Source organism: Hyphomicrobiaceae bacterium, from assembly GCA_041397645.1.
Taxonomy (GTDB): domain Bacteria; phylum Pseudomonadota; class Alphaproteobacteria; order Rhizobiales; family Hyphomicrobiaceae; genus Hyphomicrobium_B.
In genome coordinates, this window is the sequence record JAWKWE010000004.1 from 806,556 (window position 1) to 864,226 (window position 57,671).

At 59.0% G+C, this 57,671-nt stretch carries 47 protein-coding genes and 1 tRNA gene (2 of these 48 cut by a window edge); 18 read left to right on the forward strand and 30 right to left on the reverse strand.

Annotated elements, in window-relative coordinates; translation table 11 throughout:
- Together R3D51_03685 and R3D51_03690 are read right to left on the reverse strand one after the other, a co-directional pair.
- Nucleotides 1-193: the 5' end (the start) of a DUF3300 domain-containing protein gene (locus R3D51_03685; GenBank protein ID MEZ5898575.1), read on the reverse strand. It extends 1,202 nt beyond the left edge of the window; only the first 193 of its 1,395 coding nucleotides appear in the window; the start codon lies at nucleotides 191-193; its stop codon lies off the left edge, out of view.
- Nucleotides 194-448: 255 nt separating this feature from the next.
- Entirely contained in the window at nucleotides 449-2,479 is a 2,031-nt protein-coding gene (locus R3D51_03690) for a Clp protease N-terminal domain-containing protein (GenBank protein MEZ5898576.1), read from the reverse strand.
- 235 nt (nucleotides 2,480-2,714) lie between these two features.
- On the opposite strand from R3D51_03690, the gene argB reads away from it, so the two are divergent.
- Together argB and R3D51_03700 are read left to right on the forward strand one after the other, a co-directional pair.
- Complete coding sequence (gene argB / locus R3D51_03695) at nucleotides 2,715-3,653, forward strand: acetylglutamate kinase (protein MEZ5898577.1); 939 nt, start codon at nucleotides 2,715-2,717, stop codon at nucleotides 3,651-3,653.
- A 1-nt stretch (nucleotide 3,654) separates the two neighbouring features.
- On the forward strand, nucleotides 3,655-4,434 hold the full coding sequence (locus R3D51_03700; protein MEZ5898578.1) for a pyrimidine 5'-nucleotidase: 780 nt from the start codon (nucleotides 3,655-3,657) through the stop codon (nucleotides 4,432-4,434).
- Nucleotides 4,435-4,454: 20 nt separating this feature from the next.
- On the opposite strand, the gene R3D51_03705 is transcribed toward R3D51_03700, so the two are convergent.
- On the reverse strand, nucleotides 4,455-5,213 hold the full coding sequence (locus R3D51_03705) for an SDR family oxidoreductase (GenBank protein MEZ5898579.1): 759 nt from the start codon (nucleotides 5,211-5,213) through the stop codon (nucleotides 4,455-4,457).
- Nucleotides 5,214-5,431: 218 nt separating this feature from the next.
- On the opposite strand from R3D51_03705, the gene R3D51_03710 reads away from it, so the two are divergent.
- Nucleotides 5,432-6,235, forward strand: coding sequence for a hypothetical protein (locus R3D51_03710; GenBank protein ID MEZ5898580.1), 804 nt, complete (start codon nucleotides 5,432-5,434; stop codon nucleotides 6,233-6,235).
- Nucleotides 6,236-6,258: 23 nt separating this feature from the next.
- Here R3D51_03710 and R3D51_03715 read toward each other — a convergent pair whose 3' ends face one another.
- The 6 genes from R3D51_03715 to R3D51_03740 all read right to left on the reverse strand — a co-directional run bounded on the left by R3D51_03715 (nucleotide 6,259) and on the right by R3D51_03740 (nucleotide 10,730).
- Nucleotides 6,259-7,188, reverse strand: coding sequence for a 3-hydroxybutyryl-CoA dehydrogenase (locus R3D51_03715; GenBank protein ID MEZ5898581.1), 930 nt, complete (start codon nucleotides 7,186-7,188; stop codon nucleotides 6,259-6,261).
- Between the two features lie 26 nt (nucleotides 7,189-7,214).
- Nucleotides 7,215-8,159 carry an FAD-binding protein gene (locus R3D51_03720; protein ID MEZ5898582.1) on the reverse strand — a complete coding sequence of 315 codons (945 nt, stop codon included), beginning with the start codon at nucleotides 8,157-8,159 and terminating at the stop codon, nucleotides 7,215-7,217.
- Nucleotides 8,159-8,911, reverse strand: coding sequence for an electron transfer flavoprotein subunit beta/FixA family protein (locus R3D51_03725; protein MEZ5898583.1), 753 nt, complete (start codon nucleotides 8,909-8,911; stop codon nucleotides 8,159-8,161). Before R3D51_03725 ends, R3D51_03720 begins: the two co-directional genes overlap by 1 nt.
- A gap of 244 nt (nucleotides 8,912-9,155) precedes the next feature.
- The gene (locus R3D51_03730; GenBank protein MEZ5898584.1) at nucleotides 9,156-9,848 is read right to left on the reverse strand and encodes a rhomboid family intramembrane serine protease; all 693 of its coding nucleotides are present in this window, start codon (nucleotides 9,846-9,848) and stop codon (nucleotides 9,156-9,158) included.
- A gap of 40 nt (nucleotides 9,849-9,888) precedes the next feature.
- Entirely contained in the window at nucleotides 9,889-10,470 is a 582-nt protein-coding gene (locus R3D51_03735; GenBank protein ID MEZ5898585.1) for a cob(I)yrinic acid a,c-diamide adenosyltransferase, read from the reverse strand.
- 71 nt (nucleotides 10,471-10,541) lie between these two features.
- Nucleotides 10,542-10,730: a twin transmembrane helix small protein gene (locus tag R3D51_03740; GenBank protein MEZ5898586.1), complete on the reverse strand. Its 189-nt coding sequence runs from the start codon at nucleotides 10,728-10,730 to the stop codon at nucleotides 10,542-10,544.
- Between the two features lie 233 nt (nucleotides 10,731-10,963).
- On the opposite strand from R3D51_03740, the gene R3D51_03745 reads away from it, so the two are divergent.
- The 5 genes from R3D51_03745 (at nucleotide 10,964) to R3D51_03765 (ending at nucleotide 16,707) form a co-directional block, all read left to right on the forward strand.
- On the forward strand, nucleotides 10,964-12,514 hold the full coding sequence (locus R3D51_03745; GenBank protein MEZ5898587.1) for a peptidoglycan DD-metalloendopeptidase family protein: 1,551 nt from the start codon (nucleotides 10,964-10,966) through the stop codon (nucleotides 12,512-12,514).
- On the forward strand, nucleotides 12,514-13,929 hold the full coding sequence (locus R3D51_03750; protein ID MEZ5898588.1) for a S41 family peptidase: 1,416 nt from the start codon (nucleotides 12,514-12,516) through the stop codon (nucleotides 13,927-13,929). Before R3D51_03745 ends, R3D51_03750 begins: the two co-directional genes overlap by 1 nt.
- Before the next feature lie 151 nt (nucleotides 13,930-14,080).
- Nucleotides 14,081-14,617, forward strand: coding sequence for an RNA pyrophosphohydrolase (locus R3D51_03755; protein ID MEZ5898589.1), 537 nt, complete (start codon nucleotides 14,081-14,083; stop codon nucleotides 14,615-14,617).
- Between the two features lie 121 nt (nucleotides 14,618-14,738).
- Nucleotides 14,739-15,287: an RNA pyrophosphohydrolase gene (locus R3D51_03760; protein ID MEZ5898590.1), complete on the forward strand. Its 549-nt coding sequence runs from the start codon at nucleotides 14,739-14,741 to the stop codon at nucleotides 15,285-15,287.
- Nucleotides 15,288-15,633: 346 nt separating this feature from the next.
- The gene (locus R3D51_03765; GenBank protein MEZ5898591.1) at nucleotides 15,634-16,707 is read left to right on the forward strand and encodes a lipid A oxidase; all 1,074 of its coding nucleotides are present in this window, start codon (nucleotides 15,634-15,636) and stop codon (nucleotides 16,705-16,707) included.
- Between the two features lie 148 nt (nucleotides 16,708-16,855).
- Here the strand turns inward: R3D51_03765 and R3D51_03770 are convergent, their stop codons facing one another.
- Together R3D51_03770 and R3D51_03775 are read right to left on the reverse strand one after the other, a co-directional pair.
- Nucleotides 16,856-18,064, reverse strand: coding sequence for a hypothetical protein (locus R3D51_03770; GenBank protein MEZ5898592.1), 1,209 nt, complete (start codon nucleotides 18,062-18,064; stop codon nucleotides 16,856-16,858).
- 184 nt (nucleotides 18,065-18,248) lie between these two features.
- Nucleotides 18,249-19,787 (reverse strand): acetolactate synthase large subunit, encoded by a 1,539-nt coding sequence (locus R3D51_03775; GenBank protein MEZ5898593.1) that lies wholly within the window; start codon nucleotides 19,785-19,787, stop codon nucleotides 18,249-18,251.
- A 240-nt stretch (nucleotides 19,788-20,027) separates the two neighbouring features.
- On the opposite strand from R3D51_03775, the gene R3D51_03780 reads away from it, so the two are divergent.
- Nucleotides 20,028-20,783: a DUF2092 domain-containing protein gene (locus R3D51_03780; protein MEZ5898594.1), complete on the forward strand. Its 756-nt coding sequence runs from the start codon at nucleotides 20,028-20,030 to the stop codon at nucleotides 20,781-20,783.
- Between the two features lie 70 nt (nucleotides 20,784-20,853).
- Here the strand turns inward: R3D51_03780 and R3D51_03785 are convergent, their stop codons facing one another.
- Complete coding sequence (locus tag R3D51_03785; GenBank protein ID MEZ5898595.1) at nucleotides 20,854-22,662, reverse strand: PQQ-binding-like beta-propeller repeat protein; 1,809 nt, start codon at nucleotides 22,660-22,662, stop codon at nucleotides 20,854-20,856.
- A 421-nt stretch (nucleotides 22,663-23,083) separates the two neighbouring features.
- Here R3D51_03785 and R3D51_03790 point away from each other — a divergent pair, with 421 nt between their 5' ends.
- Together R3D51_03790 and R3D51_03795 are read left to right on the forward strand one after the other, a co-directional pair.
- Nucleotides 23,084-25,000: an autotransporter assembly complex family protein gene (locus tag R3D51_03790; protein MEZ5898596.1), complete on the forward strand. Its 1,917-nt coding sequence runs from the start codon at nucleotides 23,084-23,086 to the stop codon at nucleotides 24,998-25,000.
- 152 nt (nucleotides 25,001-25,152) lie between these two features.
- On the forward strand, nucleotides 25,153-29,307 hold the full coding sequence (locus R3D51_03795) for a translocation/assembly module TamB domain-containing protein (GenBank protein ID MEZ5898597.1): 4,155 nt from the start codon (nucleotides 25,153-25,155) through the stop codon (nucleotides 29,305-29,307).
- 43 nt (nucleotides 29,308-29,350) lie between these two features.
- Here R3D51_03795 and R3D51_03800 read toward each other — a convergent pair whose 3' ends face one another.
- The 10 genes from R3D51_03800 to R3D51_03845 all read right to left on the reverse strand — a co-directional run bounded on the left by R3D51_03800 (nucleotide 29,351) and on the right by R3D51_03845 (nucleotide 38,336).
- The gene (locus tag R3D51_03800; protein ID MEZ5898598.1) at nucleotides 29,351-29,911 is read right to left on the reverse strand and encodes a DUF3299 domain-containing protein; all 561 of its coding nucleotides are present in this window, start codon (nucleotides 29,909-29,911) and stop codon (nucleotides 29,351-29,353) included.
- A gap of 12 nt (nucleotides 29,912-29,923) precedes the next feature.
- A complete protein-coding gene (locus tag R3D51_03805) occupies nucleotides 29,924-31,183 on the reverse strand; it encodes an ABC transporter permease (GenBank protein MEZ5898599.1) in 1,260 nt (419 codons plus the stop codon).
- Entirely contained in the window at nucleotides 31,180-31,938 is a 759-nt protein-coding gene (locus tag R3D51_03810; GenBank protein MEZ5898600.1) for an ABC transporter ATP-binding protein, read from the reverse strand. The genes R3D51_03805 and R3D51_03810 overlap by 4 nt, the downstream gene beginning before the upstream one ends.
- A gap of 4 nt (nucleotides 31,939-31,942) precedes the next feature.
- A complete protein-coding gene (locus tag R3D51_03815) occupies nucleotides 31,943-32,518 on the reverse strand; it encodes a DUF2796 domain-containing protein (protein ID MEZ5898601.1) in 576 nt (191 codons plus the stop codon).
- A gap of 132 nt (nucleotides 32,519-32,650) precedes the next feature.
- Complete coding sequence (locus R3D51_03820) at nucleotides 32,651-33,028, reverse strand: hypothetical protein (protein MEZ5898602.1); 378 nt, start codon at nucleotides 33,026-33,028, stop codon at nucleotides 32,651-32,653.
- Nucleotides 33,029-33,466: 438 nt separating this feature from the next.
- Nucleotides 33,467-33,543: transfer RNA gene (locus tag R3D51_03825), tRNA-Arg, on the reverse strand.
- Nucleotides 33,544-33,810: 267 nt separating this feature from the next.
- A complete protein-coding gene (locus R3D51_03830) occupies nucleotides 33,811-34,299 on the reverse strand; it encodes a ferritin-like domain-containing protein (GenBank protein ID MEZ5898603.1) in 489 nt (162 codons plus the stop codon).
- A gap of 220 nt (nucleotides 34,300-34,519) precedes the next feature.
- Nucleotides 34,520-36,016: a HAMP domain-containing sensor histidine kinase gene (locus R3D51_03835; GenBank protein MEZ5898604.1), complete on the reverse strand. Its 1,497-nt coding sequence runs from the start codon at nucleotides 36,014-36,016 to the stop codon at nucleotides 34,520-34,522.
- Nucleotides 36,017-36,073: 57 nt separating this feature from the next.
- Nucleotides 36,074-37,534 (reverse strand): FAD-dependent oxidoreductase, encoded by a 1,461-nt coding sequence (locus R3D51_03840; protein MEZ5898605.1) that lies wholly within the window; start codon nucleotides 37,532-37,534, stop codon nucleotides 36,074-36,076.
- Nucleotides 37,521-38,336 carry a TVP38/TMEM64 family protein gene (locus tag R3D51_03845; protein MEZ5898606.1) on the reverse strand — a complete coding sequence of 272 codons (816 nt, stop codon included), beginning with the start codon at nucleotides 38,334-38,336 and terminating at the stop codon, nucleotides 37,521-37,523. The genes R3D51_03840 and R3D51_03845 overlap by 14 nt, the downstream gene beginning before the upstream one ends.
- A 297-nt stretch (nucleotides 38,337-38,633) precedes the next feature.
- Between R3D51_03845 and rpmH the strand changes: the two genes are divergently transcribed.
- The 5 genes from rpmH (at nucleotide 38,634) to R3D51_03870 (ending at nucleotide 44,503) form a co-directional block, all read left to right on the forward strand.
- Nucleotides 38,634-38,768, forward strand: coding sequence for a 50S ribosomal protein L34 (gene rpmH / locus R3D51_03850; protein MEZ5898607.1), 135 nt, complete (start codon nucleotides 38,634-38,636; stop codon nucleotides 38,766-38,768).
- 81 nt (nucleotides 38,769-38,849) lie between these two features.
- On the forward strand, nucleotides 38,850-39,269 hold the full coding sequence (rnpA, locus tag R3D51_03855) for a ribonuclease P protein component (GenBank protein ID MEZ5898608.1): 420 nt from the start codon (nucleotides 38,850-38,852) through the stop codon (nucleotides 39,267-39,269).
- Between the two features lie 97 nt (nucleotides 39,270-39,366).
- On the forward strand, nucleotides 39,367-41,250 hold the full coding sequence (yidC, locus tag R3D51_03860; GenBank protein MEZ5898609.1) for a membrane protein insertase YidC: 1,884 nt from the start codon (nucleotides 39,367-39,369) through the stop codon (nucleotides 41,248-41,250).
- 99 nt (nucleotides 41,251-41,349) lie between these two features.
- On the forward strand, nucleotides 41,350-42,000 hold the full coding sequence (yihA, locus tag R3D51_03865; GenBank protein ID MEZ5898610.1) for a ribosome biogenesis GTP-binding protein YihA/YsxC: 651 nt from the start codon (nucleotides 41,350-41,352) through the stop codon (nucleotides 41,998-42,000).
- Between the two features lie 157 nt (nucleotides 42,001-42,157).
- A complete protein-coding gene (locus R3D51_03870; protein ID MEZ5898611.1) occupies nucleotides 42,158-44,503 on the forward strand; it encodes a Tex family protein in 2,346 nt (781 codons plus the stop codon).
- A gap of 47 nt (nucleotides 44,504-44,550) precedes the next feature.
- Here R3D51_03870 and R3D51_03875 read toward each other — a convergent pair whose 3' ends face one another.
- Complete coding sequence (locus R3D51_03875) at nucleotides 44,551-45,189, reverse strand: toxin-activating lysine-acyltransferase (protein MEZ5898612.1); 639 nt, start codon at nucleotides 45,187-45,189, stop codon at nucleotides 44,551-44,553.
- Between the two features lie 300 nt (nucleotides 45,190-45,489).
- Here R3D51_03875 and R3D51_03880 point away from each other — a divergent pair, with 300 nt between their 5' ends.
- On the forward strand, nucleotides 45,490-46,515 hold the full coding sequence (locus tag R3D51_03880) for an efflux RND transporter periplasmic adaptor subunit (protein ID MEZ5898613.1): 1,026 nt from the start codon (nucleotides 45,490-45,492) through the stop codon (nucleotides 46,513-46,515).
- Entirely contained in the window at nucleotides 46,512-49,754 is a 3,243-nt protein-coding gene (locus tag R3D51_03885) for an efflux RND transporter permease subunit (GenBank protein ID MEZ5898614.1), read from the forward strand. Before R3D51_03880 ends, R3D51_03885 begins: the two co-directional genes overlap by 4 nt.
- On the opposite strand, the gene phoB is transcribed toward R3D51_03885, so the two are convergent.
- The 7 genes from phoB to R3D51_03920 form a co-directional block, all read right to left on the reverse strand.
- Complete coding sequence (phoB, locus tag R3D51_03890) at nucleotides 49,721-50,419, reverse strand: phosphate regulon transcriptional regulator PhoB (protein ID MEZ5898615.1); 699 nt, start codon at nucleotides 50,417-50,419, stop codon at nucleotides 49,721-49,723. The genes R3D51_03885 and phoB overlap by 34 nt on opposite strands.
- A gap of 30 nt (nucleotides 50,420-50,449) precedes the next feature.
- Entirely contained in the window at nucleotides 50,450-51,163 is a 714-nt protein-coding gene (gene phoU, locus R3D51_03895; protein ID MEZ5898616.1) for a phosphate signaling complex protein PhoU, read from the reverse strand.
- Nucleotides 51,164-51,227: 64 nt separating this feature from the next.
- The gene (pstB, locus tag R3D51_03900; protein ID MEZ5898617.1) at nucleotides 51,228-52,040 is read right to left on the reverse strand and encodes a phosphate ABC transporter ATP-binding protein PstB; all 813 of its coding nucleotides are present in this window, start codon (nucleotides 52,038-52,040) and stop codon (nucleotides 51,228-51,230) included.
- Nucleotides 52,041-52,061: 21 nt separating this feature from the next.
- The gene (gene pstA / locus R3D51_03905) at nucleotides 52,062-53,792 is read right to left on the reverse strand and encodes a phosphate ABC transporter permease PstA (GenBank protein ID MEZ5898618.1); all 1,731 of its coding nucleotides are present in this window, start codon (nucleotides 53,790-53,792) and stop codon (nucleotides 52,062-52,064) included.
- On the reverse strand, nucleotides 53,785-55,176 hold the full coding sequence (pstC, locus tag R3D51_03910; GenBank protein ID MEZ5898619.1) for a phosphate ABC transporter permease subunit PstC: 1,392 nt from the start codon (nucleotides 55,174-55,176) through the stop codon (nucleotides 53,785-53,787). Before pstC ends, pstA begins: the two co-directional genes overlap by 8 nt.
- 111 nt (nucleotides 55,177-55,287) lie before the next feature.
- Entirely contained in the window at nucleotides 55,288-56,337 is a 1,050-nt protein-coding gene (locus R3D51_03915) for a PstS family phosphate ABC transporter substrate-binding protein (GenBank protein MEZ5898620.1), read from the reverse strand.
- A 123-nt stretch (nucleotides 56,338-56,460) separates the two neighbouring features.
- Nucleotides 56,461-57,671 carry the 3' portion of an ATP-binding protein gene (locus tag R3D51_03920; protein ID MEZ5898621.1) on the reverse strand. Its footprint extends 49 nt past the window's final position, so 1,211 of the gene's 1,260 nt are visible here — the last part of the coding sequence; the start codon falls outside the window, past its right edge; its stop codon occupies nucleotides 56,461-56,463.

The window sequence follows — 57,671 nt, forward strand, 5'->3', positions numbered from 1 at the left end:
ATAGCGCAATCGGCGCCAGCATCTGATCGAGCTGCTCTTTGCTCAGAAGTGTCGAACTGTTTTTTGCTTGTGCCTCTGCGCGAACTGGCGCAGGGACGAGTGACTCGACTGCAAGCAGATAGCCTGCCGCCCAAACGGCGACACATGCGATCGCACCAACACTCACGCCTCGATACGCCAACTTACTGATCATCGCAGTACCCATGACTTTCACCAAATCTCGATACGCCATCTGCAACTGAACGGCCCGCAATTCCCGCGAATTGAAGCCGTCACATGCACACACTCAATCCGCTCCTTCAAGCGCCTTGCAGCCAAATATTTTTCCGGCCGGTCGGAACGATAATGACCTATCTCAAGCATTTAATTCTCAATTTATGACAAGAGCGCCGTTCTCGTAGTCTACATGAGCGGGTGGCGCGTCTGCACTAAGAGGCATTTGGTCAGGCTAACTTAGAAATTTGGAAATCAGCCCTGAACCAATGTCAAAAGCGCCTTCGCCGAACCTGGCCAGCGCACCGCCGACGATCGCCGCGAACAGCCAACCCAGCGTGCGCTTGAACGCCTTGCCATAGTTCGTACGTACCTTCACTTCGATGACCTGATCGGGAAATGCTGTCTCGGCGACCACGCCATCCGAACCCACGGTGCGGGCTGAAATGATGATGCGTAGCGTAGCCCAGCCCCGATGCTGCGGCGTAATCAGGAACCGCCAACTCGCAAAATCATTACCGGCTTCGTCAAACTGATTGTCGATCCACTGAGTCTCTGGTGACGCTGTCTCTATGAAGAAACCGCCTTCCGGCGCGCGCACGCGAACCGACATCGCCTTGGTGACGGTGACCTCGTGCTGCCAAGCAAGGCCGCCGCCTTCCATGCCTTCGGCCATATTCTTGATGTGCGCGCGGCCGATACGGATTTCGACACGCTCCGTCACGCCCACGCGCATTGCACGCGGTACGTTCTCCGTAAGCTGCCCCAGCTCGGCCTTCTCCGGTTCGCGCGGCGCCTCCTTGCGGCGCGGCTTTGCCGGCGCGCTTGCAAGGGAAGGCGAGGGCGCTTTGGCCGATGGCGTGACGCCCGCTGCAGGAGCTTGCGGCCGTCCCATCGGTAAACTGTGAGGACCGGCCGGCGCATTTGCAGGCGGAAAGCCCGGTGGCATGGCATGGGGTGCTCCAGGGCCGCGTGCCAGGGGGGCTGCCCCGAAACCACCGGGTGAAGGCGGGCCTTTTGGCATCGGTGGAGGAATTGGGGGAGGCTGTGGGCCACCGGTGCGGCGCACCTCGAACCCGGGCGGCGATGACGATGGAGGAAGAGGCCCACCCTGAGGAAGCACACCCGGTGGAGGCCCCGCTGCAGATTGCCCCGAAACGCCGTCGGCAGGTGGGGCCGGTGCGGGAAATGCCGGTTGCGGAGCAACAGGAGGCAAAGGCTTAGGCGTGGCACCACCAGGAGGCGCAGTATTTACCCAAGACGGTGGCGCAGCCGGCCGCTCAACCGGCGGCTGCCAGTTGGGACCGGAATCAGCAGCACTCGGTGCAGCTTGTCGAGAGGGACTTGGCGCCGCTGGCGGTGTTGATGCTTCGCCAGACTGAGGTTTGGCCGTGTCGGTTGCCCCACCGCCTTGCAAAGGAGGGCTTTGAGAAGGTGACCCGGCAGGCTGTCCTTCGGAGCTTGGCGGAGGTGCAATTTCGGACCTCGGAGCATTTGGAGAAGACGGCGGCGGTGCAGCACTTTCGGCTCGCACGTCGTCCGCCGTGTCGAACTCCTGCGCCGGAGCTTCCAAGTCGCGTTGTTGATCGTCGTCGCTTGCACCATAGGGGGCGACACGGTCTGGGAAGTTGCCCGTAACCGGCGATGCGGGGCTAGGCCCGCCCGGTGTCACTTCGTCCGACTTTTCGCGCATGATATCGCGCAACGACGGCGTGGCGCGCGACTGAACGCGCTCTCTAGCGCGCGCCAGTACGTCCTCGGCAGGCGCCATGGAGGGTGTGTCGTTGCGAGAAGGTTGCGCCAGGGCCGCCTGCAGCGCGCGAATGGCACCGTCAAAAGTCAGTCCATGGGCTTGAAGCAGTTGGGCCGCTTTGCTGCTGCCATCTCCTACAATCGCAGCGAGCACAATTGCACCGTTGATATCGCGACGCCGTCCTCCCCGCGCGGCAGCTGCGGCGGCTTCGAGAATGCGCATCAAAGGCGGAGAGACGCCGATCTGTCCCCCCGGCGGCAATCGGACGCCGCCAGGCTCAGCGGACTGAGCGAGGTACGCGATCGTTTCGCTCTTCAGTCTAGCGCCGTCGATTTGGCTCGCAGCCAGGACATCGGCAGCATCTGGATCGTCGCAGAGCGCCGCCAGAACGTGCTCAAGGGAAACCTCTTGCGCGCCCGTGGCCCGTGCGCCCTCCGAGGCCCGGGCCAATGTCGCTGCAAGTCCCTGAGAAACCGGAATATGGCTCAGATCGGCCACGGCCAGATCCGTCATGCTCCACTCCCCACTGCCGCCGCCCGTGATAGGCATACAAAATGAACCTGCCCGCAGGCGCAATCCTAAGCCAAGCCCGTATCCCGCGTCTCCACATCGGGGTGGGGAAAAACGACGCGCCCGCGAATCCGCAGCCCTTCTAATGGCCGATTGTGCTGAAAATCCGTTGAGGCAGCCCAATGACCCGATATAAGTCCCAACAAACACGATGCTTGGCCAACCTTGAGGAACTCCTGTGACGACACCCGCCGATGCTTCGAAAAAATCTTCCGTGCATCCTTCCGTGCATGAGCAGGCACGTATCCTTGCAGAGGCAATTCCGCATCTCATCCGCTATGACGAAGAGACCGTTGTCATAAAGTTTGGCGGCCACGCCATGGGTGACGAAGGGCTGGCCGACGCGTTCGCCAAGGACATCGTCTACCTGAAGCAATCCGGCATCAATCCGGTCGTCGTCCACGGCGGTGGACCTCAAATTGCGAGTATGCTGAAGAAGCTCGAGATCAAGTCTGATTTCGTCCACGGATTGCGCGTCACCGACAAACCGACCGTTGAGGTCGTGGAGATGGTGCTGGCTGGAAAGATCAACAAGGAGATCGTTTCGGCCATCAACCGGCAAGGCGGCAAGGCCGTCGGCATCTCGGGCAAGGATGCCAATCTGATGATCGCCAAGAAGATCACGGAGATGCCGGACCCACAGTCCAACCTGATGCAGGCGGTCGACATCGGCTACGTCGGAGACCCGGTCGAGGTGAACCCGCACATCGTCGACGTCATCTCCAAATCAGACCTCATTCCTGTTATCGCGCCCGTCGGAATAAGCCGCGAGGGCGATACGCTCAACATCAACGCCGACACGTTTGCGTCGGCGCTCGCCGCGCGGATGCAGGCCAAGCGCCTCCTGCTGCTGACCGACGTCGCCGGCGTGCTCGACAAGAACAAGAATCTGCTTGAGCGACTGACGACCGAAGAGGCGCGCGCGTTGATCACCAACGGCACGATCTCAGGCGGCATGATCCCCAAGCTTGAAGGTTGCATCGAAGTCGTGGAAGCGGGCGTCGAAGCCGTGGTCATCATCGACGGTCGCGTGCCGCACTGCGTATTGCTGGAGCTGTTTACCGAGCACGGCGTCGGCACCATGGTCGCGCGCCCGGATCGCAAACGAGGCAAATAGAATGGCGGCTGGCGACGACGTTCCCGCGTCTGCCCTCAAGCGCAATTCAACGAACGCCGCGCCGTCTCAGGATGCGCGCGGCTTCGACCATATCGATACCTGGATCTTCGATCTCGACAACACGCTCTATCCGGCCGCCTGCAACCTGTTCGCCCAGGTCGATCACCGGATGGGATCCTACATCGCCAAATATCTTGGCGTTCCTTACGCCCACGCGCGCCACTTGCAGAAGGCCTATTACCGTCAATTCGGCACGACGTTGTCGGGGTTGATGAAGGTCCACAAGCTCGCCCCAGAGCCGTTCCTCGCCTACGTGCACGATATCGATCTATCGGCCTTGCCGGAACTGCCCGCGCTTGCATCCGCAATCGAACGTCTGGAGGGACGGCGCCTCATCTTCACGAACGGATCGCGGCGGCACGCGGAAAACGTCGCTGCAAAAATCGGCGTGTTGCACCTGTTCGAAGACATCTGCGATATCGCCGACTGTGATTTCGTGCCGAAGCCCGAGCGCGATGCTTTCAATCGTATGATCGCGCGGCACGGCGTCAGCGCGAAGACGGCGACGATGTTTGAGGATATGCCGCATAATCTTGAAGCTCCCCACGAGCTGGGCATGACGACCGTTCTTGTAAAGTCCGACTACATCGACCACCCCGCGCAGCTCAAAATGCGGCACTGGCGGGAGCTACCCGCTCATGTCCATCATCTCACCGAGGATCTGACCGATTTCATTGCGACCGGCATTCTTCGTGAAGAGGACGAGCGCAAATCCGATTAGAGGACAACCAGCGCTAACGATCAGCCGCGGCCGATGTAGGGCATGTTGGTCGCAAGCAGGCTCATGAACTGCACGTTCGCCTCAAGCGGAAGATCAGCGATATAGAGGATCGCATCCGCAACGTGGGCCACGTTCATGCGCGGTTCGACCATCATCTCGCCATTGGCCTGAAGAATTCCCGTCGCCATCCGCGCGGTAAAATCGGTTGCCGCATTACCGATATCGACCTGCGAGCAGGCAATGCGATAGGGCCGCCCATCGAGCGATATCGACTTCGTCAACCCGGTGATCGCGTGTTTGGTCGTGGTGTAGGGCGCCGACAAAGGACGCGGATTATGCGCTGACAACGACCCGTTATTGATAATGCGGCCCCCTTGAGGATCCTGGGCCTTCATCAGTTTCCAAGCCTCTTGCGCGCAAAGAAACATGCCATTGATGTTTACATCGACGATTTTCTTCCACGTCTCGTAGCTCACCTCATCAATCGGCGCGCCTTGTGCGAAAATCCCGGCGTTGTTGAACAGCACGTCCAGGCGGCCAAACTCTTTATGCGTGCGTTCAAAAAGCGACCTTACCGAGCCTGGGTTGGTGACGTCGCAAGCTACCACCAAAATCCGCCCAGCGTCTGCAGACGCCTCGGCCGCCGCCTCTTCCAGCTCATGCACGCGCCGGGCAGCTATCACGACATCATAGCCGGCCGATTGGAGGCGCAGCGCAGCTGCTTTTCCGATGCCGGAGCTTGCGCCTGTAACAATGGCGACCCTGTTCTTCGCTGTCATGAATGTGCTCCACTTTGCATGGCCGATGCCCCTCCATAGCGCCCTCATCGCGCCGAGGCCACATGGCGAAGGTATGATGCGAACCATTCACTTGGTTTGGAAAGGATTTCGGAGTTCGCCAAACGTATCGCAAAAGCCTACCCACGACTTCCTTGGCCGCAGCCGTTGTGAAGCAGGAGCGAAAACGCTAGTTTCTGCACCGCAATGCGAGGGGCAGCATGAGCGATACACAATCGGCTGGCGTGTCAGCGTGCACCAACTGCGGGCAACCGCTTTCGGGGCCTTTTTGCGCGAACTGCGGAACGCGCGCAGTAGACACTTCGGCGGCCATCAACGAAGGCTGGTCCGCAGTCGCTTCCCAGCTTGTGGATCAAGAGGCATCCCGCGGTCATCTTGGAACGTTGCTGGATTTCTTGCGAGCGCCGGTAAGAACCATCTTGGCGCGGACGCTCGATCCGACCTATCGGGCCCATTGGACGTTCTTGTCATTGTGTCTCGGCGTGCAGCTCACCCTGAGCTACGTAATCCTGCCACGCATGTTCTCTGGCATCTATCCAGTACCTGGGCTGGGCGATAAATCCGCCGTGATCACGAACCAGCTCGTCCAGTACGCGGGCATCGCGATCCTCACGCCGATTCAGTACTATCTCTGTCGCGCGTTTGGCTCGATCGCGCGCACACCTTCCTCCTATGTGAAGCTGTGCGTCTTGAGCGTCAGCTATTGCGCCGTCGTCAGCACGTTACTCGTGCTCGTCTTTTGGAGCATCGGCGTGACTTCAGCGCTGCTCTCGCACCTTATCGATCCGGGCATGAGCGGCTTGTTTCTCACTACCCTGGCGCAGATCGGGATCATCGTGTTCGTCACGTTAAGCCACAAACGGTTCTGGGGAATGTCTCTGCCGGTCGCCGCACTGGTCACATTCGGCATAGCTCTGCTCTCATGGGGTGTCGTCTATCCCGCCCTCGTGCAGGGCGTCACCACATCAGGCCTTGGCCGTATGCTGGACGATCTGGTCCCCTGAGCGGCCCTGGCGCCTGATAAGCGTCAGCGCGTGGGAACCGGCTTTTCACCGCGATAATCGTAGAAGCCGCGCTTTGTCTTACGGCCCAACCAACCTGCCTCGACGTACTTCACCAGCAGAGGACAAGGCCGGTACTTGGAATCTGCAAGGCCCTCATAGAGTACTTGCATGACAGCGAGGCAGGTATCGAGACCGATGAAGTCTGCCAGCTCAAGCGGTCCCATCGGATGGTGGGCACCCAGTTTCATCGCCTTGTCGATGGCCTCTACCGTGCCCACACCCTCATAGAGCGTGTAAACGGCTTCGTTGATCATCGGCAGCAGGATACGGTTGACGATGAAAGCCGGAAAATCTTCCGCCACTGCTGTGGTCTTCCCGAGGCTTTCGACGAAAGCCTTGGCGGTTGCAAACGTTTCATCCTCGGTGGCTATACCTCGGATCAATTCCACCAGCTCCATGCGGGGAACCGGGTTCATGAAGTGCATACCGATGAAATCTTCCGGGCGATCCGTCGCGGCGGCGAGGCGCGTGATCGAGATCGACGACGTGTTCGATGCCAGCATGGCCGTGGGCTTCAGATACGGACCCAGCGCGGCGAAAATCTTGTGCTTGAGATCCTCATCTTCGGTCGCAGCCTCGATCACGAGATCGCAATCGCTGAAGGCTTCGAGCGTGGGGGCGTAGCTAATGCGGGCGAGCGCCTTGGTACGATCTTCCTCTTTGATCGTGCCCTTGGCGATCTGTTTACTCATGTTGGTGTCGATCGTCTCGACCGCCTTTTCGTAGGCTTCCTTCTTCAGGTCATTGATGGCCACCGTGTAACCGGCCAGCGCAATGACATGGGCGATACCGTTGCCCATTTGCCCGGCGCCGATAACCCCGACTTTGGCGATTGTACGCCTCGGCAGGACCGCCACTTTGCTTCGTTCCATAACTTTGGTGGATTGCGTCATGTGTGGCGGTCCTCAAGAATTGCTAATCAGAAGCCGGCTTTTTTCAGCTCTGCATCGAGTTCGGGCAGAGCCTGAAAGAGATCGGCCACAAGTCCGTAGTCGGCGACCTGGAAGATCGGTGCCTCGCCGTCCTTGTTGATGGCCACGATCACCTTGCTGTCCTTCATGCCGGCCAAATGCTGAATGGCGCCGGAAATGCCGACAGCGATGTAAAGATCGGGCGCAACGACCTTGCCGGTCTGGCCGACCTGCCAATCGTTGGGCACGAAGCCCGCATCGACTGCCGCGCGCGACGCACCCATAGCGGCGCCAAGCTTGTCGGCAATCGGCTCGATGTACTTGGTGAAGTTCTCACCGTTGCCCATACCGCGCCCGCCAGAAATAATAATCTTGGCAGACGTCAGTTCGGGCCGATCCGATTTGCTGAGTTCGGCATTCTCGAAGCTGGAAAGTCCGCTGGCCGCTGGCGCGCTCACGCTCTCGACGGCCGCAGAACCACCCTCGGCTGCGTCCTTGAAGGCAGACGTGCGGACAGTGATGACTTTCTTGGCTTCGCCAGACTGCACCGTCTGTATCGCGTTGCCCGCATAGATCGGCCGTTCGAACGTATCGGGCGAAACGACCTTGGTGATGTCGGAAATCTGCATGACGTCGAGCTTCGCTGCGACACGCGGCAGCACATTCTTGCCTGCCGACGTCGCCGGCGCAACGATGGCGTCGTAGTTTCCAGCCAGTGCCAGAATAAGGTCGGCGACATCCTCGGCAACCGGGTTGGCCAGATGCGGCGCATCGGCGACGAGAACTTTCGCAACACCCGAAATCTTGGCGGCAGCGTCTGCAGCGGCCTTGCAGTTGGCACCGGCGACAAGAACATGAATATCGCTGCCCAGCCCTTGGGCCGCGGTAACGGCCTTGGACGTCGCGGGCGAAAGCGCTTCGTTTGAGTGCTCTGCGAGCAAAAGAACAACCATTAGATCACCCCCGCATCGGTCTTGAGTTTCTCGACAAGCTCGGCCGGGCTGCCGACCTTGATGCCAGCTTTGCGCGCGGCGGGCTCAGCGGTTTTGAGGACCTTGAGACGAGGGGCAATATCAACGCCGAAATCTTCCGGCTTCTTGGTGTCGAGCGGCTTCTTTTTCGACTTCATGATGTTGGGAAGCGTGGGATAGCGCGGCTCATTCAGGCGCAGGTCCGTTGTGACGACTGCGGGAAGCTTCAGCTTCACCGTCTCCAAGCCCCCGTCGATTTCGCGGGTCACCGAAACAGAGCCATCCGCAAGTGCCACCTTGGAAGCAAACGTGCCTTGGGCCCAGCCAAGAAGAGCGGCCAGCATCTGACCCGTTTGGTTGCAATCGTCGTCGATGGCCTGCTTGCCGAGAATGACGAGATCGGGCTTTTCAGCCTCGACGACCGCCTTGAGCAACTTGGCCACTGCGAGAGGCTCGACGTTGGCGCCCTCCGCCGTCTCAATCAGGATGCCGCGATCGGCGCCGATGGCGAGCGCGGTGCGGATCGTCTCTTGTGCCTTTACCGGTCCGATCGACACGATAACGATCTCTGCGGACCCTTTTTCCTTAATGCGGACGGCCTCTTCGACTGCAATTTCGTCGAAGGGGTTCATGGACATTTTGACATTGGCGAGGTCGATGCCCGAGCCATCAGGTTTGACGCGAATCTTGACGTTGTAATCAACGACCCGCTTAACGGGCACTACGATCTTCATGCCTCTGGCGCTCCCGGTTTTTTGTTTTTTCAAAGCCTTCGGTTCACACGGGCGAGCCCCGCGTCTTTTCGCAATGCGATTGCCGGTGTTCGTCTACGAAAGTTTGGAGTTTCGGGCGAATTAGCTTTCCTGCTCTCGCAATTGCGAAATCGAAGCTAAGTGGCCAACTTCGCGAAGTCAATTGGGGGCCGCGTCGCGGTTATGGAAGGCGGACAAAGCCGCTATCGTTAACTTGGTCAAGGTGTTAGCGGCCAAACAGCGGAACCTTGGGGCTTTTCATCAACGGCAACAGCAGCGCTCCGGCAGCAAGTCCCCCGATGTGGGCCCACCACGCCGTCGGTCCAACCTGCGGAATGAGCACCATGGCGAGCTGAAAAAGGATCCACAAACCCAACGCCCAGGCGGCAGTGATGTTGAGTGGAATGAACTTGAACGCCAGCACCCATACCCGGACGTGCGGATGCAGCATGAGATAGGCCGCGATCACGCCCGAGACCGCTCCGCTGGCGCCGATCAGCGCATCCGAGCTCTCTGGCATCATCAGGGCATGTGTCAGCCCCGCGAGCACGCCGCACACCAAATAGAAAATGAGGAACCGCACATGTCCCATGGCATCCTCGACGTTGTCCCCGAACACCCACAAAAACAGCATGTTGCCCAACAGGTGGATCGGATCGGCATGGAGAAACATGTAGGTCAATAGCGTCGCGCGCTCAGGGATCGCAAAAGCGTTCGATGAATCGGGCGCAGCGCCACCCACCCCGATGACCTGAAAGAACTCGCTCGGCACCACGGCAAAACTGGCAATCGCCGCGTCCTGAACACCACCCGCGGCTTCGAGCAGATAGGCGAGAACGTTCACCACGATCAACGACACGGTGACGTACTGGAAGCGAATGCGCTTGATAGGGTTTTGATCACCGAGCGGAACGAACACACTAGCCCTCTTCAGAATGTCGAATCCAGCCCGCCCATCATCAGCGGTTTTGCCCTGGCACCCAGAGGACATCGGCCTGTCCGCGATCATTCACGTAGCGCGCGGCCACGAACAGGAAGTCCGACAGGCGATTGATATATTTTAGTCCGGCGGCACTAACAGGCTCATTGGGATCCGCAGCCAATTCCACCATCAGCCGCTCGGCACGGCGCGAGACGGTGCGGGAGACGTGCAGCGCAGCCGCCGCTGGCTTGCCGCCCGGCAAGATGAAGGAGCGCAAGGGCTGCAATTCCGCGTTCATGGCGTCGATTTCGCTTTCGAGGCGGCTGACCTGAGCATCGGAGATGCGCAAAGGTTCATAAGGCAGCTTCTGGCCACGGTCAGGCACGCATAAATCGGCGCCGAGATCGAACAGGTCGTTCTGGACGCGCACCAGCATGGCATCGACGTTGGCGTCTGCCCCGGCCAGATGCACGCGCGCCATGCCAATTGTGGAATTGGTCTCATCCACCGTTCCATAAGCGGCAATCCGCAACGAGGTCTTTGGTACGCGCTCGCCCGTGCCGAGTGCCGTCGTGCCGGCATCTCCGGTTTTTGTGTATATACGATTCAGGACAACCATCGATGTCGAGCACCTTTGAAGGGAAATGACTTGCGCCGCGGGTCTTACGCAGCTTGCGAATGCGCTAGGCCTCAGTGTGCGACCAAGGCATAGGCCACGATGATCAGGATTGCGCAGAATTGAAGTCCGACGCGCCAACGCATGAGCTTTTGGCTCAAATTGGGGCTTTTGCCCCTGGTCATGTTCCACAAGCCAGCTATCAAGACCGCTAGCACTGCCAGCGTCGCGACGGTCGTAGCGTGGTACAATACGGTTTGCATCTGAAAAACCTCACGAATAGATACTAGGGTGTAGGCCGTCCGGGGCATTGCCGCAATGGCCCAGAAAGTGGCGCTTTCGCCGCGGAAGCATCACCTGCCCGCAAACCGGCGCGCATTACTGAAATGAAATTTGCGTAGCGCACCAAAAGGGCCGTAATTCTAAAGCGTTGAATCAGGCACAGCCGCCACGTTGGCGGTGCCAGCCACGGGGTTGGCAGAGCCTAGAGGCGCATGTGGCAAAGTACATAACGAATGCAACCAGCCGGCAGTTCGCCCGCGCAGCCCTTAGGGGTTCCGCGGCCGCGCTTTTGTGTTCTGCTGGCCCCATGGTGCTGCCCCTCGCCGCCCAGGACGCTACCCCGGCCAGCAAGCAGGAGGCTGAGCGCAGCCTCGAGCTGAAGCGCCAGGAACTCGACGCCGCTGAGAGCAAAGAAAAGGCCCTCCAGGACGACGTTGCCGGTCTTGATGCAGAACGCGAACGCATCAACGCCCAGCTGCTGGAAACGGCTGCTCTCATTCAGCGAAGCGAGGGCCAGCTCACGTCTATCGAGGGCCGCCTTTCAGAGCTAGAGGCGCAAGAGCGGATCGTGCGCGGCTCGCTTCAGCAGCGCCACGGGCAGATTGCCAAATTGCTGGCTGCCCTGCAGCGCATGGGGCGCAATCCTCCGCCGGTACTCATCACGCGACGCGAAGACGCCCTTAAGATGGTGCGCAGCGCAATGTTGATCGCGTCTTCGTTCCCGGAATTGAAAGAGCAAGCTCTGACGCTATCCGCGCGCCTGGACGATCTGGTCCGCGTGATGACCGAGATCCGCCAGGAAGGCGATAGATTGAGATCGGAAACGACTCGCCTCAACGAAGCGCGCACCCGGCTTTCCGGCCTCATGGAAGTGAAAAAACTGACGCTCGCGGACCGGCGCTCGGAACTGGCTTCCGTGCGCTCCGCGACTGCGGAAATTTCCCGAAACGTCGGAGACCTCGCCGAGCTGATTGGCAAGCTGGATAAGACCGTGTCGGAGACGACCGGGCTTGGAAGCTACAACGAAGAACTGCGCAAGAGCGCACCGATCCGGGTGGAGCCTCCGCCGGCGCAGCCTGCGGCCTCCGCCCCGATGCTAACAGCGGACATAACGCCAGCAACGACCGCGCCAGCTCCGGTCGCCAGCGCACCGGCAGCAGCCGCAACGGTGGTCGCAGATGCCCCACCGGAGCCTGGCGCTGATCCGTCCAAGGAAACGCAGGTCGCGGCGTTGACGCCGCCGCCCCGCCTCAAGCCCCAGATCATTGAGCTTGCGCCTTCGAACGCTGCACTTTCAGGCGCCAGCCCCGGACGCATCAAACCCGCTATTCCATTTGCCACGGCTCAGGCTAAATTGCCCTTACCGGCGCAGGGCCGCCGTGTTTTGGCGTTTGGCGAAAAGACCCAATACGGTGCCCACTCCAAAGGTATTGTGATTGAAACTCGCCCAGGCGCCCAAATTACTTCGCCGTGCGACGGGTGGGTTGTTTACGCAGGTGAATTTCGTAGTTACGGGCAGCTCTTGATAATCAACGGCGGCGATGGATATCATGTCCTGCTAGCAGGTATGTCTCAGATCGACGCTACGCCGGGCCAGTTCGTTCTGGCGGCCGAGCCTGTCGGCACCATGGCCGGAGCGGGAAGAACTAAACAGGGAGCCGCGCCACCAGGCTCTTCTGTTCTTTACGTGGAATTTCGCAAGGACGGTCGGCCCATCGACCCCGACCCCTGGTGGGTTGCTGGTCAGCAAAAGGTACAAGGATGATGCGCAAGACAGACTATGCCTTCTGGACATTCCTCACGCTCGCCGGGCTCGCAGGAGCCACGACTGTGTTGAATGTCACGCAGACTTTCTCCGCGACGCCGTCGCAGAATTCTGAGCTTTACCGTCAGCTCGATCTGTTCGGCGACGTGCTGGAGCGTGTGCGTTCGGACTACGTGGAGAAACCCGACGATACGCAGCTCATCGAAAGCGCGATCAACGGTATGCTCTCCTCGCTCGATCCGCATTCTTCCTACATGAGCCCAAAGAGCTTCCGCGATATGCAGGTGCAAACGCGCGGTGAGTTTGGTGGCCTGGGCATCGAAGTCACGATGGAGAACGGCGTGATCAAGGTGGTCTCGCCCATCGACGATACCCCTGCCGCAAAAGCTGGCCTGCTTGCGAACGACCTTATCACGCATCTCGACAACGAGCAGATCTCCGGCCTCACGCTGGAGCAGGCGGTCGAGAAAATGCGCGGCCCGGTCAATACGCCGATCACACTGACAATCGTGCGCAAGGGCAAGGACGAACCGTTTGACGTAAAGGTCGTTCGCGACGTCATTCGCATCAACGCCGTCAAGTCGCACGCCGAGGGTGACGACGTCGCCTACATCAAGGTCACGACCTTCAATGAGCAGACGCATGCCAACATGATCAAGGCCCTCGAGACCCTGAACAAGCAGCTCGGACCGAAGATCAAAGGTTACGTCATCGACCTGCGCAACAATCCAGGTGGCCTACTCGATCAGGCCATTGCGGTCTCCGACGACTTCCTGGAGCGTGGCGCGATCGTGCTGACGAAGGGTCGCAACAACGAAGAGACGCAGCGCGCGAATGCTCGTCCCGGCGATGTTGCGGAAGGTAAGAAGATCGCCGTTCTCATCAACGGTGGTTCAGCTTCGGCCTCTGAGATCGTGGCTGGCGCCCTTCAGGACCATAAGCGGGCAACCATCATCGGCACGCGCTCGTTTGGTAAGGGCTCTGTGCAGACGATCATTCCGCTCGGGGCAAACGGCGCGATCCGTCTGACGACGGCTCGCTACTACACGCCGTCGAACCGCTCGATCCAGGCCAAGGGCATCGAACCCGATATCGTGGTTGAGGAAGAGCTTCCCGACGATCTGAAGGACAAGCTGGCCAACGAGAAGCCTCGCGGCGAAGCGAGCCTGCGCGGCCACCTCAAGAACCCGGACGGTTCGGACAAGAAGGAAGAGTTCTCCGGTTCGTCCTCGTACGTGCCCAAGGAGGCCGACAAGGACACCCAGCTGCAGTATGCGCTGTCCTTCCTGCGCGGTACCGCCAAGGAGCCGCCGTCTGCAAGCACGACGACCCAACCGTCCACGACGCCGACGCCCGCACCGGAGGCGAAGCCGGACGAAGCCAAGCCTGAGGACACGAAGCCCGAAGCAAACTAACTGCTTCGGCCTATCCAGGCCTACAAACAAAATGCGGGCGCTGCAGATCGACTGCGGCGCCCGTTTTTGTTTTCCCACCCAGCGCTGATATGCCAAAGAGGCAATTCAGCAAGGCGCAGGCGCGCGTCGCCAGAGCGGGGGCAACGATCCAATGAAGAAATCCCATGCACCAAAACGGCCAATTGATCCCTCCAAGCTCGGCTACCGTCCCTGCGTCGGCATAATGGTAATCAATCGGGAAGGCCTAGTATGGATCGGCTGCCGGGCGGATGCGCAAAACGATGCCGAAGGTCGCGGTGCCTGGTGGCAGATGCCCCAAGGTGGAATCGACGAACAAGAAGACCCGAAGGCGGCAGCACTGCGAGAGCTATACGAAGAAACCGGCATCCGCTCTGTAAGCCTGATCGCCGAGCGCGATAGCTGGATTAACTATGACCTCCCGCCGGACCTGTTGGGCAAAGCCTGGGGTGGACGCTACCGCGGACAGAAACAAAAGTGGTTCGCGTTCCGGTTCACCGGCCACGATAGCGAGATCAACATCGTTCCACCCGATCCAGATAGTATCGAGTTCATTGCCTGGAAGTGGGCACCTGTGGCCGAAGTCCATGCGTTGATCGTACCGTTCAAGCGCTCCGTTTACGACGCGGTCCTCGCCGATTTCGAATCCTTGGCCAAGCCAATGGACTAGCGCTGCAAGTCTGCCTCATAGCTCTGGAAAAGTCGCAGCAACGTCATAAAATAATTGTATTTTTCTTTACTCTTCGTGATTCGCGCGTTCTATTTTTCCAAGGGCTTTTCTCGGACTTTACATGCGCCACGTACCCTACCTCGCTGACGCATCAAACGACGTGCTGCCGCTTCGACTGTGCGTTGGCGTCATGCTGTTCAATCGCGAGGGCAAAGTTTGGGTCGGTAAGCGCAAACCAAAATGGGCGCGGCACGACAGTCCTATCTGGCAGATGCCTCAGGGCGGCATCGAACGTTACGAGCCTCCCCGCATGGCGGCATTGCGCGAGCTTCGGGAGGAAACCGGCATCACCAGCGTCGAGGTGCTGGCGGAGCATCCCGAGTGGCTGACATATGAGCTACCCAGCGAGCTTCTGGGTGTAGCGCTGAAGGGCCGTTATCGCGGCCAAAGACAACGCTGGTTTGCAATGCGATTTTTGGGCAACGACAGCGAGATCGATATTGCCCCGAAGTACGGCTTGAAGGCGGAGTTCGACAATTGGCGTTGGGTACCGATCGATGCGGTGCCCAAACTCATCGTTCCCTACAAGCGTGAACTTTACGAATGCGTGACTGGTGCCTTCGCACATCATGCGAACTGCTGCGCGGTTTCGCTTTCCGAAACGGACTGAGCACTTCGTAGGCGCTGCGCATCTGCGCAACGCTGCGAACTACGTCTCTCCAACAAGCCGATCCGTCGCAGTGCTCCTCAAGGCGTGAACACCGGCGCGATACCGAGATTTAAGGCGTTAGAATGTCATAAAACTTTCAGCGGCGATTGGTCGCCCGATCAGGGCGCAAACACGCGAACATTACAGTTGAATGTTGTGCCTTGTCGGTAACGTGCTCAAACCAGTTGACGCAGAATAACACTCTGGTCTTAGGTTCATTGCGCTGTGCACCACTGCAGGACCTTCCTGCTCCAAAACTGAGATGCCGTCGATCAAGATCCGGTACGTTGCTGAGAGAAGACCTGGAATGACGATTTCGATCACGGCAGACAACAGACAGCTTCACGTCACACCGCAGTCGCTTCTCGCTTCACTGGAAAAAGTGTCTGCCATCGCTGCGATCGTATTGCTCGCAGCGATCATGCTCGCCTCCGGTGCCGACGACGCCGATCGCACTCAGGATTCTGCAGGAAACAACGCTAAACGATCGAGCGGCACCGAGTGGCAGAACGCGAGCGAGACCGTCGCGAGCGGCTACGTTGGTGCCCCTTACTACTATCGGAGCGATTTCAAACTTAAGCGCCCGAATGGCACCGATATGACGCTGAAGCGGATGGGCTGGGATGGAGATGCCTTCTATTTCCCTATCGATGGCGGCGCCCGTGTAATCCACTGGACCGGTTCGGTCGGGTATATGATCGACTTCATGCACAACAAGGCCATTGCCAGACTGGGCAAGGGTGCGCACGGCCGCAAAATCAAAGACGGCGTGGTCGAGGACGTCGAAACGACCGGCACACTTAACGGAAAGCCCGCGCCATCCCCGCTGCATCTCACCGATCTTTTCGATCGGATGGAATTCACACATGGTCATAATGTGCTGCTGCTTTCCGGACTTGTGCGCTTTGCGCCCATCACGGCGAAGATCCGGCCATACCTTGGCATCGGCTTTGGCGCTTCGGTGCCCCACGTAGAAGCCTGGTTCACCGGCGAAGCTTTGGACCGGCGCACCAACGAATATCAATATGCCGGCCCCGCCTTCCAGATCCTTGCAGGATTGGAATTGCGCAACGGACGGGGGTCTTTCTATCTGGAATACAAATACATCTGGTCATCGATCGAAGCTGCGCTCACGGGCGGCAAATCGTGGTCTTTGAAGGATTTGAAATCTGACTGGTTGCCGCGTTGGTTCATCGAGCCATTCTCAGGACTGACAGAAATGCCGGGCGATCTGTGGAGACAATTCACGCGATGGCGCACAGGCGAGGCGCCACCTGAAGGCAACTTCGCTACCACGCTGTCATCGCATCAGATCGTAATTGGTGGTGGCTACGTCTGGCCCGGCCGCGCCACGGCAGGAGCAGGCACCGTTCAGCCTTGATCCGTCATCTAGAAGGCATCAGCTGATCACAGCGGTAATCGATAAGAGCAACGAAACAGATTGCTTTCGATTGCCGGTGATACGCTGTGATCGGCGTCGCGTTTCTTGCTGTGTGATTCGTCACCCCGCGCCCATGCCATCCACAAAACTAGCGAACCCGGCTTTGCTCGGCGACTTTGACTGGTAGCGAGGCTTCCCTTGCGACCGGTTTGTCGAGGAGTGCGGGACAGTACGCATCATAGCGAGAGGGCGTATCGTACCAGTAGTCCTTCGTGTCCATAGGCCACTGATACACCGCCTGGATGTTCATGCCTGCTTGTATCGCTGAAGCGACCGCCTGATAAGTCGGTTTGTGATTGTAGTAGGACTCTTGAATGATGACAGGTGTGCCGGTCAGCCCGATCTTGTCCATTTCCTGCGCGAATTGCTTGAGCATGGTCAGCATGCGCGGCCGTTTGCCCCGCGCTCCATCATACATGTCGACAGCAACCGCTCCGGGACGGACACCGACCCGATCATAAACCCGGTAGAGCTGGGTAAGTCGGCCTGGTTGGTAAGCAATCGAAAATCCATGTGTGTCGGCTACGCCGAAATCTGAAACGTACCTTTCCCAAATGCGAGTGGCGTACGTCGAAAACGGCTCGGGCAGGCCACCGCCCTCCAATGCAAGATCGTACCATCTATTAACGGATGTTCCCGCGAAGATGCGATCGAGCATACCGTGAACGTTGGAAATCAAGGCATAGTTGTCGTCTTCGATCTCTTGGCTATAGCTCGTCGGACACTGGATACGGTTGTTGGGCACCCAGTTGAGCGCTCGAGAACAGCCCTGCCCTCCGAAACGGATAACAACATCCTGGAAGCCCGTTTCTTTCACCGCCTCAAAGTACGCCTCGATGCCCGCGTAGATACTGCGATGCACGCCATCGCCTCCGGAATTGACGAGGTAACCGACCCGGCTTTTGCTCTTGTTCTTGTTAGTGAGAGGCGCATGCCAGATGACAGTGCTGATCTTGCGCTGGCCACTGGTGTACAGCCTCAAGAGCTGCGCTTTGACCTTATCCGGGTTCTCGAGGATTTCGACGAACGGTGGCTTCACACTGTCGTCGGTAAGAATATGGTTTTCGTTGTAGCGCCCCATGTTCGATAAAACGAAATTCGAACCGGCGGATTCAATATCGCTTCGGGACGGATCGCATCGCAGGTGGTTGCCAGCCTGCGCCGTTGTCGTCGGCTGCTTCTGCTGGAGGGTGGCCCTACCCAGTGGCCAGCTTTTGAAGCGTTGCGAGCGTGAGTCTGACGCGCCACAAACACAGGTTGCCGCAAGGCACGCTGCGGCCAAAGCAACGATACGCATAGCACTCTCACTCGATACGCAAACAACGACTCCGCACGATCAGGCAATGCGTATGGTTAATTTTTGATGAAGATGTCCTCGGCGACCTTCTAATTCTCACTTACAATTCAGGCCGGATTTCGATTTTTGGACATTCACCAGATATTTTGATCCGGGGCCTTCTCGCCTCATCCGTGCACTAGGCCTATTCCATAATCGCTTCGATGAGGCGGGGACCTTCTTCGGCGAGCGCCCTTTCCAAGGCGTGCACAAGGCGCTCTGCGGTATCGACTGCGACGCCGGGCACTCCAAACCCCTCACCGACTTTCACCCAATTGAGAAACGGCTCGTCGAGCGCCGCCATGGAACGGGCTACCGGACCAGGCTGCATCACACCTGCGCGCTGCAGTTCCACATTCAGGATATTGTAGCTGCGGTTAGAGCCGATGATGGTCACGACGTCGAGGTTCTCTCGTGCTTGCGTCCAAAACGCCTGCACAGAGTAGGCTCCGCACCCGTCCGATTGGAAGTTAATCACTTTCCGCTCAGGGCAGGCGACAGCAGCGCCCGTTGCAGCACTCGGACCCTCACCTATCGCGCCGCCCGTGAGCATAAGGTGCGTGAAGCGTGGTGACGATTTCGATGCCTCAAAATAAGGAACTCCAACAGTCAGCGCTTCATCCATTACAATGCAGTTCTCAGGCTGCAGCCGCGCGATTGCCGCACTCACCGATTGAGAATTGAGCTTACCTCGAGGCATTTCGGGCCGCTGCGACGGAGGTCTGAACGCAGCGTCTGGCGCGTTCAATTCCGCAGCCAATGCCGTGAGTGCACCGAGAGTATCGTCTGTGGGTCCGGCGAGAGCGACTGTCTGCTCTTCCGACGTCATGTAACCGGGAAGGCCGGGCTGTCCGAAGAATGCAACGGGTCGGCGCGTGCCAGCGGTGATAATGCGGGAATATTGACGCGTTAGCGCCAAAGCTTGATCGGGAAAGTATGGAAGTTTCGTAGCAAGGGGTAGATCTCCACCGCGCTCCATGCGGGCAAAGAACGTATCGCAAATCAGATCAGCGCCGCTGGCTGCCGCGATCCGTCCCGCAAGGCGCAATCCGACCTCCGACAGCGCCTCTCCGCCAAGAAGCATGGCCGCTTTTTCCGACTTAAGCGCGCGAGCGGCCTGACCGACCTGATCCGCCGAGAACGTCCTCTGCTTGGGATCGCAAGTCGGCGCAATCACCGTCTCAACTCCTGCCGTTTGCACGTCATGGGGAATGATCACCGTGGCGATGCATCCGCCGTTGCTCTTTGCAAAGGCAATCGCATTGGCCACGTCGGCGGCGACTGCTTGCGGATCTCGCACCTCTTTGACGTAACTGCTGACCGAGGACGCGATCTGCTCGATATTGCTGGCGAGCAACGGATCGGATGGAAGATGCCAAGTAATATGTTGGCCAATGATGTTGAGTACCGGCGTGGACGCGCGCCGAGCGTTGTGAAGATTTGTCCAGCCATTCGCGAAGCCTGGACCCAGATGCAGCAAACAGATGGCGGGCCTGGAAGCCATTCTGGCGTAGCCGTCGGCCGCTCCAGTTGCCACGTTCTCATGCAAGCATAGAATGCCTCGCAGACCCGGCACGGAATCGAGAGCCAGGACCAGCGGAAGCTCCGTCGTACCCGGATTTGCAAAGCAGACGTCAATCCCCTCGCGAATTGCTGTAGCAATCAGAACTTCCGCGCCGTTCATTCACCTTTCTCCCGCGTCGTTAGACACAATGGCAAAGTCTGCCACCCGAGACCTACCCGACCGATACCTCCAAAGGTTGCGGGATCACACAGCGCGCTCTAGAGGCGTTGGAACGAAAGCGAGCGACACAGACCGCAGGGGCCGTTATAGTGTGTTAACCCAGTATCATTCAGGTCCAAGACACTGCAACGAAAGATTGATATTGCTGCGAACGCACCATCTGACTTTGAGAGGTCATTGATGAAACGGGCGGCCCCCTCTTTTTTTCTGCTATTTGCCTGCTTATCCTCGTCGTCATATTCGGCACACGCGGAAACAGCGACATCGACCAAATCCTCAGCGGACCCTGCTGTCGTTTTTGAACAACTGCGCAGCTACGTCGCCAGCAACCCGCTCGACTTCAAAACGACCTACGTCGTTCAAGGCGAACTGAGTTCACGAGGGTCGATGCAATTTTTCGTTCAAAGACCAAATTCCTTCCGGATCGATTCCAAGGTTAGCAATCGGTCTTACGAGATCATCTCCGATGGTAAAGTCATGACCATCTTCACTCCGAAGGACAAGAAGTACGCTCAGTTGGATGCGCCGGCTCATCCCTCCGGAGGCCTGAGTTTGGTCACCGGCCTTATGGGTGTGGAGTCCGCGGTACTTGGATTGCTGGACGTCGTCGATGAAATTGCGGCCGGCAAGAAGGATCTTCAAATCAGCTCTGGCGGTTCCGAGACAATTGGAGGCAACCAGTGTGACGAATTCACCATCGTGCAAAATACCGACACTGGCTTGAACACATGGAAGGTTTGGCTGCGAAAGGGAGAGACCCCGCTCCCTTGCAAGCTTGAGACGAAAGGCTCCGATGAGTCGCTGATCACCCAGTCCAACGAGTTCAGCTGGAATGTCCCAAGCCCAGAATTTCCACCGGATAAGTTTGCCTTCACGCCCGCGGCGGGCAGCCAAAAAGTCGACGTTGGCGATTTGGATTTGGGTCCTGCCCTCTGACCGTATCCACAGCACAAGGCAAAGACGGCGGTTCAAGTTCATAGCACCTTGAACCGCCGTTCCAAGACAATTACTTCGCCAAGCTTACTTTGTCGGACTTGCCCTCTTCGACGCCCAGGATCGTAACCTTCGCTGTGGTGATCTGTGTAGGCCAAAGCACCTCGGTCAATCCGCTCGCCACGGCGACATGCTGTTCGCCACCGTCCTTGTAAGTGATTACACCGCCGCCAATCGCGCCGCCGATCTTCTCACCCCAGAGCTTTTTCCCGTTGGCGCTATCGAGGGCGTAGAAATTACCTCCCATGTCGCCGAAGAACACGACTCCGCCTGCAGTCGGCGTGACGCCACTCTGAACGGGGTAATTGGTCTTCGCGCGCCAACGCCATTTTCCGCTGTCGGCGTCTACGGCATAAAGCCAACCGGCCCAGTCAAATATCGGGTCATGCTTGCCCCAAGTGTTGAACGGGTTGACCGTATCTTCGCCTGACCATGGTTGTCCTTTCTTCACAGCGGCGACATCGCTCTTCTTTTGCATGTCAACCGTCGTGCACCATTGGACTTGGCCGGTCATGATGAGGTTATTTATCGGATCATATGCCGGGCCATTCCATTCCGAACCGCCCGTCGATCCGGGACAAAAGCGCACCGATTCGCCGGCCTTGAACGGCTTGTCTGCGTTCTCAACCTTTGTCACCGGCAGGCGATAGAGCAGGTCGTTGTTGGCAAGATCAAAACCGTAAAGATGACCGTCCTTCGGCGTCACCGCCATGACCTTCCTGCCAGAAGCCGTTGTGAATACCGCAGGCGCGCTCGAAACATCCCAGTCGTGCCAATCCTTGGGCACGATCTTGAAGTGCGCTTTGTAAGCGCCGGTCATCGCATCCAGTACGACGACCGACCCACTGAATAGATTTTCGCCTTTACGCATACCGTCGGCAAAGTCCGGAGCAGGGTTGCCGCCGGGCACATAGAGAAGTCCGGTCTTTGGATCGAGCGTGTAGGAGGTCCACGTCGCGCCACCCGTGATCGGCGAACCGTCAGGGGTTTTCCACGTACTTCCATCCAGCGGCGAACTGGTCGCCGGACCACGCGTAGGATCGCCCTTTTCCTTCGGCACCAGATAAAATTCCCATTTGATCCGGCCCGAATTGGCATCGAGTGCATAGATGCGTCCTTTCACGCCCTTGATGTCACCGCCAGCGTTACCGGCAAAAACGAGACCGTTCCACGCAATCGGCGCGGCGGGAACACTCTCTCCCTTTTTCGGGTCGGCAATAGCCGTCGCCCAAAGCCGCTTGCCGGTCTTGAAATCGTAGGCGAGGACGCGGCCATCCTGCGTGCCGCGGAATATCTTGCCGTCAAGATATGCAACGCCACGGTTGACACTTTGCGGCGTCGCCGGCGTGTAGTCCTCGTGCGCGCGCCATTTCTGTTCGCAGCTGTTGGGATCAATGGCATAGGTGTTGTACTCGGTCGCGAAGATCAGCGCTCCATCGACCTCAATCAGGCCGCTATTGAAGCCCGTATATTCGCCAGTATCGAACGTGCATCGTACTTTGAGATTTTTTGCCGTCTCACTCGTAATCTCATCCAGATTCGAGAAGCGGTCAGACGTCAGCGTCTTGTTGTAGCTTGGCCAGTTCTGCACGCTTGACGTCGTCGGCGCGGCTAAGGCCTGAACGTTAGGCGCCTCCTTGCTATCTTCGGAAGTCGCTAATTCGGTCGTGATGGTACCCTTTGGTGCACCTAGATAGTTCACGTAGTTTATAGCCATGGAGCCGTAGTGAACCGCCGCGTTCCAGTCATAGTAGACGAACGCAGAAGCGGCGACGGCGGCCAGCACGATGCCGCCACCTATGATGCCTGCTTTCGATGTCATGGTAAGTACCTTCAAATTCGCATCAGTCTGGCGAAGGCTGCGCGGGGGGAGAGCAGCCTCTTTCGACTTGCGAGTTCAACGCGAGGAGACGCAAGTCGTTCCCAAGGCGCGGTTCCTTCACATCTTATTGAAGCGGACGATTGCCGATCGGGACTATCTCCCAAAAGCCGAAAAAGCGGCGTCCTTGCACCTAGGTTTGCGCTCTGTTCGCAACAAATCCGACTGGCCGTTATTGTGTGCTCGACGCCCCTTCCATGACGTCTAAAATGTTTAAGTGATTCGCCAAGAGACAATGCCTCTTGGCCTTCAGTGCTCGCGACGCTCGTTGATGAACTTACACATCGGCGTCTGGGGCTACGCGGTCCAAGAAACGACGCCGCAATCCTCTCCCCCGTAATCGTATCCGGCCCGGATTCGGCTTGTGCGACGAGAAAGAAAGGCCCTGTATTTGCGCAACGCGTACCTATTGGGATTTCTGGCCGCCGTTGCCTCATTTGCCGGTCTTCCCGCAGCCAAGGCTGTCGATCTTTTCGGCACGACGCTTTTCGGCGACAGCAGCGCTGTTCCGCCGGGCGCTCTGCCTTACTCGGTTGCGCTTCATGTCGAGGACACCGACAACGCGTCGCTGAAAGACCTAATCTCGGGGATCTCGCATTTGATGACCGAACAGGTCCACGGCGCGAGCGACGCTTATATACTCGCGGCCCGCGCACGCGGCGACGTCTCGCAGATCCAGGCCGCGCTCTATAGCGAAGGCTATTATGCCGGTGAGATCGACATCCGCATCGCCGGACAGAAGCTCGATGCCTTCGATCCCTCGACCGCGCCTTCCGGAAGCGAGAGCGGCATCGAGGTTGCCGTTCGCGTCACGCCCGGCCCACGTTTCGTGTTTGGCGACATCGTCGTGACCGAGAGGTCACAATCCGATTCCACGCCTCCGGTTGCTCTAGAGGCTTTGGGTTTTGAGCGCGGCAAACCGGCGAAATCGGGATTGATAGTCGCGGCCAGGGAGAAACTCATCGAGGCATGGCGGTCGACCGGTTTCCCGCTCGCTCGTATTGTCGGCGAGGACATCTCCGCCGATCACGCCAGCAGCACTGTCAACGTCAGAATCGACCTCGATCCAGGTCCGCCTGCCGTCTACGGATGGGTCAACGTATCGGGTGCCCAGTCCCTCGATCACCACACCATTCTAGAACAAAGCAAATTGCGACCGGGAAGCTCATTCCGCACCTCAGACCTGAAACAGGCCCGTGATCGCATTGCCAAGCTCCCGAGTGTGGAGAGCGTTCAGGTCGTTGAGGGGCAACAACTCGATGCCAATGGCGGGATTCCTGTCAGCCTCGAAGTGGTCGAACGCAAGCCCCGCTATTTTGGCGCAACGGCCTCCCTGTCGACGATCGATGGTGCCGAGGTCGAAGCTCACTGGGGTCATCGTAATTTCTTTGGCGAAGGCGAACACCTGCGCGTTGAAGGCACAATCTCTCGGATTGGAAGCGAAGACATATCGCAGCTCGAATTCGATGCTGCCGCCATCTACACCAAGCCCGGCATTCTCGACGTCGATACCGATCTCGTTAGCGAGTTCCGTCTGACGCGCGAGCACCCCGACGCCTACGAAAGCCTGGATGCCTCCTACAAGATCGGGTTGGCTCACGTGTTTACGCCTTCGCTTTCGGGATCGGCAGCCCTCTCCACCCGCTTCTCACGCACCGAGGATGCCTTCGGCCAAAACGACTACATGCTGATTAGCCTGCCTGCCGAAATCGACTACGACACGCGCGATCAACGCCTGGATGCCACGAAGGGGCACTTCATCTTTACGTCCCTGACGCCGTCGGTCGACGCTATCGGCGGATCCGCATACGTCAAATCGGAGATCCAGGCCGCCGCCTATCGGACTTTGGATAGCGAGGGGCGCGCCGTGCTCGCAGGGCGGATCGGGGTCGGCTCGATCGCAGGCGCCTCTCTTGCCGATGTGCCAGCCTCGACGCGCTTCTTTGCCGGAGGCGGCGGCTCCGTGCGTGGCTATGGATATCGCAGCCTAGGCCCGATGGTCGACGGCACTGTCGTGGGCGGCCTCGGCTACATCGGTGGGTCGGCTGAAATGCGCCTGCGCGTCACCGAGCTCTTCGGCATCGTTCCGTTCGTCGACGCTGCAACGGTATCCGAACAACCCTGGCCGAATTTCTCAAGTGACTTCTATGTCAGTGCGGGCGTCGGCTTGCGATACTACACGGCCCTTGGTCCGATCCGCCTCGATGTTGCGACCCCCGTGACACACCGCGACGACCAGCCCGCGGTGGCCATTTACATCGGCTTGGGGCAAGCGTTCTGATGCGGCGATTAGCTAAAATTCTACTCCTGTCTGCGGCGTTGTTCATCGCTGTTGTCGGGGCGGTTTTGTCCACGCACTTCGGTCAATCTGCTTTGTTGCGCGTTGCCTCGGCAATGGCGAGCAGCGAACAATCCCGCATTCGAATCGGGCCGATGCAAGGTTCCCTTTTCGGTGACGGATCAATTGGCGACATCAGCATATCCGACCGGCAGGGCGTATGGCTGAAGGCACGCAATATCGCCTTTTCGTGGAGGCCATCAGCGCTTCTAACAGGGCGCCTCTCCGTCCCTCACTTGCGCGTCGAAAACATCGCCATATTGCGCCAACCAGAGGCCGATGCGGAGCAGCACAAGTCTGCCAACAGTTCCGGCTTCGTCTTGCCGGTGAAGGTCGCAATTGGCGATCTGGATGTAAGCGCGATTGATCTCTCGCAGGAGGTCCTTGGCGAGCGCGCGCAGCTTCGGCTCAATGGCCGAGCCAACCTCAACAGCTTGAGCGAAGCGAGCACCGCCGAGCTGGAGTTGGTACGCATCGACGCACACCAGGCGACATTGCGTACAAACCTCGTCTACCAACCTGCCGAGCGCTCCCTGGAATTGGCCATCGATGGAAGCGAAGCCGAAGGTGGCATGATCTCCCGATTGCTCGAACTCCCAGACCGGCCTGCGCTGTCCGTTCAGTTGCACGGGCACGGTCAGTTGGACGCCTGGAAAGCTGATCTCTCTGCTTCTGCAGCCGGCAATACTTTCCTGGCTGGCATCGTCCGTCTCGATGCCGAGGGAGAAAATTCGCATCATCTATCGGCGCGGTTGGCTGGCTATATCCAAAAGCTAGTCCCGCACGGCATCGCTGATCTCGCCGGAGGCAAAACACAGTTGGATCTTACCGCTGATGTTTTAGGACTCACCGTTAGCACATCGCGCTTAGTCAAAAATCTGCATCTTGAGATTAGCAACGACGCACTGCGCTTGGCAGCAACAGGCGGTGTCGATCTCAACAATGGTATCGTCCATGGCCAGATCGAAGGACATGCTGGCCGCAAAGACGGAACGCCGGTCCAGCTTTTTGGCGGAGAGGGAGCAAGCATCGCGCTTCGCAGCGCTACATTTGAAGTCGCAGCGCCCGATAAGAACGAACGTCGGGAAATCAAAGCATCTGCGCAGATCACCGGTCTGGCGCTGGAGCAAATCTCGGCCAGCAAGCTGGCGCTCGCCGTCCGCGCCGTGCAGCCGCAGCCGGTTGGACGTAAGCCGCAGGCGCTCGATGACATCAAAGCAACTCTGATCGTCGCAGGCATCGACCAGACAACAGCGGGCGGCGCAGCTCTCGGCCCAGAAGCGCGCGCGGCGTTTGCAGGCAGCTACGATGGTCAGCGACTGACCATCAGCGCATTTGAGATCGACGCTCAGAATGCAAACGCAAATGCATCAGGAACGATCGAGGGCAATCACGCAAAGGGAATGGTGCGACTTCGCCTCGCCGACCTTGCGCGCTATTCGCAACTTGTTGGAAAGCCGCTCAAGGGCCGTGCGCAGGCCGAGATTCATGGCGATGGCGACCTAAGCGAAAACACAGGGAGCGTCACCCTTGTTGCCACGAGTGATGGCGTCGGCATGGGAAATGCCACCGTCGATGGACTGCTCGCGCCCTCGACAAGTTACGAAGCTCATATCGAACGAACGCCCAATGGCACCGTCACGGTTCGAAACGCATCGGTATCGAATCCGCTGTTTGGCGCGCAATTGAACGGCAACCGGGCGGCCGAAGCAACGGCGCTGTCAGCCGAAGTGACCCTCTCCGCTCTTTCCTCCGTCAGCCCGACACTTTCCGGCTCTGCGAAACTCACATTTGATGTGCACGGACCGCACGACAATCTCGACAGTAGAATTGCGCTTTCAGGCAACGCCGTCACATTGAACGGCAAGCCTCTAAAAGAACCGAAACTGAAATTCTCTGGTCGCGGTCCGATCTCAAAACATGCGGGAACGCTGACCTTCGGCACCAAAATCGCGAGTGAAATTCTAGCCGGTCATTCGGATATCGTTCTGTCGGACACCGGCGCAACAACACTCGACAATCTTGCGATCGATCTCGCCGGCTTGAGGATCAACGGTCATCTTGGCTTCAGAGATCAAAGCCTTCCCACGGGGCTGATCGAAATCGGTGCGCCCGAACTTGCACGCCTCGGACGCGCCACCGGCTTTCGGATGACCGGACGGATCAAGGGCAGCGTCAAGCTTGAAGACAGCGTTGCCGACTTGAACTTGAGCGGCGATGGAATCAATGTGGCCGGAGCGGGCATCGACGGACTGCGTCTAACCGGAAAAGTCTCCAACTACGTTTCCGCCCCCCTCGGCACGGTCGACCTAAATGCCAAGCGGATTGCGCAAGGCGCGAACGTGGTTCGTGAGCTGTCGTCCACCGTGCGCTTCAACTCCGGCAGCACGACCTTTGCATCGAACGGTCAGCTCGACGGAGCCAACTTTGCACTCTCCGGCGACATAACAAACGAGGGCGGCCCCCGCCAGATCGAAATCAAATCGGCGACTTACGCGGGAAAGGGCGATGTTCCCGACATCCGCTTGCCAGCGCCTGCAAAGATCACGGTCAGCAACGGCCAAGTCTCAAGCAAAGGGATTCAGCTCCAGATTGGAACGGGGACCTTCCGCGCTGACGGCGTAGCCGCCGCAGAGGCGCTGGATATGCGTCTCAACCTGAAAAATATTCCTGCATCCGTTGCCGGTGTGGTCTGGCCAGAATTGGGGCTGATAGGCGTGATCAACGGTAGCGCAACGATCAAAGGCAAAGCATCGGATCCACGGGTCGACGCAAAAATAGCGGCGGCCGGTGTATCTGTGGCAAACATGCGCGCGCAGGAACTGCCAGCCATCGACGTCTCCACCGACGTGAGCATGGCCGATGGCAGAGCCAATCTAAAGATGCGAGCAACCACGCGCGGCGGCTTCGATCTCACAGCAGACGCAGCTGTCCGCACGATAGCGGGTGGCGATATTACCGCCTCGGCGCAAGGCAGCGTGCCGCTCGCAATGGCCAATGTTTTTATTGCCGATCGAGCGGCTCACGCCGATGGCAAAGCGGCAGTAATGGCAAAGGTAACGGGAACAATTTCCGATCCCAAGATAGACGGAAAGATTACGATACGCGACGGACGCGCCAGCGACCCTGCAACCGGATTGCAACTCTCTGGTATCGAGCTGGACGCTGCTTTCACGCGCGACAAGTTCACCGTGCAACGGCTCAACGCCATCAGCCAGAAAGGCGGCAGCTTGACGTTATCAGGCACCGCTTCGCTTCCTTCTGGCACCGCTGCAAACTTGGATGTTTCCTTGAAGCTTTCCGGCTTCCGCTTCGGCAATCAGGATCCGGTGGCCGGAGAAATCGATGGCGATATCAAGATTGCCGGTCCACTAGCTTCGCCTGCCGCACGGGGTCAGCTGCTGATCAAGCGTATGGACATCACCGTGCCGAACCAGCTGCCAATGTCCGTGCAATCTCTCGACATCCGACACGTCAACGCACCGCCGCAGTTCAAATCCGACAAGACTGATCAAGAGCTCGGCAATGATGCCCATGCTCCCGCCATGACGGTTTCCCTGGATCTGGATGTGACGGCGAACGATCGCATCTTTGTGCGTGGCCGCGGTGTCGATGCCCAGCTCGGCGGAGCAGTCAGAATCGCCGGTACGGCAGACAAGCCATATACGGACGGCAAATTCTCGATGTCGCGCGGGCGCCTCTCGATCATCGGCCGCCAACTCGATTTCAGCCGCGGCAACATTTTGTTCTCCGGCAGTCCAGAGCCTTCGCTCGACATGGAAGCGACGGTCGATGCAGATGGAACCACCATTACGGTAAAAGTTACCGGACCCGCGTCAAAGCCGAAGTTCAAATTCTCGTCCTCCCCGGAACTCCCCGAGGACGAGATTGTCTCGCTCTTGTTGTTCAACAAGAAGCTCGCGAAACTGTCCCCGTCGCAACTCGTTCAGCTGGCCAATGAGATCGATAAGATCGGTGGTCTATCGAGTGGACCTGGCACGCTCGACAAGATGAAGAGTGCGCTCGGCATCGACGTCCTCGACGTCACGACCGACGAGAAAGGCAAGACGCAGGCCACAGCCGGCAGTTACGTCAGTGACGACACCTATGTCGGCGTCAGGCAAGGAACGGATCTCGGCAAGACCCGTATCATCATAGATCACAATCTTACCAAGCATCTAAAGGCGCGCGGCGAGGTCGGCACGGCCGGAGACAGCAAGTTGGGCGTCGGGTTTGAGTTCGACTATTGAAGGCTCAAATCCAACGACCGCCCACGCCACAGTTGCGCAAAGCCTACTGCTTCATCATCTTAACGTCGTCGGCGTCTATCGTGTATCCGGTATCGGCCAAGCCGGTGAACGCCGGCTCGGTCTTGAGCACGCCGGTGACGGTCACCGGATCGAACGAACCGGTGACCTCGAAGCCGTCTGCGGCTTTGACGTAGATAATCTGATTGGCGGGCGGCGGCGGGACGTGGATGCAAGCGCCGACGAAGGGCACGAGCAGAAACTCTTTGATCTTGGTGGACTCGAAATCGAGCGGTACGACATAGCCACCGATCTGCACCCTCTTGCCGTTGAATGCGGTGACGACCTCAGGGGCTCGGTCAGATCCGGGCTGACGGCGTTTCATCGACATGAATTTGCCTTCCGGCATCGGCGGCGGTGGTGGCTGGCCGTCTTCGCTTTTCGTTGTGCCTGCAAAAAAGGTTCTGTTCGGCTGTACCGCAGGAAGGTTCTTTGGCACCAGTTGCGCCCATTGGATGACCTCAGGCCCATCGGCGGCGCAGACGCCTTTCCCCGGCACGAGCGCCGAAAGAACGAGAAAAGCCAAAGCAGCAGTCTTACGTGTCATGGTTTTCAAGCCTCACGTTCGAATGGTCATGCCGTCGGCAACCGACAGACGATAGGCGCGTAGGGCCGGAACTAGCCCTGCGAGAATTCCTGCAAGAACAATGGCACCGAGCATCAGCCACTCGCGAGATGTGGGACGATCAATACCGATCTGAAGTCCATACAAGCGGTCAATGACGGGTTGAAGCAAATATAGCGATGCATACAGCAGGAGAACGCCGAGGATCACACCCGTGACGGTCAGCACGGCAGCTTCGGTCGTGAGCATGCCAAGTATGGTGGCAGGTCGGGCACCAACAGAGCGCAAGATGGCCATCTCGCGACGCCGCTCATTCAAGGTCGTGAGAATGGACGTCACCATGCCGAGAAGCGCGGTCGCAACCACAATCACTGAAACGGCTGAAAGCGCGGTCTCCGCCGTACCGACAAGACCCCATAACTCTTGCAATGCAGCTCCTGGGATGATGGCTGAAAGCGGCTCCTCCGGGTAGTTGTTGATCTGCCGTTGCAGTTTGAACGTCGCGAGCTTCGACTTGAGCCCGAGCATCGCCGCCGTGATCGCCTTAGGCGAAAGATCTTTGTGGCGCGCTTCCTCAGCCGATACGGTCTGCCCTTGGGCGGGAATCCCGTTTTGCCAGTCGACGTGAATTGCTTCGATGGCTTCGAGGCTCACGTGCAGCGTTCGGTCAACGGGCGTGCCGGTTCTCGCCAAGATGCCGGAAACGACGAACGGCTTGTCGGCGTGCTCGATGAACGAAACCGAACCCATCCCGTGCGCGATGATCACCTTGCTGCCGACCTTATAGCCAAGTTTCTCCGCAACGTCCGCGCCAAGCACCACGTCGTAAAGGTCTTCGAACGGCCTGCCGGCTGCAAAAGATAGCATTTGGCCATGGCGGTATTTGTAGTGCTTGAAATATTCAGCCGTGGTCCCGAGCACGCGGAACCCCTTGTGACTGTCACCAAGCGACAGCGGAACCGCCCAATCAACCTCGGGGTTCGACGTAATGTCGGAATAGCTTTTCCAGGTGATGTTGTTGGTCGCGTTTCCGATGCGAAACACTGAATATAGAAGGAGCTGGATCGCGCCTGTTCTGGCGCCTACAACGAGGTCTGTGCCTGAAATGGTGTCAGCAAAACTTTGGCGGGCGCCGGTGCGTACTTTCTCGACGCCCAAAAGAAGCATGACGCTAACGGCAATGCCGAGCACGGTCAAAAATGCCGTTAGCGACCGGTTCCTGAGAGACTGCAGTGCGAGGCGGGAGATGATCATGCTGCCCCCTTCGTGCGCTGTGTCGTTGCGATCTCGTCGAGCCGCACGGCGCGGTCGAAACGAGACGCTAAAGTTTCATCGTGGCTCACCATCAACAATGATGCACCTGCCGCCGCGACTTCGGCAAACAACAGATCGAGGAAGGCAACCTGCGTATTACGATCGAGCGCTGAAGTCGGCTCATCGGCAATGATAAGCTCGGGACGGCCGATAAGTGCTCTGGCGCACGCAACGCGCTGCTGCTGGCCAACGCTCAGACTTGAGGCAGCCGCATGTTCGTAGTCGTCCTCTCTGAGGCCGAGCGCAGCCAGGAGGCGCCGCGCCTCCGCCTCAAGGGTTCCCGACGAGAGAACACGCTGGCGACGCTCGGGCGCGAAATGCAACGGCAGAACAACATTGTCGATGACCGAGCCATAAGGCAGCAAATTGAACATCTGGAAAATGATGCCCATGTGTGCCGACCGGAAGTGATCGCGCGCAGAATGCGGCAGGCGCGCGATTTCTGTTCCCAGGATCGAGAGATGTCCCGAAGAGGGAACGTTAATGCCAGCAAGCAGACTCAAGAACGTCGACTTGCCGCTGCCCGATGGGCCGATCAGAAGAAGCTTCTCGCCGCGCTCCATAGTGAACGCGTCGATCTCGATGGTGAAGCCTTTACGTCCTGGCCATGTGAAGCGAACGGCAGACATAGCGACGATGTCCCGCTCTGCGTCCGTCCGCTTCACCACATCGACAGATGTCGGTTGCTTAAGCACGGGCCTACAGTCTCCCACTTAGATCGAGCACAGGCTTTTCGCGTGTCACTTCGTAGGCACCCTGTCTATTGGGCCCGACCACGTTGATCGTGAGAGCTTTGGCACCTGCAAAAGTCTTGAAGTACTCAAATGTGATCGAATCGAGCTTGTCAGGGCTTGCACACTCGAACGTGTAGGAGGCGTTGTAGTCGTTGTGGCCGCCGTGTTCCTCGTGCTCATGGTCAGCATCGTGTTCGTCTTTCGATTCCTCATGATGCCCCTCCTCCTCGATCTCGGCCTTGGACTCAATGAGCTTGCATTGAGCGGCGGGCGTTAGGACAAATTGTTTCTGACCATCCTTGAGATTGGCCATCGCAGCTTTGGCCTGCGCTTCCTCCTGGGGAGAGGTTGGTTTGTGCTCGAAGCCTGCGATGTCAGCGCCAGGCGCATCAAGCTCCATCGAAACCTTGCTACCTTCAACTGCGATATTGATTGTGCCATGACCGTGAACGTGGGGACCGAGTTGGCGGTGCTCGGCTTTCGCGGCCATTGGGACGGCGACGAGGAGAAACGCGGTAGCTGAGATCGTTGCGTATTTCATGGATATTCCCTATCTCGCAAAGCCGGATGCAGACATGCAACCTGCGGCTACACGCGTGCGTCTGGCGGAGTGCTGATTTTACGATTGCAGTTTGTGCGGACTGGTGGCTGCGCGCCTTCGTCCGCAAACCTTCTAGGCCGCAATCGTCAGCGGAGGGCCTCGCGATAAGTAGGGTACGAATCCTGGACTTTCGCTTTTCGGAACTGAAATGCGCGCAACAATGACGACAGGTTTGGATTTCGGCAATGGCACCGCGGCTGGCGCCACCATGACGATGCTGCCTGAGACCGCGTGGCTCCAACAGAAATCACAGGCATGATGATCCTGCTGCGGGCACGGCTTGAGCCCAGACTCACTGACGATCGTTCGGCAGTCGACTGATTTGTGCCATTGGAGCTGAGAAAATTCGTATTCCTGGCCGTGCGTATGCTCCGCCCACAGCAGCATCTGCGCCACCATGGCCAAGACCGAAAGCACGGTCAGATCGATGCGGCGCCTCATCAAGCGCATGCCGAAAGGGTCCCCGATTCGAGCGAATAGAATACCCGACTTGCGTCCCAAAAAAGGCCAAGACCGCTTTTCAGTGCAAGGGGGATGCGTGATTGGGCTTTGTTACGCGAGCTCAAGTTTGCAGACGGTTGCAGATCTCAATTCGAGATTGTCCGGTAAGATCATCGGTGGGCAATCCTTCGCGCGCGTTACGCAAGGGCGCATTCCAGGTCCAAGAGTTTTCCGTCTGGCCCTTTGGCGCGGAATGATCGGTGCGCACTTCTTCAAGTCTTGCTGAACTGCAAGGATCTCGTCATCGGCCGGTTGGACGCGCGATGTTTCCTTGTCGTGCAAGTTTCGGGGCGATCTCACCTGCGCAGCGTAATTTGCGCGCTTGGCAACGCCCTGTGCTGAGCCATCCAATGGCTCAAGACATACCCACTAAGTCTTTGAAATAAATGGCGCGCCCGAAAGGATTCGAACCTCTGACCCTCAGATTCGTAGTCTGATGCTCTATCCAGCTGAGCTACGGGCGCTTTTCTCGTCCGCTTGACGTCCGTTCGGGAAGGAACAGGACCACCAGCCAAGGGGCCGGGCGGCAAGAGCGCTACTCTCTAATCGGTCGCGCCGCTGAGCGCAACCCCCTTAGCGAGACCACAAATGTGCCCAATCGGCGCATTCGAGGGGTCGCGACCCCTGCCCCGAACCAAGGGCCGAACCTAAAGGCCAGGCTAAAAATTGCGGCCGAAGGCAAAAGCCCTCGGCCGCGCCCGTTTTAGCCCGTCCACAAACGCGAATGTGGATTAGGCCGCTTCCTTGTTGAGCTTGGACTCAGCGATTTTCGTGAGCTTGTCGTCGGCGCCGTATTCTTCATCGAGGGACTTCTGAAGAAGCTTGACGATGTCCTTGTGGCCAAGAAGGTTGGCCCAAGAAACCAGCGTCCCGTATCGCGTAATCTCGTAGTGCTCGACCGCCTGAGCAGCAGCAATCATCGCTGCGTCGAGCGTATCTTTATCCTTGATCTCGCTCATCAGCTCTTCGGCTTCCTTGGTGATGCCTTCGATCGCCGGACACTTCTCTCCCTTCGCCTTTTCGCCGAGCGCTTCAAAAGCTTTGTTCAGTCGCTCGATTTGTCCTTTAGTCTCCTCAAGATGCGCCTCGAAAAGCTTGCGCAACTTTTCGCTATCCGCTTTTTTGATCATTTTCGGAAGCGCTTTGGTAATGTGGTTTTCAGCGAAGTAAACGTCCTGAAGCGTATGAAGAAACAGACCCTCGAGGTTGTTGATAGACATTTGGAATATCCTTTTTGAGAAGCAAGGCGTTAGACGTGCACGAGCGAGCTGCCCCTGCACCAATCGGTGCGACAGGAACGCCGCTCGGGCAACGATGTTCCATCACTAAATCAGCAAGAACTGTTGTGCGGAGAACATCATGCTCCGAGAAGCGCTCAGGGCATTCGGCGCAGACGAAGCAAAGATTGGCGAATTGAAGATCGGTCAGACGACGCCCGATTCAGGAGTGAACCGAGCGGTCCGGCATCTCGATTCTGAACGTGGCGCCCTTGTCGCTGTCGATGATGTTCAGCGAACCGCCATGCGCCTGGACAAGTTCTTGCGCAATGACGAGACCAAGGCCAGTTCCGCCTTTCTTGGTAGAGCCCTGAAAAGCCTTGAACAGGTGTTCGCGGGCTTTCGGCGGAATGCCTGGTCCATTGTCCGAGACATCGACGATCACCTTGCGCCCTTCACGATGCGCGCTGATCGCAATGTTGCCGTTGCGCGTTTCAGACGTCTCTAAGGCTTGCACCGCGTTGCGCACGAGGTTGCTCAACACGCGGAACAGGTGCTCGCGGTCAGCATCGATGCGCAGCCCCGCTTCCATTTTCACTTCGAGGCTGATTTCGCCTTCGCGCGGCAAGCCCTGACTGTCGGCAACTTCTTCTACAAGACTTATGAGGCGGAACAGTTCGCGACGTGGCGCTGCCTCGGCAGCTCGGCCAAACTGCAGTGAGGAATTGCAGAAGCTGATCGCGCGATCGAGCGAAGCAATCAGCTTGGGCACGAAACGCTGCACGGTAGGGTCGGGAATGTCCACGAGACGGTCGGAGATGAGCTGCGCATTTGCGAGCATGTTGCGCAGATCGTGGTTGATCTTGGAAACCGCCAGTCCGAGTTGCGCCAAGCGATTCTTCTGCGCCAGCAAACCCGACAGCTCCTTTTGCATCTGGGATAGCTCGCGCTCCGCTACGCCCATTTCATCCATGCGACCTGACGGTGTGAGGATGCGCGTCTGGTCCTCAGGATCCGCCGAAAAGCTCAGCATATTCTGCGTCAGGTTCTTGAGCGGTTTCACCAGCAGGCGATTAAGCGATAGGTAGACAAGTGATGCCGTCAGTGCCGAGATGACGACCGAAAGTCCGAGAATGTTGAGGCCATACTGGATCATCGCATCGCGCAGTGGCGCCTCGGGAATGACGATCTCAATAAGATCCTTGGGGTCGTCGCTAATCCGACCGACAACGCGGATCAGACGGTCGCCCGACGAAAACAAGAGCGCAATGGCATCCTTCATCTGCGAAATTTTTAAGGCGAGCCCCTGCCAATAGGACTTGGGATCGGTGCGCAGATCATAGTGGGCGTTGATCTGCACGCCCGGTTCAACCGGAAGAATGAGGCGGCGTTCGCCATCGCGGCGCGAAGCAATGGCTTTGACTTGCGCGGTGCGCAACAGATCGGCGCGCAAAGCCGAGGGAACCTCCCCACCGGGGAACGCCTCCGAAGACAATGCCGCGAGCTGCGCCGCGGTCAGACGCTCCGACAGCCAGGAGATGCGATAGCTCGACACGCTCGGCAAGAAAATGAGAATTTCAGCAACGAGAACGAAGGCCGCCGTGAGCATGAGCAGCTTGGCAGGAAGCCCAAGGCGCGACCAAGCCGAACGCAAACCGGCCGCGAGCCTGCCGAGGCCGTGGCTCTCTTTTTCTACGTTGCTGGTCGCTCTGGCGTCCAAGTCGCATCCCAACTGAAGGAAGCCAAACGCGGCAAGCCTCCCTCCGTCGCGAGTGGCTTAACCGAGCTTGGCCAACCAAGAAATCACCTTGCGCACAAACGGGTTACCCGGTGCTGATGCATAGTAGCGGAAAGCGGCCCGTTTGTTCACCTCCGAAAGTGTCGGATAGGGTGAAATCCAATCGGTCATGGCCTTGATCTTCAGCTTCTGGGACATCGCCAGAGACCACATCTGGATGATTTCGCCCGCGTGCGCGCCGACAATAGTCACGCCAAGTATCTGGCCTTTCTGGCTTGTGACGACCTTCACATGCCCAGCAGTTTCCCGTTCTGCCTGAGCGCGGTCGTTCTCATGGAATGGCCAGCGCAGTACGTTAACTTTTCCGTGAGACTTGCGCGCCTCATCCTCCAACATCCCAATATGGGCGAGTTCGGGGTCGGTAAACGTGACCCACGGAATGATTCGGCCGGTCGTCTTTGCCGGCAGTCGAAACAGCGTCCGCCGGATTACGATGCCAGCATGGTCGTTGGCGACATGGGTGAACTGCAGACCGCCCGCGACGTCGCCGATGGCAAAAACGCGCTTGTTGGAAGTTTGCAAGCCTGCGTTGACGCTGATGCCCTTCTTGTCGAATTTGATGCCGGCGGACTCTAATCCCAGGTCGGCTGTGTTGGGGCGACGTCCCGCAGCCACCAGCAGATGCGTGCCTTCCACGCTGTCGCTGCCAGCATCGGTTTTCAGCGTCAGGATAACCGCGTCCTTGTCACTCGATACCTTTTCGACGAGCGCGCCTTCGCGAATGACGATGCCTTCTGCGCGCAGATGATCGAGCACGATCGCTGAAAGCTCCGGATCATCCTTCCCCATCGCCTTCAGCCCTTCGACCACAGTGACCTGCGAGCCAAGCCGTCGATGGGCCTGGGCGAGTTCGAGGCCGATCGGACCGCCGCCGACAATGAGCAGATGAGGCAGCTTTCGTGTGTTCTCGAAGATCGTTTCGTTGGTGAAGTAGGGTATCTCCTTGAGCCCGGGGATCGGCGGCACCACCGGAGAAGACCCGGTTGCAATTACGAAGCGTCGCGCCTTGATGAGGTATTCTCCCGCTTCCACCGTTTCGCGATCGACGAACCGCCCTGCAGCGGTAATGACGCGCACGCCCAGACCGGTAAAACGCTCTACGGAATCGTTGGGCGCAATGGCGGCGATGACGCCGTGGACGTGATCGTGAACGGCCGCATAGTCGATCTCGGGCTCGACGCGGGTGATGCCGAACTTGTTCGCCTGACGCATCTGATGCGCGCGTTTGCCTGCCGCCAGCAATGCTTTGGACGGGACACATCCATAGTTCAGGCAATCGCCGCCCATCTTGCCTTTCTCGATAAGCACGACGCGCTGCCCGAACGCCGCGGCTGCCGCTGCAACTGACAGCCCGCCCGAACCCGCACCAATGATGCAGAAGTCGGCAGTTAGCGTTTCGCGCGTGGCCGCACTCGAAGCATCCGCACTATCTTTTTGCATGACGATTTTTCCAGCGTTTCAAAGCGGGCGGTATCAAGGCGACAACCCCCAGCAAAGCGAAGGCAGCCAATAGCTCATTGGTCACGAGCGCGCTCGTGTCGATGGTGTAGGGGCAAGCGTCGTCTCCACCACCAGGATTTCGCGTCAGACAGTCTTGATAGCTGGCATTTTGCGCTTCCACGACACTGCCTAAGCCCGAACCTGCCACTGAAAATGCAATTGTCCCCGGAATTATGCCCAGAAATGTGCCCAACACATAGGTTTTGAAGGGAACGCCCAGCAGTGCCGGCGCCAAATTGACGACAACGAACGGAAATGCCGGCACTAGACGAAGGAAGAGCAGATAGCTCAGAGCATTCTCTTGAAAACCATCGCGCAGCGCCGCAAGGGAAGGTCCGGCTTTCGCGGCAAGGCTCTCGCCGAAGGAACTCTTGGCGATCAAGAACACCAGCGTCGCGCCGATCGTTGCGGCAACGACCGTTGCCGACGCGCCAAGCGCCCAACCAAAGAGCAGCCCTCCCGCGAGCGTCATGACGAGACCGCCCGGAAGCGACAGCGCAACCACCACGATATAGATCGCCATGTAGATCAGCAGTGCCACGAGCTGGTTCTGGGCGATGAACGATTTGAGCTGGTCGTAGTTGAGCCCGATGGTCTTGAAGCTGAGGTATTTGTGCCAGCCCATCGCAAAGACCAGCGCCATCAGCCCTGCCAGAACGAGCACCGGCCCCCAGCGTTTCCATCCCGCATTGCTGGCCGCAGCACTGGAAGCTGTGCTGTCAGGCCCGGGTTGCGTATCCATCGCACATCCTCGCAAAGTTTGGCTTTCGCATCGTGATCCGTTGTCCACTGTACGAGATCGGACTGGCCGTTGTTTCGTCCGGCTGCGATTTCTTGCCTTTGCAGGCGCCGGGAAGCACGGGTTGCGTTGACTTCCCCCGTCAGCCCCCCTATAAGCCTGCATCTTGCGGGTTGGACCGGCCTTCGGGGCGAAACTGCGCCCTGTCGCCGTATCGGACCTTAACCCTCGGAAATTTCATGGTTTTTCCATCAGCCGCGTTGGCGGCCGGTGGCATTTGGAACTTCACGGAGACGTCGCGTGAAACGCACATATCAGCCCAGCCGCCTCGTGCGCAAACGCCGCCACGGCTTCCGCAAGCGTATGCTGACCGCCGGTGGTCAAAAGGTTCTCGCCCGCCGTCGCGCCAAAGGCCGTAAGCGCCTGTCGGCCTAGCATTTTTGCGGGTGCGCGCGATTGCAATGGCCGGCCCGTCGCTTGCGGTACGGCATTTGAACGCTCGCCAGGACGCGCCCGGTGGCACTCGACACCATCAAGAAACGACCTGACTTCCTCGCCGTTCGCGGCGGGGCACGGGCTTCCGTGCCGTGTTGCCTGATGGAAGCTAAGCCGCGCGCGAAGGCCCCAGCGGGCGATTTCAAAGGCCCACGCTTCGGTTTCACAGTCACAAAAAAGCTCGGCAACGCGGTGACACGCAACCGGATCCGCCGTCGCCTGAAGTCCGCGCTCAGCAAAGTTGCACCTGCTCTCGCCCGCGATGGCTTTGATTACGTCATCGTTGCGCGGCCGCCGGCACTCGACAAACCGTTCGAGGATCTGCTGACCGAATTGACCCGTGCACTCATAGGCGTTCACAAGCCGCAGGGCGCACGCCAGCAAAGACTCGACAAACGCCCGCTAACGATGAAAAAACCCGAGCCAGATGGACCGTCCTGATCGGTAGCCGTCGTAAATTGCCGTGCGCCTACCTCTTCGCCTACCTATCCGGCGCGCAGACCTTGACTGACAAAGCGCGCACTAAACTGAGGCTACGATGAACTCCGGAAAATCCCCGCAAGATCAAAACAACCTGCTGTTCGCCGTCATCCTCTCGCTGGTGGTGCTGATGGGTTGGCAATATTTCTTCGCAGCGCCGGCGGTGCGCGAAGAGAAGGCGCGCCAGGATTTCGCCCGTGACGTGGAGGCGCAACGCTCCGGATCTAAGACGGACGGCCCTCCTGGTGTCGCTCAAGGTCCGGTTTCTGCACCCACCACCACCACCACGACGCCTGAACCGGGCCAGCCTTCCACTGCCCCTATCGCGCGTGACGATGCGCTCAAGGCCTCGCCGCGCGTCGCCATCAAGTCCGATAGCCTGGAAGGCTCCATCGCGCTCAAGAGCGGCCGCATCGATGATCTGGTGCTTGTGAAGTATCGCGAGCAGATCGATCCCAATTCGCCCAAGGTTGTCCTGCTGTCACCAGCAGGCAGCGAGCATCCCTATTTCGCCGAGTACGGCTGGGTTGCTCCCAGCGGCGCGTCGCTCAAGCTGCCCGACCGCGACACGCTGTGGACGTTGGAAAGTGGCTCGATGCTGTCGCCCAAATCTCCGGTCACCATCAATTGGGATAATGGAGAAGGCTTGGTGTTCCGCCGGACTTTCTCGATTGACGACGACTACATGTTCAAGGTTGTCGACGAGGTGGAAAACAAGACGCAAGGCGACGTCTCGCTGCTGCCCTACGCCCGCATTTACCGCTACACGCTGCCCAAGACCCACGCCTACTACATTCTGCACGAAGGGTTGATCGGCGTTGCTGGCGATGAAGGCCTCAAAGAAGTCACCTACGCCGACGCGATCAAATCCGCCACGCCTCACGTGTTCGAGAACATCACGGGCGGCTGGTTCGGCATTACCGACAAGTATTGGGCAGCAGCCGTTATTCCCGATCAAAACGAGCCCTATCGCGGCATGATGTCGGCAGTGAAGGCGGCATCTGCGGCTCAAAGCGACGCCTTTCAGGTCGACTATCTGCGTGGCGCGCTGGTCGTTCCACCCAACGCTCGCAAGGGCGTCGAAGGACACCTGTATGCCGGTGCCAAGCAGCCCACCATCATCGACGGCTATCAGAAGTCGCTCAACATCAAGCTGTTCGATCGCATGATCGATTGGGGCTTGTTCTATTTCATCACCAAGCCGCTCTTCAAACTCATGGAGTGGATCAATTCGTGGGCCGGCAATTTTGGCATTACGATCCTGATCCTGACCATCATCGTAAAAGCCGCCTTCTTCCCGCTTGCCAATAAACAGTATACGAGCATGGCGCGCATGAAGAAGATGCAGCCCGAGATGGCCCGCATCAAGGAGGTCTACAAGGAGGATCCCCAGCGCCAGCAAAAGGAGATGTTCGAGCTCTACAAGCGCGAGAAGATCAATCCGCTCGCCGGTTGTTGGCCGATTCTTCTGCAGATCCCGGTGTTCTTCGCGCTCTATAAGGTGCTGTTCGTGACCATCGACATGCGCCATGCGCCGTTCTTCGGCTGGATTAAGGATCTTTCCGCACCAGATCCGACCTCGATCTTTAACCTGTTCGGCCTTCTGCCCTTCGCAGCGCCGGAGTTCCTGCATGTCGGCGCGTGGCCGGTCATCATGGGCATCACGATGTGGATGCAGATGCAGTTGAACCCGCCGCAGCCCGATCCCATTCAGCAGCAGGTCTTCCAATGGATGCCGCTGATGTTCACGTTCTTGCTGGCGACTTTCCCGGCTGGTCTCGTGATCTATTGGGCATGGAGCAACACGCTGTCGATCGCTCAGCAGTACTACATCAACAAGAAGAACGGCGCGGAGGTGCATTTGATGTCTAATATCAAGCGTACCTTCGGTGGGATCGGAAGATTGTTCGGCGGCAATAACAAGGATGACGGCAAGCCGTAGCGCAAGCACGCAGCCCGCTCCTCCTTTCACGCCGATCTCGCAAAAGGCTGGTCGGCCTGCCGCCGATCAGCCGTCGATGCGAGAAGACAGGATTGCAAAATGCAGGACGGCACGCTCACCGACGAAGAGATCGAGACCGGCCGTTTGATCTTCACGCAGCCTTGGGATTTTTCTCGCGGCTCGCCTGATCTCAACCATCTGCCGCCCGACGATCGCCCCGAGATTGCGTTCGCCGGGCGCTCGAACGTCGGCAAGTCCACGCTCATCAACGCGCTTGTCGGTCAGCGCCAGCTGGCGCGCGCCTCCAACACCCCGGGCCGCACACAAGACCTCAACTTCTTCACGCTGCCCGCCGCTTCGCTTTATATCGTCGACATGCCCGGCTACGGATTTGCCGAAGCACCCAAGGACAAGGTAGCCGCCTGGAACAAGGTTCTGCGCGGATATCTTGCCGGACGGCGCACGCTGCTGCGCGTGTTCGTCCTGATCGATGCGCGCCACGGCATCAAAACGGCCGACAACGACATTCTGGCGCTTCTCGACAGCGCAGCCGTTTCCTACCAGGGCGTGCTCACCAAGGCGGACAAAGTCAGTCGGGCCGAGCTGGAAAAAGTCGCTGAAGCGACCCGCCAGGCTTTGGGAAAGCACGCCGCCGCTTATCCTGAAATCATTGTCACGTCGTCGGAAAAGGGCACGGGCATTGATATTCTTCGCGGCACCATTGCACGCCTTTTGATGCAGCACGCTTGATCGCCTGGACAACCGCTAGAGTTTGGAACAGCTCGACTACAAGTCTCAACCGGTCGCGAACGAGCCTGTTAGCAGACGGCGCGAGGCGATTGGCGTGGCCCGGCGCATGGCGGTATAACGCCCGCGCCAACTTCCACGCCGTGAAAGGACCTTTCGCTTGGACCCCATTAACGCCCGCATCGCCAGCGAACTCAACGTGCAGATCAATCAGGTCGCAGCGGCCGTCGAGCTGCTCGGCGAAGGCGCCACCGTGCCGTTCATCGCGCGTTACCGGAAAGAAAAGACGGGCGGGCTGGACGACACTCAACTGCGCAAGCTCGAAGAGCGTCTTGGCTATCTGCGCGATCTTGAAGACCGCCGCGGCACCGTGATCAAGAGCATCACCGAACAAGGCAAAATGACGCCCGAGCTGCAGCGCGCCATCGCCGGCGCCGAAAGCAAAGTGGAGCTGGAAGATCTTTACGCGCCATTTAAGCCAAAGCGCCGCACGAAGGCGCAAATTGCGCGTGAGGCCGGTCTTGAACCGTTGGCGGAAGCGCTGCTCTCCAATCCGATGCTCGACCCGGCCAAGGAGGCGGAAGCATTCCTCGATAATGAAAAAGGTGTCGCCGATACTAAAGCGGCCCTCGACGGCGCGCGCGCCATCATCATCGAGCGCATCGGCGAGAACGCCAAATTGGTCGGCGACCTGCGCGAGTGGCTTTGGTCGTCGGGCTCGATTGCGTCCAAGGTCATCAAAGGCAAGGAGACCGAAGGCGCGAAATTCTCCGATTACTTCGACTTCTCGCAATCGATTCACGACATGCCATCTCACCGCGCGCTGGCGCTCTTGCGTGGACGCAATGAGGGCATCCTCGATCTCGATCTGGATGTCGAAAGCGAAGAGGGACGCCCGCATCCCGCTGAGCTGAAAGTCATGTCGGCGACCGGAATAGCAGACCGCGGACGCGCCGCCGACCGTTGGCTCGCCGATACGGCGCGGCTGGCGTGGAAGACGAAACTGCACGTGTCGCTGGCTATCGATCTGATGGTGCGTCTCAAGGAACGCTCCGACACCGCCGCCATCGACGTGTTCAAAGCAAACCTGAAGGACTTGCTGCTTGCCGCGCCTGCCGGCGCGCGTGTCACCATGGGGCTTGATCCTGGCATCCGCACCGGCGTCAAGGTCGCTGTCGTCGATGCCACCGGCAAGTTGCTCGACACGGCGACCGTCTATCCACATGAGCCACGCAACGACTGGCATGGCGCGCTCGCGACGCTCGGCGCGCTGTGCCTGAAGCACAAGGTGGACATTATCGCGATCGGCAACGGAACCGCCAGCCGGGAAACCGACAAGCTTGCGGGCGAGCTGATCAAGAAACTGCCCGACGCCCGTCTCACCAAGGTGATGGTGTCGGAAGCGGGAGCGTCGGTCTATTCGGCCTCCGAGCTTGCCGCCGGCGAGTTCCCCAATCTCGATGTTTCGTTGCGCGGTGCCGTGTCGATTGCGCGCCGTTTGCAAGATCCTCTGGCCGAGCTCGTCAAGATCGAACCCAAGGCCATCGGCGTCGGCCAATATCAGCACGACGTCAACCAGCCTGAACTTGCCCGCTCACTCGACGCGGTCGTCGAGGACTGCGTGAATTCCGTTGGTGTTGACGTCAACATGGCGTCGGCGCCATTGCTTGCCCGCGTTGCCGGTCTCAACACGACGATTGCCCAAAACATCGTCGCTCACCGTAACGAGAACGGAGCCTTCAAGAAGCGCACCGACATCAAGAAGGTGTCACGCCTCGGACCCAAGGCATTTGAGCAAGCGGCCGGCTTCCTGCGCATCATGAACGGTACAAATCCGCTCGACGCAAGCGCCGTTCACCCTGAAGCCTACGACGTCGTGGAGCGTATCGCTGACGCCACCAAGCGACCGCTGAAAACGATGATTGGCGATCGACAATTTCTCAAAACGCTGAAGCCCAGCCAGTTTGCCGATGAGCGTTTCGGTATTCCAACCGTGACCGACATCATCGCGGAGCTTGAAAAGCCTGGACGCGATCCGCGGCCCGAGTTCAAGACGGCGGAGTTCAAAGAAGGCGTAGAAAAAATCTCTGACCTGAAGCCCGGCATGGCGCTCGAAGGTGTCGTCACGAATGTCACCGCATTCGGCGCCTTTGTGGACATTGGCGTTCACCAGGACGGCCTCGTCCACGTGTCCGAGCTGGCGGATCGCTTCGTTAAAGATCCCCGCGAGGTGGTGAAAGCCGGTGACGTGGTCAAGGTGCGCGTGAAGGATGTCGATGTTGACCGCAAACGTATCGCGCTGACCATGAAGTCAGGGGCCATCGATCAAACAAGTGGCACGCCGCGCCAGGCCGATATGCGCTCAAGCCCCCGTACGGAGAGCCGCCACGGTCAGGGCGGAGGGCGTGGCACAGGTGGCGGTCATGGTGGCGGGCGCTCAGAACCCCAGGGCGAATCCGCGCTTGCCGCCGCACTGCGCCGCGCGCGTGAACAAGGTAAGAGCTGATCCGCTTGTATCAGCTCGATTGCCATGGGCGTAGTGCGACTGAGTTGCTAGGTGGGCGGCTGTTCGCCGGGGCCGCGTTCCTTGAGAAGAGCGATCTTGAAGCTGCCGTCTTGCTGACGCACCCGCAGGTTGGCGGGACGGCCGCGCCATTCCCTGGCCACAGCATTCTGAAGCATGGCCTGCAACAGGCTTGCCTCTCCGATCGCTTCGACGACCCAGAGGATGTCGCCGCTCTTCCATTCCTTTGGCTCAAGCTTGATCGGCTGGTTGGGATCTTTTCGCAGGCGCTGATCGACTTCGGGCGAAACAAACGCCCACATCAGTAGGCCGACAGGCGCGGTCATGCCGTTGGCTTTTGACTGCGCTTCAAGAACGGCAAACTGACCCGTGGTGACGGCGGGGGCCGCCAGCCATTCGAGATCCGCCAAGGTCTTTCCGCGATAATCGGTGGTGCGCATCAAAATCGTCGTGATCTGACCGAAGGCTGCCATCAGCGACTTTGAAAGCATCATCGCGTTCCGGCGCGCTTCCTCTGAGAGCTCCTCTGCCGGAGTGGCAGCGGGTGCCGGGCCCGGTGATCCGGCTTGCTGCGAAGGCGCCGCGGGCTGAACTGGCGGCGGCGTGGAGGGCGCGGCTCCTGCGGGAGAACCCGGAGTCGTGGGTGTCTTCTTCGACCACAAAGCCATAGCGAACCTCCGCTTTAGAAATCCAATTTGCCCTTCATACGAAACGCCCGCGCCATTTTTGCGACGACAGTCGCCAGATCCACCAGATCCGACTGGCATCAAAGCATACACCCAAACGCTGGTGCGCGCCTGAAAACCGGGCCATCTGTCAGTACAGTGATTCGGTCTCATCGCGACAAAAGCTGCCCCCACAGCCGCGAGGCTTGCACTCGCTCTCATCAAACATTAGAATATTCTAATATTACAGTATTCGGTCCCTGACCGGCCGCCGAACGAGACCAATAAGAGGCTGAAATATAGATGTTATCTCCTGTCGCGCGCTTGATGATTACCCTGCTCACGGCAGCCGCCTGGGCCGCTACGGCTAAGGCAGACAGCCAATCGACCGGGAGCGAGACCTTCCAGGTCCACGCAAGCCAGGTGGAAGACTTCAAATCCGTCTACGCCACGGTGAGAAGCCGCGACGTCGTAGAAGCGCGCGTGCGCACCGGCGGCACAATCGCGACACTGAACGTCGATGAGGGCGATGAGGTTGAACCCGGCAAGGTTCTAGCACTCGTCACCGATCCCAAACTCGCCCTGCGCGTGAAGGCGATCGAAGCACAGATCGTGGCCGCCAAGTCTCGCACCGAAACCGCCCAAGCAGAACTTGAACGCGCCAAACAGCTTGCCGCCCGCGGAGTGACGGCGCAGGCACGGGTCGATCAAGCGCAGACCGCCTTCGATGTCGCCACCAACGATCTCAAGGCCGCCCAGGCCGAACGCGCAGTTGTGGAAACGCAGGCATCTGAGGGTGAAGTCTTGGCACCCTCTTCGGGCCGTGTGTTGCGCGTCCCCGTCACCGTAGGCTCGGTCGTATTGATGGGCGAAAGCATCGCGACCATCGCGGCAAACGAGTATCTGCTTCGCGTGGAGGTTCCCGAACGCCATGCCCGCTTCATGAAGAAGGGAGATGTCATTCGGATCGGTGGCCGCGAGCTGGAAAGCCCTGGCAATAACGTCACCGAAGGCAAGATCACGCAAGTTTATCCGCAGTTGAACAACGGCCGTGTCATTGCCGACGCCGAGGCTCCCGGCCTTGGCAATTATTTCGTCGGCGAGCGGGTCTTGACGTGGATTTCCGCGGGTGAGCGCACGGCATTTGTGGTGCCCGCGCAGTATGTCTTTCGCCGCTATGGGCTCGACTATGTGCGGCTCGCAACGCAAGCGGGCTCCCCGCAGGATGTAGCGGTGCAGCTTGGCCGCACCGTAACCGGTGCAAACGGCCAGAAATCCATCGAGATTCTCGCTGGCGTGGCTGACGGCGACAAGCTGGTGCAGCCATGAGCGGAAAATCCCTGGGTATATCGGGCAGCCTCACGCGCGCCTTCATCCGCTCGCCGTTGACGCCGCTATTCCTGCTGACTGGGCTCGCGCTTGGTCTCATCGCGCTCATCATGCTTCCGCGTGAAGAGGAGCCGCAGATTTCCGTTCCCATGGTCGACATCTTCGTCACTGCTGACGGACTTAAAGCACCCGACGCGGTGAAGCTCGTCACCGAGCCATTGGAGACGATCGTCAAAGCTATAAACGGCGTCGAGCACGTCTATTCCAACACCATCGACGACCGCGTGGTGGTTACGGCGCGCTTTTTCGTCGGCACGTCGTCGGACGAAGCCATCCTGCGCGTGCATGAGAAGGTGCGCGCCAACTACGACCGCATTCCAACCGGAATTCCCGAGCCCCTGATCATAGGTCGCGGGATCGACGATGTCGCGATCCTGACGCTGACCCTCTCGCCCAAGGCGGGCGTGACGCACTTCACAGATAATGCCCTGTATCACATGGCAGAGGATCTACAGGTCGAGTTGGCCAAGCTCGATAATATCGGTCTGTCATTCATTGCGGGTGGGCGGCCCGATCAAATCCGAGTCGAGCCCGATCCTGAACGCTTGTCGCTTTACGGTGTCACGCTGGCGCAACTTGTCGGCAAGGTCCGCGAGGCTAACCGCTCATTCCTCGCCGGTCGCGTGAGGGAAGCCAATTCCAGCCTTGAGGTTGCCGCCGGGCAGACATTGCAGGGCATCCCTGACATCGGCCAACTGCTGATTACCGCGCGCGACGGCCGCCCTGTCTACGTGAGCGACGTCGCAAACGTCATCGTCGGCGCGAAGCCGGTGGAACATCAGGCTTGGAACTTCGCCAAATCGGAGAACGGAAAGCTAGAGCGCACACCCGCCGTCACGCTTGCCATCGCCAAGCGCGCAGGCGCGAACGCCGTCGTTATCTCAGAGGAAGTCCTCAATCGTTTGCAGGAATTGAAGGGAGACCTCATTCCCGACGACGTCGATGTCACGATTACCCGCAATTACGGCGAAACCGCCAATGAGAAAGCCAACGAACTTCTATTTCACTTGGGGCTCGCGACACTTTCCATCGTTTTGCTTGTCGCCGTTGCCATCGGCTGGCGCGAGGGCGCGGTGGTGCTTGTCGTTATTCCTGCGACGATCCTGCTCACGATGTTCGCGTCCTGGCTTCTTGGTTACACCATCAACCGCGTGAGCCTTTTCGCGCTTATCTTCTCTATCGGCATTCTGGTCGATGACGCCATTGTGGTGATCGAGAACATTGCACGACACTGGGCCATGCACGACGGCCGCAATCGTGTGGATGCTGCCATCGACGCCGTTGCCGAAGTCGGCAACCCAACCATCGTCGCAACCCTCACCGTGGTCGCCGCGCTTCTGCCCATGCTGTTCGTGTCGGGGCTGATGGGGCCCTACATGAGCCCGATTCCCGCCAATGCGTCGGCGGCGATGATCCTGTCCTTCTTCGTGGCGGTGATCGTTACCCCCTGGCTGATGCTGCGCTTTAGCGGCAAGGCGCCTGCGCATCACGATGAAGGCGACAGCTCAGGCGGCGTGTTGGGCCGACTCTACACCGCGGTTGCCCGTCCGATCCTGGCCACCAAGGCGCGCGCGTGGGCATTCTTGCTCACCATCGGCATCGCCACGCTGGCCTCGCTCGTGTTGCTCTACACCAAGTCCGTCACGGTCAAGCTGCTTCCCTTCGACAACAAGTCGGAGCTTCAGGTCGTCGTCGATCTGCCGCGCGGAGCGTCACTGGAAGAAACGGACCGTGTTTTGCAAGCTGCGGCGGAACGGATTTCCGTACTGCCCGAGCTGACCTCGATCCAGGCCTACGCCGGGACTGCAGCACCGTTCAATTTCAACGGACTTGTCCGCCACTATTATCTGCGCAACGAGCCCCAGCAGGGCGATCTGCAGATCAATCTGTCACCCAAGAGCGAGCGTGACCGCACGAGCCATGCCATCGCATTGGAAGTTCGCAAATTGCTGGAAGGCCTGCCGATGCCAAAAGACACGGTGGTCAAGGTTGTCGAAGTTCCCCCTGGCCCGCCGGTCATTGCCACTTTGCTAGCCGAGATCTACGGCGACACGCCCGAGCAGCGCCGCGCGGTCGCAAACAAGGTTCGCGAGGCCTTCCGCGCCGTGCCCTACATTGTCGACGACGACGTAAGCTACGGCATCCAGGCTCCCCGCGTGCGCATGTCGATCAACCACGACAAGCTCGAATTCTACAAGGTGGAGGAAAGCGACGTCTACGACACCATCAAGTCGTACTTCGGCGGCGTGCCTGTCGGCTACTCCCACAAGGGCGGCGGCCGCCATCCGGTCGAGATTGCCGTCCAGGTTCCAAAGCGCGATCTTTCCATCGGGCAACTTGCGCTGACGACGCCCGTTCCCGCCAATGCTCTGCCGGGCGAACGCGATATCGTTGAACTGGGCGATGTCGTGAAAGTCTCCAACGAAAAAGCTTCGTTCCCAATCTTCCGCCACAACGGTCGTCCGGCCGAAATGGTAATGGGAGAGCTTGCAGGCGCGTTCGAGGCTCCCGTTTACGGTATGCTGGCGGTTGCCGACGAGCTCGACAAGATCGACTGGGGCGACCTTCCCAAGCCAAAGATTGCATTCCACGGGCAACCCGAAAGCACCAAGACGCCGGTGCTGTTGTGGGACGGGGAATGGGAAGTCACCTATGTCACCTTTCGCGACATGGGCGCTGCATTCGCCGTCGCGCTGCTCGGTATCTTCGTTCTGGTGGTGGCGCAGTTTGGATCGTTCAAGCTCCCGCTTGTCATCCTGACGCCGGTCCCGCTGACGCTCATCGGCATCATGCTCGGACACTGGTTGTTCGCGGCACCCTTCACGGCGACCTCGATGATCGGGTTCATCGCGCTCGCCGGCATCATCGTGCGCAACTCAATCCTGCTGGTGGACTTCATTCGCGAACGACGCAAAGACGGCGCACCGTTGCGTCAGGTTCTACTGGAGTCTGGCGCGATCCGCTTCAAACCGATCCTTCTGACGGCGCTTGCCGCCATGATCGGCGCAGCCGTGATCCTGGCTGACCCGATCTTCCAGGGCTTGGCCATTTCGCTGCTGTTCGGCCTTGCGTCGTCGACATTGCTGACGGTGCTCGTCATCCCGGCCATCTATGTGGTGCTGCGCGATGACGGGAAGACGCTGGATCAGACGGCCGAGGGCTTGTCGTCGAAAACGTAACCTGCACCGCGAACGGTACGGATGGGATCGATTTCTGTCCCGCGAACGATCGACTTGCGCAAGCGGCCGACGTGCACATCGACGGTACGCTCATCGACCTCCGTGGTGTGTCCCCACACGTTGTCGAGCAGTTGCGCGCGCGAAAGCACCCGGCCGGCACTCTGCATGAAGAACTCAAGCAGGCGGTATTCCGTCGGCCCCAGCAAGATTTCGCGCGAACCGCGCGTAACCCGGTGAGCCTGCCGGTCGATGGAAATGCCGCCCTTCTGCAGAACGTCCGCCGTTTTCTCAGGCGCGGCACGGCGTAACAAGCCTTTCACGCGAGCCATCAACTCGGCAACCGAAAAGGGTTTGACCATGTAATCGTCGGCACCCGTCGCCAGGCCGCGCAATCTGTCGGCTTCCTCGCCGCGTGCCGTCAGCATGATGACGGGCAGATTGCGCGTCGCCGGATTTGCACGAATCTGGCGACAGATCTCTATGCCCGATGTTCCTGGAAGCATCCAGTCCAGGATGACCAGATCAGGCGGGCTATCCTTGAGCATGAACGCAGCATCATCGCTTGTCGACGCTGTAACGACCTGATACCCCGACGCTTCCAAGTTGTAGCTGATCAGTGTTACCAGCGCCTCTTCGTCTTCGACGATCAGAATTCTAGCAGCCATATCGTTTCAGTCCGTACTCTATTCTCTTCCTCAGCCCGCCTTCTCGATGAGGGTCGAGCTTGTATTGTCGTGCTTGGGGCGTTCCTCGGTCAGAGGATAGCCGCGCGCGAGGAAATGCACCGTCTCTGCGATATTTGTCGTGTGATCGCCGATGCGTTCGATGTTCTTTGCCGCGAACAGCAGATGCGTACACATTCCGATGTTGCGCGGATCCTCCATCATGTACGTGAGCATTTCGCGGAACAGGGAGTTGTAGAGCGCGTCGATACGCTGGTCGTCGTGCCAGATTTCAATGGCTTTAGCGTCGTCGCGCGCTGCATAGGCATCGAGCGCACCCTTCAGGCTGTGTGCGGCCAGTTCATACATATGGCGCAGGCCGAGAATGAGCGGCTTGGGATGCGACGCGACCGCGATGGTGCCCGCACGTTTGGCGATGTTCTTTGCAAGATCCCCGATGCGCTCCAAATCACCCGCTACCTTCAACACCGCGAGCACCTGACGAAGATCGTTCGCCATCGGCTGACGGCGCGCGATCATTGCAACGACCTGCTCCTCGAGCTGCGATTGCAGCTCATCGATCAGATGGTCGCTGGCGGCGGCCTGGTCGGCAAGCGAGGGATTACGCTGCTCGAGCGCATCGAACGCCTGGCCAAGGAGCTGCTCGGCGAGCCCGCCCATCTGACCAATGCTGCGATCAAGCGCGGCAAGTTCGTTTTCGTAGGATTTGACGATATGTTCGGCCATCGATTTTTCCTTGCCTCGTTCTCGTCGTGCGTGACGGGGTGAAAGCCCCTAAGCCATGTTTCGATCAGCCGAAACGGCCGGTGATGTAGTCCTGAGTGCGTTGGTCCTTCGGATTGGTGAAGATCGCGGTCGTCTCCCCTTCCTCGACAAGCGTTCCCAGATGGAAGAATGCCGTTCGCTGAGAAACGCGAGCAGCCTGCTGCATCGAGTGCGTGACGATGATGATCGTGAACTTCTGGCGCAGCTCTTCCATCAGCTCTTCGATGCGCGCGGTGGCGATCGGATCGAGCGCGGAGCAGGGCTCATCCATCAAAATTATTTCCGGATCTATCGCGATGGTGCGCGCGATGCATAACCGCTGCTGCTGGCCACCCGAAAGTCCGGTGCCGGAATCGTTCAACCGATCCTTCACCTCCTCCCACAGGCTCGCCTTCCGCAGGCTTTGCTCGACGATTTGATCGAGTTCCGCCTTGCTGGACGCGAGCGCATGAATGCGCGGGCCATAGGCCACATTCTCATAGATCGACTTGGGAAACGGATTGGGCTTTTGAAAAACCATGCCCACCCGAGACCGAAGTTCAACCGGATCGATTGCGGGATCGTAGATGTCCTCGCCGTCGATCAGGATCTTGCCGGAGACGCGCGCAGAAGCGACCGTATCGTTCATACGATTTATGCAGCGCAGGAAGGTCGACTTGCCACAACCCGACGGCCCGATGAATGCCGTCACCGAACGTTCCGGGATTTCGATGGATACGTTCTTCAAAGCGTGCTTTTCGCCATAGTGAACGTTGACGTCGGAGGCGACGACCTTGACGGCGCGATGCCCCAATTGCCTGGTCTCGCGCGGCAGAGCCACTGAAACGGACATGTTCATGGCCAATCCTTCTTTCATTCGTTACCAGCGCCGCTCGAAGCGGCGGCGCAACCATATGGCAGCGCCATTCATGAGGAACAGGATGACAAGCAGCACAACGATGGCCGCTGCCGTTTTGTATTTGAAGGCAACTTCGGGAAGATCCGACCAAAGGTAGATCTGTACCGGAAGAACAGTTGCCGCTTCCGTCAAACTCTTGGGTACATCGACAATGAACGCCACCATGCCGATCATCAGCAGCGGCGCGGTCTCACCTAAGGCGTGCGCCATGCCGATGATGCTGCCTGTCATGATGCCGGGCGTAGCCAGCGGCAAAACGTGATGGAAAATCGCCTGCTGCTTGGATGCGCCGATCCCGAGCGCGCCTTCGCGAATGGAGGGCGGGACAGCGCGCAACGCTGCGCGCGCTGAGATGATGATAGTCGGCAGCACCAGCAAGGCCAGCACCAACCCGCCGACGAGCGGGGCAGACCGCGGGAAACCAAAGAAGTTCAAAAACACCGCAAGCCCGAGCAGACCGAACACGATGGAGGGTACCGCCGCGAGGTTGTTGATGTTGATCTCGATGAAATCGGTGAGCCTATTCTTAGGCGCGAACTCTTCAAGGTAGATCGCCGCGAGGACACCGATCGGAAGGCAAAGCCCTAAAGTGACGAGCAATGTGAGGATCGAGCCGACGACTGCGCCGCGGATACCGGCGAGCTCGGGCTCGCGGCTGTCACCCGACGTAAAGAAACGCCAGTTGAACGATTTCTGGATCAGACCCGCGCTGGCAAGGTGATCGAGGAACGCCACTTTGCGGTCGCCGACGGCGCGGCTCGACTCCGGCGTGGTGTAGGTCGCGATGCGCCATGCTCCTGGAGCGGCGGCATCCGTCGACTTGAGCGGAATGTAGGCTTCGCCCGAGATGACGCTTTCCGACAGTTTGGTGGCCTTCACAACGCCGCCGTTGATCTCCACCATCACACTCGGGACGTTTCCGTCTAAATCTTCTTCAAGGCTTGCTGCATCTGCGCGTTTTTGGAACTCGTCGGCTTCCGAGCGCAACTGAACAACGGGCTCGGCGGTCTTATCTCCGGTACGCGCTTCGATGCGATCGGCGCGCTTGCGCAGTTCGATCGCACGCTGGGTGAGGTCGCTCTTGATCTCCGCAAGCAGAGGCGCGAAGTCCTTACCTGTCGATATCACCGTCACATCGCCGGTCGCAGCACTCGGCGTGGCGGTGCCTAGAGTCGTCAAATGCGTGATGCCGGTCTCCGCGCCCTTCATGTAAAGATCGGCGTCGTCCGCAAGAAGCAATGGCATCTTGACCGTCTTGCCGATGAGATCCGGATCTGCGAGGACCGTTGCGCGAACGTCGTCGGAAGCGCCTGAGCTCAACAATTCACGCAACGTCTTGCGCGGCGCCCGGCCTTCGATGCCTGGCAAAGCCTGCTCCAGCGCGTTGCGCGTGACAGCCATGTAGTCGGCGGCGCGCAGGACGTCTTCGGAACGCTTGTTTTCCGGATCTATGACGTCCGCCTGCAGCGGAACGTCCACAACGAGAGAATGAGTCCAGAATGCCGGCCACGCCGTCGCCAGGATGTTGCTCATCAAGGCGACGAGAAAGAGCGTCGAGATCGTCAGCGAAATCATGCCGTAACTGCGATAGCGTGCTTCCGCGCGGTACCGCTTGCGCAAGAACGCCGCTTTCTTCGGATCCCGCGTGCGCGGTGTGTGCGCCGGGCTAGTTGTTGTGGTGAGGTCACTCATATTGTTCGCGATACCTCCGAACCACCTTGAGCGCGATGAAGTTCAAGGCCAGTGTGATGAAGAACAACACGAAGCCCAGCGCGAACGCGGCCAGCGTCTTGGCGCTATCGAACTCCTGATCACCGACGAGAATAGTCTTGATCTGAACGGTAATCGTCGTCACCGCTTCAAGCGGGTTGAACGTCAGGTTCGCAGCCAGACCAGCTGCCATGACGACGATCATGGTTTCGCCAATGGCGCGACTGATGGCGAGCATGAAGGCTGCTACGATACCCGGAAGCGCGGCAGGAAGCACAACCTGCTTGATGGCTTCGGACTTCGTCGCCCCAAGAGCATAGGCGCCATCGCGCATGGACTGCGGCACAGCGTTGATGACGTCGTCGGACAGCGAAGAGATGAACGGAATGATCATCATGCCCATGACGAGACCGGCCGCGAGCGCGCTCTCTGATGCGATGTCGAGACCGAAGTATTCACCCCAGCCGCGAATGTAGGGCGCTACGGTGAGCGCGGCGAAGAACCCGAGCACCACGGTTGGAATGCCAGCTAGAATTTCAAGCACTGGTTTGAAGATCGCGCGCGTCTTCGGGCTGGCGTATTCGGCCAAATAGATCGCAGAGAACAGCCCCAGAGGCCCCGCCACGAGCAGGGCGATCATGGTGATCAGCAGGGTGCCCGTCAGCAGCGGCACGAATCCGTATGCCGTGGAGAAGCTGCCCTGATCGGCGCGCATGGCAGCCTGCGGGTTCCAATCGGTGCCGAAAAGAAAATCGAGCACCCCGGGCTTTCCCTTGATCGAAGGATCGAAAAAGAAGCGATAGGTCTCGCCAATCAACGAGAAAAGAATGCCGACCGTCGTGAGAATCGCGATGGCCGCACATGCCATCAAAATGATTTCGACAGCACGTTCGAAAGCGTTTCGCGCGCGAAAGCTGCGCGACACCCGCGACGAACCGAACATCAAGGCCCCCGCGCCGAGCGCGAGACCCGCCACCAGCAATCCCCACGATCCGATCGTTTTGACGTGACCGTAGGCCTCGGCCGCGGCAGCGAGCTCCGGCTTATCTGCACTTGAGAAACTGCCGGAAACGACATTTGCGATATCGCGCAAGACCGCTTGGCTGCGCATGGCATCGCCGGTGACGTCGGCCGGGAGGCCCTTCAGCGCCGCTTCCTGGGCCAGCCAATCTATCAGCGGCTCGCCTAAGGCCAGCAGCGCCATCATGGACGCGAGAACAAGAACGGAAGCATAAAGGCCGTGATATTGCGGCAGCGAATGCAGCACCGAAGGGCGGCCACCAGCGACCGAGACCGCCCGCGTGCGCGCAACGAAGAAGCCCGCTACGGTTAACACTGCCATGGCCAGAAGATAGTAGGCCGTCATCCGCACCTTCCCACACTGCGTACGGCAAGGAGACCTTGCGTGCGCTTGCTAGTCTTGTTGGGCAGCCGGGCAAAAGCCCGGCCACCCAGAACGCTCTTCGTGCTCGCCCGCTTAGTGCAGGTCGTCACCCTTGAGCGGCTCCATGGAGCTGGCGGTCTTTTTCACGCTATCCAACGCACCCTTGGGCAGGGTCACGAGACCCTTGTCGGCCAGATAGCCATCTGCACCAAGAGCCTTGTCGGAGACGTACTCGGCAACGAACTTGTCGAGGCCGGGGATCACACCGACGTGCGCCTTCTTGATGTAGATGTAGAGATCGCGGGCACCTTTGTACTTGCCGCTCGAAATGTTGTCGTAGGTCGGCTCGACGCCCTCGATCGGAACGCCTTTGAGCTTCGCGGTATTCTCTTCCAGGAACGAGAAACCAAAGATACCAAAGGCGTTATTGTTGGCTTCGAGCTTCTGAACGATCACGTTGTCGTTCTCACCTGCTTCGATGTAGGCGCCATCCTTGCGCATCGACTTCCAGACCGCATCGAAAGCCTTGGAATCTTCCTTCTTGAGAGCCTTCAAGCTGTCGAACTCGTCGGCGCCCTTCTCCATGATCAGCTCGTGGAAGCTGTCGCGCGTGCCCGAGGTGGGCGGAGGTCCAAGAACTTCGATTTTGACGTTCGGAAGGGCCGGGTCGATGTCCGACCAGTTCTTGTAGGGGTTGGCGACGAGCTTGCCGTCCTTATCGGGAACCTGCTCGGCCAGCGCCTGAAAAAGCTGCTTGCGTGTCAGTTTGATGGCCGGGCCCTGCTTGGATTGGGCCACCGTCAGGCCGTCGATTCCGACCTTGATCTCGACGATCTCGGTTACGCCGTTCTTGGCGCATAGCTCGAATTCCGATTTCTTGATCCGGCGCGAAGCGTTCGTCGCGTCGGCCTTGTCCTCGCCGACACCCTCACAAAAAATCTTCATGCCGCCGCCGGTGCCGGTCGATTCCACGATCGGCGTCTTGCCGCCATTGGCCTTGCCGAACTGTTCCGCAACTGCGGTCGTAAAGGGATAGACAGTCGAAGAGCCGACAATGCGGATCTGATCGCGAGCCATTGCGATGCCAGTGAAGGAGGTCACAGCAACTGCGACAGCCGCCGCGCGGGCGATAATTTTAGTCATGGGCTTTAGAAAGCTCCTCTTGCATTGTTGTCCAGGCAGCGGATCGCCCACCCCTGGAGTCTTGTGCTCGGAAGCCTTCTAGCCCTTTTACGCAAACCTTTTATGACATATTAATATATTGAATTATATATCATATTTTGACTTCATGAGATCGAGGGTAACGGTGAATTTTGAGCCCTTGCCTACCTCGCTGGAAATCTTCAAATCGCCTCTGTGTCGATTGAGGATGTGCTTGACGATGGCAAGGCCGAGCCCTGTTCCGCCCTTTTCGCGGCTCGTGGCTGTGTCGACCCGGTAAAACCGTTCCGTAAGCCGCGGCAGATGCTCGGCGGCAATGCCCGGCCCGTCGTCGGTAACGGTCGCCAGCACACGAGGTCGCTGGGGACTTGCCGTATCGTCCTTGAAGAGGGTGACGTCGACGCGACCTCCTCTGCGTCCGTACTTAATCGCGTTCTGTATCAGGTTTTGAAATACCTGAACGAGTTCGTCGCGTTCCCCACGCACATGAAACTCTGTCTTCGGCTTCTCGAAATTGAGAGTAATGCCAGCATTTTGCGCAAGCGGTTCCAGACCCTGACAGACTTCTTTCAACACAGGCCCCATGGAAACGTTGCCTGTCGGCGGGACGTGCACGCGCATCTCGATCCGGCTCAGCGACAGCAAATCGTCGAGGATGCGTGTCATGCGTGATGCCTGCGCGCTCATAATCGACAAAAAGCGTCTGCGCGCTTCGGCGTCCTCGCTCGCGGGCCCCTCCAGCGTCTCGATGAAGCCCCTCAAGGAAGACAGCGGCGTGCGCAATTCGTGTGAGGCGTTGGCGATGAAGTCCGACCGCATCTGGGCAAGACGATCTTTTTCGGAAAGGTCGCGAAACTGCACCAAAATCTTGGCGTTTCGCCCGCCTGGCCCGGACAGCTGCAAAGGCGCCACGTTGGCGCGCAGCCGTCGGCCGTTGGGGAGATGATCGACGATCTCGACCACGCGGGGCAATCCGTCGCTGTAAACCAGCGCAACCGCGCCGAGAAAATCCGGATGCCGGCTGATGCGCGACAACGGCTGGCCTTTCTCCAGGTTGGGAAACAGATCGCTGGCCAAGGTGTTAAAAGCCACCGCACAAGAGCTATCGTCGAACGCAATTGCTGGCAGCTCGATGAGACCGATGACGCTGGCGAGATTGTCCATGGAGCGGCTGGCCACCGACTCCACATTCTCTTTCTTGGGTCCGGGTCGATCCAGCCGTGCTTGCCAGTACGTGCCGATGGCCATTCCAGCCGCCACGCCTGCCAGCCCTGTCCCCAGAGCATCCGGCCAGCCGGCCATTCTAGAAATCACCG

Excerpts from the sequence above, each read along its gene's own strand:
- R3D51_03690 (MEZ5898576.1), bottom strand. The coding sequence starts at position 2,479 with ATGACGGATCTGGCCGTGGCCGATCTGAGCCATATTCCGGTTTCTCAG.
- R3D51_03765 (MEZ5898591.1), top strand. The coding sequence starts at position 15,634 with ATGACGATTTCGATCACGGCAGACAACAGACAGCTTCACGTCACACCG.
- pstC (MEZ5898619.1), bottom strand. The coding sequence starts at position 55,176 with ATGACGGCCTACTATCTTCTGGCCATGGCAGTGTTAACCGTAGCGGGC.
- R3D51_03845 (MEZ5898606.1), bottom strand. The coding sequence starts at position 38,336 with ATGGATACGCAACCCGGGCCTGACAGCACAGCTTCCAGTGCTGCGGCC.
- R3D51_03880 (MEZ5898613.1), top strand. The coding sequence starts at position 45,490 with ATGTTATCTCCTGTCGCGCGCTTGATGATTACCCTGCTCACGGCAGCC.
- pstA (MEZ5898618.1), bottom strand. The coding sequence starts at position 53,792 with ATGAGTGACCTCACCACAACAACTAGCCCGGCGCACACACCGCGCACG.
- R3D51_03710 (MEZ5898580.1), top strand. The coding sequence starts at position 5,432 with ATGAGCGATACACAATCGGCTGGCGTGTCAGCGTGCACCAACTGCGGG.
- R3D51_03735 (MEZ5898585.1), bottom strand. The coding sequence starts at position 10,470 with ATGGTTGTCCTGAATCGTATATACACAAAAACCGGAGATGCCGGCACG.
- R3D51_03775 (MEZ5898593.1), bottom strand. The coding sequence starts at position 19,787 with ATGAACGGCGCGGAAGTTCTGATTGCTACAGCAATTCGCGAGGGGATT.
- R3D51_03830 (MEZ5898603.1), bottom strand. The coding sequence starts at position 34,299 with ATGTCTATCAACAACCTCGAGGGTCTGTTTCTTCATACGCTTCAGGAC.
- R3D51_03715 (MEZ5898581.1), bottom strand. The coding sequence starts at position 7,188 with ATGACGCAATCCACCAAAGTTATGGAACGAAGCAAAGTGGCGGTCCTG.
- R3D51_03705 (MEZ5898579.1), bottom strand. The coding sequence starts at position 5,213 with ATGACAGCGAAGAACAGGGTCGCCATTGTTACAGGCGCAAGCTCCGGC.
- R3D51_03755 (MEZ5898589.1), top strand. The coding sequence starts at position 14,081 with ATGAAGAAATCCCATGCACCAAAACGGCCAATTGATCCCTCCAAGCTC.
- R3D51_03875 (MEZ5898612.1), bottom strand. The coding sequence starts at position 45,189 with ATGGCTTTGTGGTCGAAGAAGACACCCACGACTCCGGGTTCTCCCGCA.
- R3D51_03885 (MEZ5898614.1), top strand. The coding sequence starts at position 46,512 with ATGAGCGGAAAATCCCTGGGTATATCGGGCAGCCTCACGCGCGCCTTC.
- yihA (MEZ5898610.1), top strand. The coding sequence starts at position 41,350 with ATGCAGGACGGCACGCTCACCGACGAAGAGATCGAGACCGGCCGTTTG.
- R3D51_03840 (MEZ5898605.1), bottom strand. The coding sequence starts at position 37,534 with ATGCAAAAAGATAGTGCGGATGCTTCGAGTGCGGCCACGCGCGAAACG.
- R3D51_03740 (MEZ5898586.1), bottom strand. The coding sequence starts at position 10,730 with ATGCAAACCGTATTGTACCACGCTACGACCGTCGCGACGCTGGCAGTG.
- R3D51_03760 (MEZ5898590.1), top strand. The coding sequence starts at position 14,739 with ATGCGCCACGTACCCTACCTCGCTGACGCATCAAACGACGTGCTGCCG.
- R3D51_03750 (MEZ5898588.1), top strand. The coding sequence starts at position 12,514 with ATGCGCAAGACAGACTATGCCTTCTGGACATTCCTCACGCTCGCCGGG.
- R3D51_03700 (MEZ5898578.1), top strand. The coding sequence starts at position 3,655 with ATGGCGGCTGGCGACGACGTTCCCGCGTCTGCCCTCAAGCGCAATTCA.
- R3D51_03720 (MEZ5898582.1), bottom strand. The coding sequence starts at position 8,159 with ATGGTTGTTCTTTTGCTCGCAGAGCACTCAAACGAAGCGCTTTCGCCC.
- phoB (MEZ5898615.1), bottom strand. The coding sequence starts at position 50,419 with ATGGCTGCTAGAATTCTGATCGTCGAAGACGAAGAGGCGCTGGTAACA.
- R3D51_03820 (MEZ5898602.1), bottom strand. The coding sequence starts at position 33,028 with ATGCGCTTGATGAGGCGCCGCATCGATCTGACCGTGCTTTCGGTCTTG.
- phoU (MEZ5898616.1), bottom strand. The coding sequence starts at position 51,163 with ATGGCCGAACATATCGTCAAATCCTACGAAAACGAACTTGCCGCGCTT.
- pstB (MEZ5898617.1), bottom strand. The coding sequence starts at position 52,040 with ATGAACATGTCCGTTTCAGTGGCTCTGCCGCGCGAGACCAGGCAATTG.
- R3D51_03815 (MEZ5898601.1), bottom strand. The coding sequence starts at position 32,518 with ATGAAATACGCAACGATCTCAGCTACCGCGTTTCTCCTCGTCGCCGTC.
- R3D51_03770 (MEZ5898592.1), bottom strand. The coding sequence starts at position 18,064 with ATGCGTATCGTTGCTTTGGCCGCAGCGTGCCTTGCGGCAACCTGTGTT.
- R3D51_03800 (MEZ5898598.1), bottom strand. The coding sequence starts at position 29,911 with ATGACACGTAAGACTGCTGCTTTGGCTTTTCTCGTTCTTTCGGCGCTC.
- yidC (MEZ5898609.1), top strand. The coding sequence starts at position 39,367 with ATGAACTCCGGAAAATCCCCGCAAGATCAAAACAACCTGCTGTTCGCC.
- R3D51_03725 (MEZ5898583.1), bottom strand. The coding sequence starts at position 8,911 with ATGAAGATCGTAGTGCCCGTTAAGCGGGTCGTTGATTACAACGTCAAG.
- R3D51_03915 (MEZ5898620.1), bottom strand. The coding sequence starts at position 56,337 with ATGACTAAAATTATCGCCCGCGCGGCGGCTGTCGCAGTTGCTGTGACC.
- R3D51_03780 (MEZ5898594.1), top strand. The coding sequence starts at position 20,028 with ATGAAACGGGCGGCCCCCTCTTTTTTTCTGCTATTTGCCTGCTTATCC.
- R3D51_03785 (MEZ5898595.1), bottom strand. The coding sequence starts at position 22,662 with ATGACATCGAAAGCAGGCATCATAGGTGGCGGCATCGTGCTGGCCGCC.
- R3D51_03805 (MEZ5898599.1), bottom strand. The coding sequence starts at position 31,183 with ATGATCATCTCCCGCCTCGCACTGCAGTCTCTCAGGAACCGGTCGCTA.
- R3D51_03795 (MEZ5898597.1), top strand. The coding sequence starts at position 25,153 with ATGCAAGGTTCCCTTTTCGGTGACGGATCAATTGGCGACATCAGCATA.